General features: G+C 64.9%; 52 protein-coding genes and 1 pseudogene (2 of these 53 running past the window's edge). 25 read left to right on the top strand and 28 right to left on the bottom strand.

From position 1 onward, the window contains the following. Positions 1–236: the 5' end (the start) of a chemotaxis protein CheB gene (locus ACVJ19_RS31810; protein WP_453953086.1), read on the bottom strand. It extends 769 nt beyond the left edge of the window; the window shows 236 of its 1,005 coding nt (coding positions 1–236); its start codon is at positions 234–236; the stop codon falls past the left edge of the window. Between the two features lie 15 nt (positions 237–251). Between ACVJ19_RS31810 and ACVJ19_RS31805 the strand changes: the two genes are divergently transcribed. Next, complete coding sequence (locus ACVJ19_RS31805) at positions 252–728, top strand: response regulator (RefSeq protein ID WP_453953085.1); 477 nt, start codon at positions 252–254, stop codon at positions 726–728. 313 nt (positions 729–1,041) lie between these two features. On the opposite strand, the gene ACVJ19_RS31800 is transcribed toward ACVJ19_RS31805, so the two are convergent. The 5 genes from ACVJ19_RS31800 to ACVJ19_RS31780 all read right to left on the bottom strand — a co-directional run bounded on the left by ACVJ19_RS31800 (position 1,042) and on the right by ACVJ19_RS31780 (position 5,935). Beyond that, positions 1,042–1,938, bottom strand: coding sequence for a DMT family transporter (locus ACVJ19_RS31800; RefSeq protein ID WP_453953084.1), 897 nt, complete (start codon positions 1,936–1,938; stop codon positions 1,042–1,044). 70 nt (positions 1,939–2,008) lie between these two features. After that, positions 2,009–2,623: a TetR/AcrR family transcriptional regulator gene (locus ACVJ19_RS31795; RefSeq protein WP_453953083.1), complete on the bottom strand. Its 615-nt coding sequence runs from the start codon at positions 2,621–2,623 to the stop codon at positions 2,009–2,011. Between the two features lie 58 nt (positions 2,624–2,681). Beyond that, the gene (locus ACVJ19_RS31790) at positions 2,682–3,935 is read right to left on the bottom strand and encodes a hypothetical protein (protein ID WP_453953082.1); all 1,254 of its coding nucleotides are present in this window, start codon (positions 3,933–3,935) and stop codon (positions 2,682–2,684) included. Between the two features lie 89 nt (positions 3,936–4,024). After that, positions 4,025–5,344, bottom strand: coding sequence for an MFS transporter (locus ACVJ19_RS31785; protein WP_453955256.1), 1,320 nt, complete (start codon positions 5,342–5,344; stop codon positions 4,025–4,027). Between the two features lie 282 nt (positions 5,345–5,626). Next, a complete protein-coding gene (locus ACVJ19_RS31780; RefSeq protein ID WP_453953081.1) occupies positions 5,627–5,935 on the bottom strand; it encodes a DUF3551 domain-containing protein in 309 nt (102 codons plus the stop codon). 254 nt (positions 5,936–6,189) lie between these two features. On the opposite strand from ACVJ19_RS31780, the gene ACVJ19_RS31775 reads away from it, so the two are divergent. The 4 genes from ACVJ19_RS31775 (at position 6,190) to ACVJ19_RS31760 (ending at position 14,983) form a co-directional block, all read left to right on the top strand. Then, positions 6,190–6,912 carry an outer membrane protein gene (locus ACVJ19_RS31775; RefSeq protein WP_453953080.1) on the top strand — a complete coding sequence of 241 codons (723 nt, stop codon included), beginning with the start codon at positions 6,190–6,192 and terminating at the stop codon, positions 6,910–6,912. A gap of 455 nt (positions 6,913–7,367) precedes the next feature. Next, positions 7,368–10,871, top strand: a complete 3,504-nt coding sequence (gene dnaE / locus ACVJ19_RS31770; protein ID WP_453953079.1) for a DNA polymerase III subunit alpha — start codon at positions 7,368–7,370, stop codon at positions 10,869–10,871. A 428-nt stretch (positions 10,872–11,299) separates the two neighbouring features. Beyond that, positions 11,300–12,067, top strand: a complete 768-nt coding sequence (locus ACVJ19_RS31765; RefSeq protein ID WP_453953078.1) for a carbonic anhydrase — start codon at positions 11,300–11,302, stop codon at positions 12,065–12,067. Between the two features lie 222 nt (positions 12,068–12,289). Continuing rightward, positions 12,290–14,983: a caspase family protein gene (locus tag ACVJ19_RS31760; protein WP_456739475.1), complete on the top strand. Its 2,694-nt coding sequence runs from the start codon at positions 12,290–12,292 to the stop codon at positions 14,981–14,983. A 10-nt stretch (positions 14,984–14,993) separates the two neighbouring features. Here ACVJ19_RS31760 and ACVJ19_RS31755 read toward each other — a convergent pair whose 3' ends face one another. Continuing rightward, entirely contained in the window at positions 14,994–16,103 is a 1,110-nt protein-coding gene (locus tag ACVJ19_RS31755; protein ID WP_453947831.1) for an IS630 family transposase, read from the bottom strand. Positions 16,104–16,382: 279 nt separating this feature from the next. On the opposite strand from ACVJ19_RS31755, the gene ACVJ19_RS31750 reads away from it, so the two are divergent. The 11 genes from ACVJ19_RS31750 (at position 16,383) to fabZ (ending at position 28,337) form a co-directional block, all read left to right on the top strand. Further along, positions 16,383–17,378: a 30S ribosomal protein S2 gene (locus tag ACVJ19_RS31750; protein ID WP_130366453.1), complete on the top strand. Its 996-nt coding sequence runs from the start codon at positions 16,383–16,385 to the stop codon at positions 17,376–17,378. A 133-nt stretch (positions 17,379–17,511) separates the two neighbouring features. Then, positions 17,512–18,435: a translation elongation factor Ts gene (tsf, locus tag ACVJ19_RS31745; RefSeq protein WP_453953075.1), complete on the top strand. Its 924-nt coding sequence runs from the start codon at positions 17,512–17,514 to the stop codon at positions 18,433–18,435. Between the two features lie 60 nt (positions 18,436–18,495). Then, positions 18,496–19,212 carry a UMP kinase gene (gene pyrH, locus ACVJ19_RS31740; protein WP_453953074.1) on the top strand — a complete coding sequence of 239 codons (717 nt, stop codon included), beginning with the start codon at positions 18,496–18,498 and terminating at the stop codon, positions 19,210–19,212. A gap of 68 nt (positions 19,213–19,280) precedes the next feature. Then, a complete protein-coding gene (frr, locus tag ACVJ19_RS31735; protein ID WP_057756077.1) occupies positions 19,281–19,844 on the top strand; it encodes a ribosome recycling factor in 564 nt (187 codons plus the stop codon). Positions 19,845–19,944: 100 nt separating this feature from the next. Beyond that, positions 19,945–20,703 (top strand): isoprenyl transferase, encoded by a 759-nt coding sequence (locus tag ACVJ19_RS31730; protein ID WP_018320207.1) that lies wholly within the window; start codon positions 19,945–19,947, stop codon positions 20,701–20,703. Next, positions 20,700–21,542 carry a phosphatidate cytidylyltransferase gene (locus ACVJ19_RS31725; protein ID WP_453953073.1) on the top strand — a complete coding sequence of 281 codons (843 nt, stop codon included), beginning with the start codon at positions 20,700–20,702 and terminating at the stop codon, positions 21,540–21,542. Before ACVJ19_RS31730 ends, ACVJ19_RS31725 begins: the two co-directional genes overlap by 4 nt. Positions 21,543–21,546: 4 nt before the next feature. Next, complete coding sequence (gene dxr / locus ACVJ19_RS31720; protein ID WP_453953072.1) at positions 21,547–22,770, top strand: 1-deoxy-D-xylulose-5-phosphate reductoisomerase; 1,224 nt, start codon at positions 21,547–21,549, stop codon at positions 22,768–22,770. 44 nt (positions 22,771–22,814) lie between these two features. Further along, entirely contained in the window at positions 22,815–23,966 is a 1,152-nt protein-coding gene (gene rseP / locus ACVJ19_RS31715; RefSeq protein WP_453953071.1) for an RIP metalloprotease RseP, read from the top strand. Positions 23,967–24,140: 174 nt separating this feature from the next. Continuing rightward, positions 24,141–26,675: an outer membrane protein assembly factor BamA gene (gene bamA / locus ACVJ19_RS31710; protein ID WP_453953070.1), complete on the top strand. Its 2,535-nt coding sequence runs from the start codon at positions 24,141–24,143 to the stop codon at positions 26,673–26,675. 136 nt (positions 26,676–26,811) lie between these two features. Then, positions 26,812–27,879 carry a UDP-3-O-(3-hydroxymyristoyl)glucosamine N-acyltransferase gene (lpxD, locus tag ACVJ19_RS31705; RefSeq protein WP_453953069.1) on the top strand — a complete coding sequence of 356 codons (1,068 nt, stop codon included), beginning with the start codon at positions 26,812–26,814 and terminating at the stop codon, positions 27,877–27,879. Beyond that, positions 27,876–28,337 (top strand): 3-hydroxyacyl-ACP dehydratase FabZ, encoded by a 462-nt coding sequence (gene fabZ, locus ACVJ19_RS31700; RefSeq protein ID WP_183238958.1) that lies wholly within the window; start codon positions 27,876–27,878, stop codon positions 28,335–28,337. The genes lpxD and fabZ overlap by 4 nt, the downstream gene beginning before the upstream one ends. Before the next feature lie 22 nt (positions 28,338–28,359). On the opposite strand, the gene ACVJ19_RS31695 is transcribed toward fabZ, so the two are convergent. After that, positions 28,360–28,683 carry a KTSC domain-containing protein gene (locus tag ACVJ19_RS31695; RefSeq protein WP_453953068.1) on the bottom strand — a complete coding sequence of 108 codons (324 nt, stop codon included), beginning with the start codon at positions 28,681–28,683 and terminating at the stop codon, positions 28,360–28,362. 159 nt (positions 28,684–28,842) lie between these two features. On the opposite strand from ACVJ19_RS31695, the gene lpxA reads away from it, so the two are divergent. Genes lpxA through lpxB form a run of 3 tightly spaced genes read left to right on the top strand, consistent with a single transcriptional unit; the run spans position 28,843 to position 31,686 of the window. Continuing rightward, positions 28,843–29,634, top strand: a complete 792-nt coding sequence (lpxA, locus tag ACVJ19_RS31690) for an acyl-ACP--UDP-N-acetylglucosamine O-acyltransferase (RefSeq protein ID WP_453953066.1) — start codon at positions 28,843–28,845, stop codon at positions 29,632–29,634. Positions 29,635–29,653: 19 nt separating this feature from the next. After that, complete coding sequence (locus tag ACVJ19_RS31685; protein ID WP_453953065.1) at positions 29,654–30,511, top strand: LpxI family protein; 858 nt, start codon at positions 29,654–29,656, stop codon at positions 30,509–30,511. Continuing rightward, complete coding sequence (lpxB, locus tag ACVJ19_RS31680) at positions 30,508–31,686, top strand: lipid-A-disaccharide synthase (RefSeq protein WP_453953064.1); 1,179 nt, start codon at positions 30,508–30,510, stop codon at positions 31,684–31,686. Before ACVJ19_RS31685 ends, lpxB begins: the two co-directional genes overlap by 4 nt. A gap of 141 nt (positions 31,687–31,827) precedes the next feature. Here the strand turns inward: lpxB and ACVJ19_RS31675 are convergent, their stop codons facing one another. The 10 genes from ACVJ19_RS31675 to gltX all read right to left on the bottom strand — a co-directional run bounded on the left by ACVJ19_RS31675 (position 31,828) and on the right by gltX (position 42,384). Further along, on the bottom strand, positions 31,828–32,595 hold the full coding sequence (locus tag ACVJ19_RS31675; RefSeq protein ID WP_453953063.1) for an SDR family NAD(P)-dependent oxidoreductase: 768 nt from the start codon (positions 32,593–32,595) through the stop codon (positions 31,828–31,830). Then, a complete protein-coding gene (locus tag ACVJ19_RS31670) occupies positions 32,592–33,707 on the bottom strand; it encodes an ABC transporter ATP-binding protein (protein WP_453953062.1) in 1,116 nt (371 codons plus the stop codon). Before ACVJ19_RS31670 ends, ACVJ19_RS31675 begins: the two co-directional genes overlap by 4 nt. Positions 33,708–33,717: 10 nt before the next feature. After that, positions 33,718–34,575 (bottom strand): carbohydrate ABC transporter permease, encoded by an 858-nt coding sequence (locus tag ACVJ19_RS31665; protein WP_453953061.1) that lies wholly within the window; start codon positions 34,573–34,575, stop codon positions 33,718–33,720. After that, complete coding sequence (locus tag ACVJ19_RS31660; protein ID WP_453955255.1) at positions 34,568–35,416, bottom strand: carbohydrate ABC transporter permease; 849 nt, start codon at positions 35,414–35,416, stop codon at positions 34,568–34,570. The genes ACVJ19_RS31665 and ACVJ19_RS31660 overlap by 8 nt, the downstream gene beginning before the upstream one ends. A 71-nt stretch (positions 35,417–35,487) precedes the next feature. Next, positions 35,488–36,774: an ABC transporter substrate-binding protein gene (locus ACVJ19_RS31655; protein WP_453953060.1), complete on the bottom strand. Its 1,287-nt coding sequence runs from the start codon at positions 36,772–36,774 to the stop codon at positions 35,488–35,490. Positions 36,775–36,833: 59 nt separating this feature from the next. Next, entirely contained in the window at positions 36,834–38,012 is a 1,179-nt protein-coding gene (locus ACVJ19_RS31650; protein ID WP_453953059.1) for an ROK family transcriptional regulator, read from the bottom strand. 126 nt (positions 38,013–38,138) lie between these two features. After that, positions 38,139–38,768 carry a hypothetical protein gene (locus ACVJ19_RS31645; protein ID WP_453953058.1) on the bottom strand — a complete coding sequence of 210 codons (630 nt, stop codon included), beginning with the start codon at positions 38,766–38,768 and terminating at the stop codon, positions 38,139–38,141. Between the two features lie 112 nt (positions 38,769–38,880). After that, positions 38,881–39,288 (bottom strand): GFA family protein, encoded by a 408-nt coding sequence (locus tag ACVJ19_RS31640; RefSeq protein ID WP_453953057.1) that lies wholly within the window; start codon positions 39,286–39,288, stop codon positions 38,881–38,883. 207 nt (positions 39,289–39,495) lie between these two features. After that, positions 39,496–40,800: a citrate synthase gene (gene gltA / locus ACVJ19_RS31635; protein ID WP_453953056.1), complete on the bottom strand. Its 1,305-nt coding sequence runs from the start codon at positions 40,798–40,800 to the stop codon at positions 39,496–39,498. A gap of 156 nt (positions 40,801–40,956) precedes the next feature. Beyond that, on the bottom strand, positions 40,957–42,384 hold the full coding sequence (gltX, locus tag ACVJ19_RS31630; protein ID WP_453953055.1) for a glutamate--tRNA ligase: 1,428 nt from the start codon (positions 42,382–42,384) through the stop codon (positions 40,957–40,959). Between the two features lie 144 nt (positions 42,385–42,528). Here gltX and ACVJ19_RS31625 point away from each other — a divergent pair, with 144 nt between their 5' ends. Both ACVJ19_RS31625 and ACVJ19_RS31620 read left to right on the top strand, forming a co-directional pair. Next, the gene (locus ACVJ19_RS31625; protein WP_453953054.1) at positions 42,529–44,205 is read left to right on the top strand and encodes a glutamine--tRNA ligase/YqeY domain fusion protein; all 1,677 of its coding nucleotides are present in this window, start codon (positions 42,529–42,531) and stop codon (positions 44,203–44,205) included. Positions 44,206–44,212: 7 nt separating this feature from the next. After that, the gene (locus ACVJ19_RS31620) at positions 44,213–44,599 is read left to right on the top strand and encodes a YybH family protein (RefSeq protein ID WP_453953053.1); all 387 of its coding nucleotides are present in this window, start codon (positions 44,213–44,215) and stop codon (positions 44,597–44,599) included. Between the two features lie 40 nt (positions 44,600–44,639). Here the strand turns inward: ACVJ19_RS31620 and ACVJ19_RS31615 are convergent. The 3 genes and pseudogenes from ACVJ19_RS31615 to ACVJ19_RS31605 all read right to left on the bottom strand — a co-directional run. Further along, positions 44,640–44,807: pseudogene (locus ACVJ19_RS31615) on the bottom strand (adenosine-specific kinase); the annotation flags it as partial. Between the two features lie 33 nt (positions 44,808–44,840). Further along, a complete protein-coding gene (locus ACVJ19_RS31610; protein ID WP_453953052.1) occupies positions 44,841–45,521 on the bottom strand; it encodes a phosphoribosylanthranilate isomerase in 681 nt (226 codons plus the stop codon). Positions 45,522–45,542: 21 nt separating this feature from the next. Further along, entirely contained in the window at positions 45,543–46,547 is a 1,005-nt protein-coding gene (locus tag ACVJ19_RS31605; protein WP_453953051.1) for a ribonuclease Z, read from the bottom strand. A gap of 118 nt (positions 46,548–46,665) precedes the next feature. Between ACVJ19_RS31605 and ACVJ19_RS31600 the strand changes: the two genes are divergently transcribed. Continuing rightward, the gene (locus tag ACVJ19_RS31600) at positions 46,666–47,115 is read left to right on the top strand and encodes a YbhB/YbcL family Raf kinase inhibitor-like protein (RefSeq protein WP_453953050.1); all 450 of its coding nucleotides are present in this window, start codon (positions 46,666–46,668) and stop codon (positions 47,113–47,115) included. A gap of 13 nt (positions 47,116–47,128) precedes the next feature. Here ACVJ19_RS31600 and glnA read toward each other — a convergent pair whose 3' ends face one another. Then, positions 47,129–48,559 carry a type I glutamate--ammonia ligase gene (gene glnA, locus ACVJ19_RS31595; protein WP_453953049.1) on the bottom strand — a complete coding sequence of 477 codons (1,431 nt, stop codon included), beginning with the start codon at positions 48,557–48,559 and terminating at the stop codon, positions 47,129–47,131. Between the two features lie 128 nt (positions 48,560–48,687). Next, positions 48,688–48,870 carry a hypothetical protein gene (locus tag ACVJ19_RS31590; protein WP_028171775.1) on the bottom strand — a complete coding sequence of 61 codons (183 nt, stop codon included), beginning with the start codon at positions 48,868–48,870 and terminating at the stop codon, positions 48,688–48,690. Positions 48,871–49,115: 245 nt separating this feature from the next. On the opposite strand from ACVJ19_RS31590, the gene ACVJ19_RS31585 reads away from it, so the two are divergent. After that, positions 49,116–49,478 carry an SPW repeat protein gene (locus ACVJ19_RS31585; RefSeq protein ID WP_453953048.1) on the top strand — a complete coding sequence of 121 codons (363 nt, stop codon included), beginning with the start codon at positions 49,116–49,118 and terminating at the stop codon, positions 49,476–49,478. Positions 49,479–49,542: 64 nt separating this feature from the next. On the opposite strand, the gene ACVJ19_RS31580 is transcribed toward ACVJ19_RS31585, so the two are convergent. After that, positions 49,543–50,871, bottom strand: coding sequence for an MFS transporter (locus ACVJ19_RS31580; protein WP_453953047.1), 1,329 nt, complete (start codon positions 50,869–50,871; stop codon positions 49,543–49,545). A gap of 386 nt (positions 50,872–51,257) precedes the next feature. On the opposite strand from ACVJ19_RS31580, the gene ACVJ19_RS31575 reads away from it, so the two are divergent. Together ACVJ19_RS31575 and ACVJ19_RS31570 are read left to right on the top strand one after the other, a co-directional pair. After that, a complete protein-coding gene (locus tag ACVJ19_RS31575) occupies positions 51,258–51,491 on the top strand; it encodes a DUF2171 domain-containing protein (protein WP_453953046.1) in 234 nt (77 codons plus the stop codon). Between the two features lie 97 nt (positions 51,492–51,588). Beyond that, a complete protein-coding gene (locus tag ACVJ19_RS31570; RefSeq protein ID WP_453953045.1) occupies positions 51,589–53,871 on the top strand; it encodes a ComEC/Rec2 family competence protein in 2,283 nt (760 codons plus the stop codon). Between the two features lie 9 nt (positions 53,872–53,880). Here the strand turns inward: ACVJ19_RS31570 and ACVJ19_RS31565 are convergent, their stop codons facing one another. The 4 genes from ACVJ19_RS31565 to lexA all read right to left on the bottom strand — a co-directional run. Then, positions 53,881–54,822 (bottom strand): GAF domain-containing protein, encoded by a 942-nt coding sequence (locus tag ACVJ19_RS31565; protein WP_453953044.1) that lies wholly within the window; start codon positions 54,820–54,822, stop codon positions 53,881–53,883. A 223-nt stretch (positions 54,823–55,045) separates the two neighbouring features. After that, the gene (locus ACVJ19_RS31560) at positions 55,046–55,477 is read right to left on the bottom strand and encodes a hypothetical protein (RefSeq protein ID WP_453953043.1); all 432 of its coding nucleotides are present in this window, start codon (positions 55,475–55,477) and stop codon (positions 55,046–55,048) included. Positions 55,478–55,667: 190 nt separating this feature from the next. Continuing rightward, positions 55,668–55,871, bottom strand: coding sequence for a hypothetical protein (locus tag ACVJ19_RS31555; protein WP_453953042.1), 204 nt, complete (start codon positions 55,869–55,871; stop codon positions 55,668–55,670). A 169-nt stretch (positions 55,872–56,040) separates the two neighbouring features. Next, on the bottom strand, positions 56,041–56,665 hold the 3' portion of the coding sequence (gene lexA / locus ACVJ19_RS31550) for a transcriptional repressor LexA (RefSeq protein WP_453953041.1). 77 nt of this gene lie beyond the right edge of the window; only the last 625 of its 702 coding nucleotides appear in the window; its start codon lies off the right edge, out of view; its stop codon occupies positions 56,041–56,043.

The raw sequence follows: 56,665 nt of genomic DNA, 5'->3' as shown, positions 1-56,665 counted from the left end.
GGGGCGCCGAGATAGACGTGGCCGCGCTCGAACTTCATGCCGTCGACGGCCTGATGCACCGGGAGCCTCCCGGCGGCAGCGGCGACGGTGGACAGGATGCCGATGCCCTGCACAGGAAGGTGGAGGACAATGAAGACAGCTGCCGGAACATCCGGATGCAAACCCGCCAGAATCTGCTTCAGCGGCGCCGTGGCCCCGGAGGAGCCGCCGATGACGATGATGTCGCGGTTGCTCATGGAACCCGCCATTCAATGCTTCGTTTGCACCAAGACGGCCTTGAGGCCTATGTTCCTATCAATTCACTGGGGGGTACTGGAGGAAACATGGCGCTATCGCCGACGTTGTCGCGAAGGCACGCGCCCTTGTCTGGACGTCGTATCCTTGTGCTCGAGGACGAGTATTTCCTCGCCGACGACATCACCCGCGCGCTACGCTCAGCGGGGGCGGAGATCGCCGGACCGGTCGGCCAGATCGACGATGCGCTCCCGATCCTGACCGACGGCCGCGTTCTCGACGGCGCGGTGCTTGACGTGAACATCCGCGGCGAAATGGTGTTTCCCGTTGCCCAGGAGCTTAAGGCGCGTCAGGTGCCGTTCGTGTTCACGACCGGCTACGACAAGGTCAGCATCGCTCCGCAATTTCACGACGTGATGCTCTGGGAAAAGCCGATCGACGTCGCGGCGTTGGTCCGCGGCTTGGCCGGGCTGATCGGGAAGCCAAAGGCATGAGGGCAACGTCGCGGCTTTAGAGCAAGCGGCTCCAGGTCAGCCACGCAGCCACGCCAATGCAGAGGGCAATCCCGAGATAGGGCAAGGCTTGCGACAAGCCTTGCGACAAGGCTTGGCGCAACGAGGAGTCCGTCAAGCCACCATCATCCATATGATCGCCCCCAGCATTACCAGGAACCCCAGCATCGCTGTCGCGATGAATGCCCGTTCGACGCGATCCATCGTCATCGTGTTGCCCTCATCCCGGACACGATTTTGACGTTTTGCCGCGCGGTGCGCATTAGGCTATGTGAATCGCCAGCGGAATTTAGGATCAAGGAGAGTGGCTTCGTTCCCGGGACGCCGGTTTCAGGCCACTTGAACGTTCCAGTTTCATTTGCGTCATGGCGACGCCGGAGATTGCGATCAGCCCGCCGACGATCAGCTTCGGGGTCACCCGCTCGCCGAGGAACATCACGCTCGACATCAGGGCGAACACCGGAAGCAGCAGGCCGAACGGAGCGACGCGGCCCATGGAGCAACGGGCGATCAGCCAGAACCAAAGGCCAAACCCGACAATTCCGCCGATGAAGATGGTGTAGGCGAGCGCCAGCCAGCCACGTCGATCCGCCGTGCCGAGGCTCGTCGCCTGGCCGTATTCCAGCAGCAGCGACATCAGCATCACCTGCGGCACCGTGAGCAGCGACGACCATCCCATCAACATCAGGGGATCGAAAGGCCCGTAGCGCTTCGTCAGGACGTTGGACACGGCGAATGCGAAGGCGGCCCCGATCACCAGCAGCAGCGGAAGCGGTTTTGCCGACAGGTCGGGCCCTGCTGCCAGCACGATCACGCCGAGGAATGCGAGCGCCACGCCGGCGGAGCTGGCGAGCGACGGCCGTTCCGCGAGCAGCGGCCAGGCCAGCAGGACGGTGAAGGGCGGGGCGAGCTGATAGGCGACGGCCGACATGCTTCCCGAGCCGAGCCCAAGGCCGACATAGAACAGCCCGAAGTTCAGCCCACCGAGGAAAATCGAGATCGCTGCGACAGGGCCGAGCTGCTCACGCGTGGGCCTCTTGACGAACGGAACGAGCAGCAGCGCGATCGCCAGAAAGCGCAGGGCGAGGAAGAAGAGCGGCGGAAACTCCGCGACGCCCACCTTGATGACCACGAACTGATAACCCCAGAGCAGGGGAACGGCCACGGCGCAGACGATCTGGATCGCAGACATCGCATTGTTCCTTTCAAGACCGATCGGTCTAAATTTCGACGCGCCGAAGCCGAAGGGCATCTGCGGGTGGTCACCTCACGAAGCGGTCGAGAAGGGCGTCGGCGGTGGTTTGCGATGCGGCCCGTGCCGGCGCCGTCTTGCTGACCACGCGCAGCCCTTCGACGAAACAGACGAGAATGCGGGCGGCGCTTGCAGGCTCGACGCCGTCGGCCAGCTTGCCCGCCGTCTTGGCACGGGACAATGCGTCCACCAGCCTGGTCTCCATCGTCTTGAAGAAGGCCGCGGCGCGCCGCGCGACCTCGGCGTCCTGCCCGGCCAGTTCCATGGCTGTGGCCACGAGCAGGCAGCCGCGGCGTCCATGGGCGCCGCTGGTGCGGTCGACATAGCCGGCAAGGAAAGCCCGCAAGCCATCGACCGGATCCCTGCGGGGGGCGAGTTCGACGTCCATCCGCGCGACGGCATCGGCGATGTAGCGATCGAGCGCGAGCAAGAACAGCGAGTGCTTGTCGCCGAACGCGGCGTAAAGGCTGCCGCGCGACAGTTTGGTCGCGCGAAGAAGGTCCGGCAGCGCCGTGGCGTGGTAGCCGCGCGACCAGAACACGTCCATCGCGCATTCGACGGCGGCGTCCATGTCGAAACTTCGCGGTCGGCCGCGGGGCGATTGCACTGGGGTCTGGCGGGCCATCGCGGATATATAGACCAGTTGGTCTATATATCGCAAGGGGACGCTTCGGCCCCCGCGCTTACGGCGCCGCGGCAGCCGGAGACGTTGCGCCGACGTTCGGCACCGTGGCCGGCCAGGGGCTGATCGGGCTGAGCGCCGACAAGGCACAGGATGACTTGAGCTGCGTCCACGCCGGCGCGAGGCCCGTCAGGTCGATGTCGAATTTCGTCTCGTCCGTCTTGTCTTCGGGCATCGTCGTGGTTTCGCGGACATGGAGGGAGCGGGAGGCCAGGATCGCCTGGACCATGTCGGCGTCGATACTGCCGCGCCAGACCTCGTATTTGCCGGATCGCAGCGGTGGTCCTCCGGCCGCCTTGTCCGTGGCGGCGTCCGCCGTCATCAGGATCGTGCTCTTGCCGGCGGACGCCTCGTCGATTTCGGCTGCGAACCATAGCGGCACGCGCGTCCTGCTTTCGCACGACAGGCGCCACTCCATGGTCCGGAACGACGAGTCGTTCTCCTTCTTCATCACGGCGATCTTGCGGACGTACGGTCGCGCGTCCTTCTCCAGCTTCCACGCCGTTTCAGCGAGCGGTCGCGTGTCGATCCCGAAACGATAGAGTTCGGCTCGCGTCAGCACGTGCAGGCTCTCGAACTTCACGGTCCGGATCAGGGCGTCAAGCTCACGGCTGATGCCCATCGACGCGATGAACGCAGTGCGGTCGCGATCGGCGCTCGCCATTCGGCGCTGCCTCGCCTCGGCGACCACCTGTGGGGGCGGATCCCCCCGAAAGCGCAGGATCAGTCTGGAGTTATGGACCGCCAGCGCCGCGTCGGGGGCCACCTCGCGGGATGTCGCCCCAATGAACAGGTAACCGCAGGCCGAGTTGCACATCGCCTTGCGGGTGGTGAGCTCCGCCTCGACCTCGCCGTTTGCGTTCTTCACCTTCAGGCAGGCCGCGTCCACCTGTGTGTCCGCCGCGCACGCCGTGACGATGGTGCGGCCGACCCGGGCGATCGCCTTGCGGCTGCGCAGCAACCGCGCGATCGCGTAGGACTGCTCCACGTTCCCGCCGGGTGAATAGAGATAGATCGGACGCTGCGTGTCCTTGACGGCGGCGAGGAAGCGGCGAATGCGCGGGGCGGCATCCCCATCGATCTCGCCCTCGATGGCGATCCAGCGGTCGCAGCCCGGCCCGCACGCATCAGGCGCCCCCTTGGCGAGATAGATCGTCAGCTTGGGCGCAAATCCAACTTTCACCGCCGGCGTTTCCGCGCGCAATGCAGCGGGAAGCGACAGCGCGGCGACGACGAGCAGGGTACGGGCGAGCATGAAAATGATCGACTATGCGGTGCAAATCGATATCGACGCTATACGACCCTCGGCGCTTTCACAACTTGCGGTGGCGCCCCAATTCGCGTTTATTTCGCTGACGTCCGGGCGGGCAGATTCTCGTGAGCGGCCGAACGGCTTCGATGGTCCGGCGCCAGCGACGGCGCGAGCGGAGCAGCGTCGCGCGATGAGGCGACCTCGGCCGATGCAGACCCGGTATCGCGCCGGGCGACGGCCCAGATCAGCAAACCGAGAAGCGCGAGTGCAGCACCGACGGGACCGGTGGAGGTCCAGCCGAGCCCTTCGCGGATCGCGAGGCCGCCCAGGAACGGGCCGAGCGCATTGGCGGTGTTGAACGCCGAATGGTTCAGCGCGGCCGCGAGCGCCTGTGCATCACCCGCGACGTCCATCAGCCGCGTCTGGAGAATGGCGCCGAGCGAGACGCTGGCGCCGATCGCGAAGATGTCTGCCGCCAGGAGCCAGGGATTGTGGGCGACAAGCGGAAACACCAGGAGTGCGACCATAGCAAACAGCAGGATGATGCCCGCCGTCGGCATCAGGGCGCGATCCGCAAAGCGCGGCACGAACAGATTGCCGAGCGTGGCGCCGACGCCGAATACGGCGAGGAAGAACGGAATGGCCGCGGGGCTGACTTTGGTGACCTCGATCAGCGTCGTCGCAAGATAGGTGTAGACGGCGAACATGCCGCCGAAGCCGATGGCGCCGATCGCCAGCGTGATCCAGACGCGGCCGCTTCTGAGGGCGCCGAGCTCCCGTAGTGGATCCGACCGGCCCGCCCGGTCGCGTGGCGCGAACAAGGCGCACAGCAGCACCGTGAGCAGCGCCAGCACCGACACGAGACCGAAACTCGCGCGCCAGCCGGCCGCCTGGCCGATCAGGTTGGCCAGGGGCACGCCGATGATGGTGGCGCTGGTCAGGCCGAGCATCACCTGGCCGATCGCCTGCGAACGGCGCTGTTGCGGAACCAGGGAAGCTGCAACGAGCGCGGCGATGCCGAAATAGGCGCCATGTGGAACCCCCGAGAGGAAGCGCGCCGCGATCATCCAGCCGAAGCCGGGCGCGAGTGCGGTGAGCGCGTTGCCGAGCGCGAACACGGCCATCAGGACGAGCAGCTGCGTGCGCCGGGCGAAGCGCGCACCCAGCACCGCGATCAGCGGCGCGCCCAGCACGACGCCGAGCGCGTAGGCGCTGATGGCGTGCCCCGCGGTCGGCTCGTCGACGTGGAGGTCGGCGGCGAAGAACGGCAACAGGCTCATCGAGGCGAATTCGGTGGTCCCGATCGCAAAGCCGCCCATCGCGAGCGAGACGAGGACGATGGCGAGGTGAGGGGGATTAGCGGCCGCGGTTGAATTGGCGCGGGGCGAGGTCGCGTGAGGCGAGGTCGTCATGAGTCCTGCATTGGTGGCGGCAACGGGAACCAGCCCAGCGAACGTCGCCATCCCTGCAAGATTTCTCCGTCGTACTTAAACCCGGATCAGTCTGCGTCAACACGTAAGGCCCAGCGCAGGGCAAGCCGCATATCAGCGTCCCGATTTGCGTGTGCCAACAACTAGCCGGAGCGGTTCGACCGGCGAGCCGGCCTCCGCTGCGAAAAATAGGGATTCGCGACGCAACTCGCGCTCACGAAGAGTGCGCCGGTCGCAACGAGTGCAAGCCAGGCGCTGCGCATTTCAGCGCGACAACAAGTAGCCCGGCGCCAGCGTGCGCGGACGATTCTGATAGGCGTAGGGATCATCACTCTGTCCCCCGAAATAGGGATTGGCGATGCAGGTCAGCGCGCGGCCCGATGCGCTCGCCTGACACTGCGCGTAAGTATCGAACCTGCAATTGCTCAGCGCCGGCCATTCATCACCCGTGAGGCAGAACGCGTGATGCGTACCGAATGCGCGTGCGGGCGTGCTTGCGCTCAGCGTGAACGCGAATGTGGCGATTGCGAGCGAAAATGTGGCGGCAATGAGGAAAGCAATTCGTGCTCGCATTTCGAAATCTCCAATCACACAATTGTGCGCGCGACGATGTTACGCGCGCATGCAGTTTATCTCGCGTTGTCGACATTGGAAGTGCTGAAAACTCTTGTTTCAAAGGGTTTCCAGCGCGCTCCGATAAATCTTCATTAATGAAGCGCGGGCCTTTGGCGTGAACTGTTGCGTCGAGGTTACAGCAATTCCGTCGATCGCTGTTAAGACGACGGCACGGCCAGGGGGCCTAACGACGAAACTGGAACGGGATTGAAATGAAGAAGAATTTGTTGCTTGCCGCTGTGAGCCTCGTCGCGCTCAGCGCAGCTGCACCGGCGCTGGCTGCCGATCTCGCGGCCCGGCCGTACACCAAGGCGCCGCCTGCGATGGTTGCCGCGATCTACGACTGGAGCGGCTTCTACATCGGCATCAACGGCGGCGGTGGTTCGTCGCACGCGACCTGGGATTTCGTCGGCGTTGGTCGTGAAGGCTCGCACGATGCGACCGGCGGCACGGTCGGTGGCCAGATCGGCTATCGCTGGCAGTCGGGCCAGTGGGTGTTCGGCGTGGAAGGCCAGGGCAACTGGGCCGACTTCTCCGGCGACAATCTGAGCGCGCTGTTCGCCACTCGCAACCGCACGAAGATGGATGCGTTCGGCCTGATCACCGGCCAGGTCGGTTATGCCTGGAACAACGTCCTCATCTACGTGAAGGGCGGCGCGGCTGTGGTCAGCGACAAGTACGAGATCTACGACGTGGCCGGCCCGCTGCTCGCTTCGACCAGCCAAACCCGCTGGGGTGGCACGGTCGGTGCTGGCCTCGAGTACGGCTTCGCTCCGAACTGGTCGGTTGGCGTCGAGTACAACCACATCTTCCTGTCCGACAAGGACGTGACCTTTGCCGGTTTCGCTGGCAGCGAGCGCATCCGTCAGGACGTCGACATGGGCCTCGTCCGCCTGAACTACAAGTTCGGCGGCCCGATCCTCGGCCGTTACTGATACCGATCGCTCTTTGCGAGCGCTCGTCGAAAGCCCCGGCCGTCGGCCGGGGCTTTTTTATTGCGTGAATTCAGCGAGTTAACCATCCCGTTTCGAGAACGCCGAGATTGCTTGACTCCCGTGAACGAAATGAGAACAATGTTCTCTATACGTTCTAGCAAGGGAGCGAGACCATGTTCAGGATTTTCGTGGAAGAGGCGGCTGCACTGGCGTCCATCACCCTGTTCGTCGGGATGATCGCGATCTGGGCCCAGGTCATACCGCAGCTCTGATTCCGCAGCTCCGGGAAGGCCTGGTTGGGGAAAAGCGGGACGACGCGGCGAAGCGGCCGCTCCGGCGTGGACTCTGGAGCTATGAGACCCCACCATTGTGAGGCGAGTCGGCCGGGCGAGTGCATGATGCCTTGAGGAGCCGGCGACCGCTCCATCTCATCTGCAAGAGGCCGTCACGCGACCATGCCGAGCGCCGGATTTGTCCACCTTCACGTTCACTCGGCCTATTCGCTGCTCAAGGGCTCGATCAAGATCGCCAAGCTCGCCGAGCTTGCGAAGAAAGACCACCAGCCCGCGCTGGCGCTGACCGACACCGACAATCTGTTCGGGGCACTGGAGTTCTCCGACAAGATGGCGGGCTCCGGAATCCAGCCGATCGTCGGCTGCGAGCTTGCGATCGACTTCGGCGATCAGGACCCGAACGCGCGCAATGCGATGGGGCCGTCGCGCGTCGTGCTGCTGGCGGCGCAGGAGCGCGGCTACCGCAGCCTGATGCGGCTGAATTCGCGGGCGTTCCTGGAATCACCCGACAGCCATGCCCCGTTCATCAAGTTCGACTGGCTCGACGGCGAGACCGAGGGCGTGATCGCGCTCACGGGCGGTCCGGACGGGCCGATCTCGCTGGCGCTTGCCGGCGGTATGGCCGAACTCGCGGCGGCGCGCTGCGAGCGTCTGGCGGGCCTGTTCGGCGATCGGCTCTACATCGAATTGCAGCGCCACAACATCGACAAGGAGCGGCGCGTCGAAAGCGGCTTGATCGACATCGCCTATGCGAAGGGCCTGCCGCTGGTTGCGACCAACGAGCCGTATTTCGCCGCGACCGACGACTATGAGGCGCATGACGCGCTGCTGTGCATCGCCGGCGGCCGGCTGATCGCCGAGACCGATCGCGTGCAGCTCACCCCCGATCACCGGTTCAAGACCCGCGCCGAGATGGCGGTGCTGTTCGCGGACATTCCGGAGGCGCTGGCGTCCACGGTCGAGATCGCAGAGCGCTGCTCGTTCCGCCCGATGACGCGCAAGCCGATCCTGCCGTTCTTCACGGTCGGCGCCGCGGCGAGCTCGGACGCCGCCGCGGTCGAGGCGGCCGAACTGAAGCGGCAGGCGGAGGAGGGGCTCGCCAACCGCCTGCGCGTGCACGGCCTGTCGCAGGGCACGACGGACGAGGACTACAACAAGCGCCTGGCGTTCGAACTCGACGTCATCATGCGCATGAAGTACGCGGGCTACTTCCTGATCGTGTCCGACTTCATCAAATGGGCCAAGGCGCACGGCATTCCGGTTGGGCCGGGCCGCGGCTCCGGCGCAGGCTCGCTGGTGGCGTGGGCGCTGACCATTACCGATCTCGACCCGATCAAGTTCGGCCTGCTGTTCGAGCGCTTCCTCAATCCGGAACGCGTCTCGATGCCGGACTTCGACATCGACTTCTGCCAGGATCGGCGAGGCGAGGTGATCAAGTACGTCCAGGAGCGCTACGGCCGCGATCAGGTCGCGCAGATCATCACCTTCGGTACACTGCAGGCGCGCGGCGTGCTGCGCGACGTCGGCCGCGTGCTGCAAATGCCCTATGGCCAGGTCGACAAGCTGACGAAACTGGTGCCGCAGAATCCGGCCGCGCCGGTGACGCTGGCCGCTGCGATCGAGAGCGAGCCGAAGCTGCAGGCATTCCGCGACGAAGATCCGGTGGTGGCGCGTGCCTTCGACATCGCCCAGCGCCTCGAAGGCCTGACTCGGCACGCCTCGACCCACGCGGCCGGCATCGTGATCGGCGATCGCCCGCTCAGCGAACTCGTCCCGATGTACCGCGATCCGAAGTCGGACATGCCGGTGACCCAGTTCAACATGAAATGGGTCGAGCCGGCGGGCCTCGTCAAATTCGACTTCCTCGGCCTGAAGACGCTGACCGTGCTCGACGTCGCCTGCAAGCTGCTCAAGCCGCGCGACATCCATGTCGATCTCGCCACGCTGCCGATCGACGACGCCGAGAGCTACCAGATGCTGGCACGCGGCGAGGTGGTCGGCGTGTTCCAGGTTGAAAGCCAGGGCATGCGGCGCGCGCTGGTCGACATGCGTCCCGACCGTTTCGAGGACATCATCGCGCTGGTCGCGCTCTATCGCCCGGGCCCGATGGCGAACATTCCGACCTATTGCTCGCGCAAGCATGGCGACGAGGAGCCGGAATATCTGCACCCCGTTCTGGAGCCGATCCTGAAGGAAACCTTCGGCGTCATCATCTACCAGGAACAGGTGATGCAGATCGCTCAGGTGATGTCGGGCTATTCGCTCGGCGACGCCGACCTCTTGCGCCGCGCCATGGGCAAGAAGATCCGCGCCGAGATGGACAAGCAGCGCGACATCTTCGTCGCGGGCGCAGTGAAGAACGGCGTGCCGAAAGGGCAGGCCGAGACCATCTTTGAGCTGCTCGCAAAATTCGCCGACTACGGCTTCAACAAGAGCCACGCGGCGGCCTATGCGCTGGTGTCCTACCACACGGCCTACATGAAGGCGCATTATCCGGTGGAATTCATCGCAGCGTCGATGACGCTCGATCTCAACAACACCGACAAGCTCTCCGAATTCCGCTCGGAGGCGCAGCGCCTCGGCATCAAGGTCGAGCCGCCGAACGTCAACCGCTCGGGCGCGACCTTCGATGTCGGCGAGAAGACCATCTACTACGCGCTCGCCGCGCTCAAGGGCGTCGGCATCCAGGCCATCGACCAGATCATCGAGGAGCGCACGAGAGGCGGCCTGTTCACCTCGCTCGCCGATTTCGCCGCGCGCGTCAATCCGCGCGCGATCAACAAGCGCATCATCGAGAGTCTCGCCGCAGCCGGTGCCTTCGACACGCTGGAGCCGAACCGGGCGCGGGTCTTCGCCGGTGCGGACGCGATCCTCGCCGCCTGCCAGCGCGCGCATGAAGCCGCGACCATCGGCCAGAACGACATGTTCGGCAGCTCGGCCGATGCGCCGACCATCATGCTGCCGCAGATCGAGGCGTGGCTGCCGGCCGAGCGGCTGCGCCGCGAGTACGACGCGATCGGCTTCTTCCTGTCGGGACATCCGCTCGACGATTACGCCACCGTACTGAAGCGGCTGCGGGTGCAGAGCTGGGCCGAGTTCTCGCGCGCGGTGAAGACCGGCGCCACCGCCGGCAAGGTCGCGGCGACCGTTGTGTCGCGCATGGAGCGGCGCACCAAGACCGGCAACAAGATGGGCATCATGGGCCTGTCGGACCCGACCGGGCATTTCGAGGCGGTGCTGTTCTCGGAAGGGCTCGCACAATATCGCGACGTGCTGGAGCCGGGCGCCGCCGTGCTGCTCCAGCTCGGTGCCGAGCTCCAGGGCGAGGATGTGCGCGCGCGCGTGCTGCATGCCGAGCCGCTCGATGACGCCGCGGCCAAGACGCAGAAGGGCCTGCGCATCTTCCTGCGCGACACCAAGCCGCTGGACTCGATCGCCAAGCGCCTTGCCGGTCCCGATGCCGCGGCCTCGAACGGCGCCGCGCCGAAGGTCGGCAGTCCCGGGATTGCGCCGCGCTCCAATGGCGACGGCGAGGTCTCGCTGGTGATGATGCTGGACCTCGAGACCGAGGTCGAGATGAAGCTGCCCGGCCGCTTCAAGGTCTCGCCGCAGATCGCCGGCGCGATCAAGGCGGTCGCGGGCGTGGTGGACGTGCAGCAGCTGTAGAGCGCGATGAGATTTGGACGAATCGTCATCGCGCTTTGGATCGTTGTTGGAGCATGATCTCCGTACAAACGCGTGCCGCGTTTGTCGCGAGGGAAAATTGCTGCGCTTTTTTTCGGATCACGCCCTAAAGCGCGATGAGATTTGGATGAATCGTCATCGCGCTTTAGGTTGTTGTTTGCGCATGATCTTTCCGGAAAACCGCTTCGCACTTTTCCGGATCATGCTCTAGCAGCCGGTCGCGAATATATGCGGGCGAGCGCAGGTCTGCGCAGTCGCTACGCGTGAGGCGAGCGATCGCTTCGGCTCAGCGGCATGGTTCGCGGTGCAGCAATCATTAGTTGCAACAATTATAATTTGTGATTTCTTCATATCGGGGCACCTATCATCGCGACGCTTCCATTCGTCCACTGTACCTGGGGAAACATCATATGTGCGACAAGTGCCCTGAATCTCTGCATCATCAATCTCTGCATCAAGACATCGCGCCGTCACGGCGGTCCGCGATGCTGTTTGGCGCCGCTGCGTTTGGCATGGCTTTCGCCGGCGGAGCTTTCGCCAACCGCGCCTTGGCAAAGGAAGCCAAGCAGCCACCCAAGCCGCAGAACGTGCTGGCGCCCGACGCGGCGCTGAAGCGGCTGATGGCGGGCAATGCGCGCTACGTCGAGGGCGTGTCGCGGCGCCACGATTTCAAGCACGAGCGTGAGGCGCTGGCCGGTGGCCAGAACCCGTTCGCGGCCGTTCTGAGCTGCGCGGACTCGCGCATCGCGCCGGAATATGCCTTCGACACCGGCCGCGGCGATCTCTTCGTCTGTCGCGTCGCCGGAAACTTCGCCGGCACCGAGACCATCGCCAGCATGGAATATGCGGTCGCCGTGCTCAACGCGCCCCTGATCCTCGTGCTCGGCCATGACAGTTGCGGCGCGGTCGATGCGATGCTGAAGGCGATCAAGGACAATACGTCGCCGCCGGGACACATTCCCTCGCTGATCGATGCGATCGCGCCCGCCGCAAAGGCTGCGATGCAGCAGGGCGGCGGGGATGTCCTCGACAAGGCGACCCGGCAGAACGTGATCGACAACGTCGCAAAGCTGAAGTCGGCCGCGCCGATCCTCAACGCGGCCGTGGAGCAGGGCAAGCTCAAGGTCGTCGGCGGAATCTACCGGCTCACGACGGGAACGGTCGACCTGATCGCGTAGGGCAAATTAAGGCGCACTATCGGGCCTCGCGCCCTTCCATTGTCGCGAGGCTTACGCGGGTCTGACGCAGGCCCCGGACGTTGATGCCTGACCTGCGCCGGGCGCCATGCCGTCGCCTCAATCCAAGCCTTTCGTGACCCAGGCCTTTCGTTCAAGAGCCATTCAGCTGGCCGCGCGTCTGATGTGCGGTGGCCACCTCAACAACAAGAGCGGGCACAAGCCATGCGTGGGACGCTCAAAGTCTTCATCTGCCTTCTCCTGCCGATGGTGATCCTTGCCGCGGGCGCGCCGCATCAGGCGCGTGCGCAGCAGCAGGAAAAGCGCATCGCGCTCGTGGTCGGCAACGCCGCCTATGCCAAGTCGCCGCTGGCGACGACCGCGAACGATGCCGGCCTGATCGCGCAGACGCTGCAGGCGGCGGGCTTCGATGTCGTCGGCGCCCGCGATCTCGACGGCGACACGCTGCGCAAGAGTTTTCGCGACTTCGTCCAGAAGGCGCAGGCGTCGGGCCCTGGTACCGTCGCGATGGTCTATCTGGCCGGCTACGGCGTGCAGCTCGCCGGCGAGAACTATTTCATCCCGGTCGATTCCAACATCACCCGCGACACCGACATTCCGACCGAGGCCTTGCGCATCAGCGACTATGCGCGCCAGCTTGCGGCCATTCCGCTCAAGGCCAACATCGTCGTGCTCGATGCAGCCCGCGCGCAGCCATTCATCGAAGGCGGCCAGCCGATCGCGAGCGGACTGGCGCTGGTCGAGCCCGATCCGAACATGTTGATCGCCTTCAACGCCGCGCCCGGCACGGTGGCGCCGGAGGAGCCGGGACCGTATGGCATCTACGCGCAGTCGCTCGCCGAGATGATCCGCACCGGCGGCCTGGCGCTGCCCGACGTCTTCGACCGCGTCCGCCTGCGCGTCAACGAGGCCTCCAAGGGCGCGCAGGTGCCCTGGAACGAGCAGAAGATCTCGGCGCCGTTCTCCTTCTTCGAGCGCGGGCCCGACGCGCCGCCGCCGGAGACGGCACCGGATCAGGTCGCCGCGATCCGGAGCAAGCCGATCCGCGATCTCGGCGCGCAGGATGCCTATGCCGCCGCGCTCTCGCGCGACACGCTGCCGGCCTATGAGGAGTTTCTCGCGGCCTATCCGAACGATCCGATGTCCAAGCGCGTGATGGTGATCGTCGCGGCGCGCCGCGAGGCGATCACCTGGCGGCGCACGTACCGGACCGACACGCCGGAGGCCTATTGGTCGTATCTGCGCCGCTATTCGCGCGGCCCGCACGCGGGCGATGCGCGGCGCCGCCTTGCGATCCTCACCGCGCCGGTCGAGCCGCCGCCGAGCTTTGCGATGATCGACTACGACGTGCCGCCACCGCCGCCGGAGGAGGTGGTCTATGTCGATCGCCCGGTGCTGTATTTCAGCGACCCCGATTTCGGCTTCGCGCCGCCACCGCCGCCGCCGGTCTACTACCTGCCGCCGCCGCCGCCGGACTTCGTCGTGCTGCCGCCGCCGTTGCCCGTGGTCGGCCTGTTCGTGCTGCCGCAGCCGGTGTTCGTGCCGATCCCGGTGTTCGTGAGGCCGCCGGTCTATGTCGCCCCGCCGCCGAACAACATCATCTATCAGAACATCCATAACACCACGGTCATCAACACCGTGATCAACCAGGCGCCGGCACCGGCGCCTGCTGTGGGAGCCGGCGCGGGACCGGCCAATCTGGCGCCGGCAGTTGCCGGCCGCGCCAACCCGGTGGCGCCTGCCGTACCGCAGGCGGTAATGCAGCGCGCCGCCCTGATCCAGCAGGGCAAGGCGCCGTTGCCGCCGAGCGCGACGATCCAGCCGACGGCAAAGCCCGGGACACCAGCGGCGACGCCGGCGAATGTTGCGCCGACGGCAGCGCCGTCGCCGTCGGTCGCGCCGCAGACCAGGCTGCCCCAAGCCAACACGCTGCCGGTTCCCGGTGCCCATGGTGCTCCGCCGGCGCCGCCGGCCGGGGCAGGACCCTTGCCGGGCGCCAGGCCCGCGCCGACGGCGACTGCGCCCGGTGCAACGCCGCCGGCTCGTCCGGGAGCGCCGACCGCTGCGGCTCCCGGCACGACGACTGTTCCTGCCCATCCCGGAGCGCCAAATACGGCCGCTACAGCTGCGCCCACCACGACAAGCCCGACCGCAGCGCCGTCACCGTCGGTCGCGCCGCAGACCAGGCTGCCCCAGGCCAACACGCTGCCGGTTCCCGGTGCCCATGGTGGTCCGCCGGCACCGCCGGCCGGGGCAGGGCCCTTGCCGGGCGGCAGGCCCGCGCCGACCGCGGTTGCGCCCGGTGGATCGGGGCCTGCCCATCCCGGTGCACCAAATACGGCCGCGACGGCTGCACCGACCACGACGAGCCCGACTGCTGCGCCCGGCCAGCCGCCCAAGCCTCCGGTGGCACAGACACCGGCCGGGGTGGGGCCTGCGGATCGCGCCAAGTCCGCAACCCGCGAGTCGCCCGGCACCCCTCCGGCTGCGGCCGGACGGCCGGTTGCGCCGCCGCCCGCGGCCGTGCATGAGCCAATCAGGCCACAGAATCGGCCATCGGCTGCTCCGCCGCAGGCGGCGAGACCTGTTGCGCCGCCGCCGCGGCCCCAAGCCGTGGCGCGGCCCACGCCGCCGCCTCCACCGCAGGTCTCCGCGCCGCCGCCAAGGGTGGCTGCGCCTCCGCCGCCAAGGATGGCTGCACCTCCTCCGCCGCGGCCCGCTCCGCCGCCGGTCGCTGCGGCCCGTCCCGCGCCGCCACCGCCGGTGGCCCGGCCGGCTCCCCCACCGCCGCCACCGCGGGTGGCCGTGGCCCCGCCGCGTCCGGCGGCACCTCCGCCGCATCCGGCGCCTCCGCCGCACGCTGCCAAGAAGTGCCCGCCCAATCAGCCGAGATGCTAGTCACGTGAATCTAAAGTTCGCCACATAAAGTCTGCTGGGCTTTGTGGCAGAAGCGTTTGACGGAAGCCAAAATCTGGTCTGCGGACTTGGTCCATTTGAAGGGCTTCGGGTTTTGGTTGTGCAGGTCGATGAAGGTGCGGATGTCGGCCTCGAGCTGCCTGACGGAGGTGTGAACACCTCGCTGGATCTGCTTTCTGGTGAGTTCAGCGAACCAGCGCTCGACCTGATTGATCCATGAGGCGGAAGTCGGCGTGAAGTGGACATGATAGTGCGGCCGTCGGGCGAGCCACGCTTTGATCTGGGGGGTCTTGTGGGTGGCGTAGTTGTCCATGACGATATGGACATCGAGCCCCTCAGGGATTTGAGCGTCGATCTCTTTGAGGAACTTCAAGAACTCGACCGCCCGATGGCGCTTGTAGCATTTGCCAATGACAAACCCGGAAGCGATATCGAGCGCGGCAAAAAGTGTGGTCGTACCATGCCGCACGTAGCTGTGCGTGCGACGTTCCGGCACGCCAGGCATCATCGGCAAGACCGGTTGCTCGCGATCGAGTGCCTGAATCTGGCTCTTCTCATCGATGCTGAGGACAACGGCTCGGTTCGGTGGGGACAGGTAAAGCCCGACAATATCGCGCACTTTGTCGACGAACAGCGGATCGCTCGACAGCTTGAATGTCTGGCTGCGGTGCGGCTGCAAGCCGAACGCCGTCCACATTCGGCGGATCGTGGTGTGAGAAAAGCCAGTTTCCGCAGCCATCGAGCGGATCGACCAGTGCGTCGCGTCGGGCGGCGTTGTACGCAACGTCCGCTCGATTACCTCAGCAACCTGATCGTCGTTGATGGTGCGAGGGCGGCCAGGGCGGGCTTCGTCAAGCAGGCCATCACAGCGATCCTTCAAAAATCGGCGGCGCCACTTGCCAACGGTGTGTTCATGGAGGCCAAGTTCGGCAGCCACAGACTTGCTTGGCAAGCCATCTGCACACCGCAGGATCGCGCGGCACCGCTCAGATAGCGACCGGGCCACACGATGACGACGAACCTGCCTCTCCAAGTACGCCCGCTCCTGCGGACTCAGCACCAACGGCGCGATCGGCCGGCCTTTCCCACCTGCATTCGCCACAAGCGCTCTCCTCTCTCGAGATTCGAGCTATCAACTAATGTGACGAACTTGCGTTCCGGATGACTAGATGGCCGGGCGGGATTGACGGAACAGGGGCCCTTCGCGGGCGAAAACCGCCCAGATAAGGCCCTTATTTCCTTGCTTCTGGCCGAAATTGCGCTATAGAGCGCGCCATCTCACACGGAAACATGGCTCACAAGGCCGTCCGGTGGCAACCGGGGCGAGAACGCTCCGTTTTGCTCACACGTTTCCGGAGGAACCAACCGGAGAATTAGAACGATGGCACTTCCCGATTTCACTATGCGTCAGCTGCTCGAAGCTGGCGTGCACTTTGGTCACCAGTCTCACCGCTGGAATCCGAAAATGGCTCCGTTCATTTTCGGCACCCGCAACAACATCCACATCGTCGATCTCGCCCAGACCGTGCCGATGCTGCACCAGGCCCTCCAGGCCGTCAGCGACACGGTGGCCAAGGGCGGCCGCATCCTGTTCGTCGGCACCAAGCGCCAGGCCCAGGACGGCGTTGCCGACGCTGCCAAGCGCTGCGCGCAGTATTTCGTCAATTCGCGCTGGCTCGGCGGCACGCTGACCAACTGGAAGACGATCTCGGCCTCGATCAAGCGCCTGCGTCACCTCGACGACGTGCTCTCGGGCGGCGAAGCCAATTCCTACACGAAGAAGGAGCGCCTGACGCTTCAGCGCGAGCGCGACAAGCTCGACCGCTCGCTCGGCGGCATCAAGGACATGGGCGGTCTGCCCGACCTCATCTTCGTGATCGACACCAACAAGGAAGACATCGCGATCCAGGAGGCCCAGCGCCTCAATATCCCGGTCGCCGCGATCGTCGACACCAATTCGGACCCGAAGGGCATCACCTATGTGGTGCCCGGCAATGACGACGCCGGCCGCGCCATCTCGCTGTACTGCGATCTGATCGCGCGTGCGGCGATCGACGGCATCTCGCGCGCCCAGGGCGATTCGGGCATCGACATCGGTGCCTCGGTTCGTCCGGTCGCCGAAGAGCTGCCGGCGGCGTCCTCGAGCGGCTTCCAGGGCCTCGCAGGTCCCCGCGGCACCGCCGACGACCTCAAGAAGCTCCCGGGCGTGTCGGGCGCGATCGAGAAGAAGTTCAACGACCTCGGCATCTTCCATTACTGGCAGCTCGCCGAGCTCGACCACGACACCGCGCACACGATCGGCGAAGAAGTCGGTCTGCCGAGCCGCGCGGATGCCTGGGTGGCCAAGGCCAAGGCGCTGACCGCCGAAGCGGAATAGTCAAAAAGAGCGATGGGTTGGCCGGATAGGATCCGGCCACCATTTCAGTTGACGCGAATCCCTGAGATGGACCGCGGCGGGGCGATTTGATGCCACGCCGCGGCAAACCGGCAGGCACAAAGGATTTTCAACGATGGCAACGATCACAGCTGCGATGGTCAAGGACCTGCGCGAATCGACCGGCGCGGGCATGATGGACTGCAAGGCCGCGCTCACCGAAAACGACGGCAACATGGAAGCCGCGCAGGACTGGCTCCGCAAGAAGGGCCTCTCGAAGGCCGCCAAGAAGTCGGGCCGCGTCGCGGCCGAGGGCCTGATCGGCGCGCTCACCAAGGGCACCAAGGGCGTCGTGGTCGAGGTCAACTCCGAGACCGACTTCGTCGCGCGCAACGGCCAGTTCCAGGGCCTGGTCAAGATGATCGCCCAGGTCGCGTTCGACGCCGGCGCCGACGTCGAAAAGATCAAGGCGGCCAAGGTCGGCGACGTCACGATCGAAGCCGCCATCAATGATGCGATCGCCACCATCGGCGAGAACATGACGCTGCGCCGCGCCGCTTCGCTCGAAGTGAAGCAGGGCGTGGTGTCGCACTACGTCCACGGTGCCGTCATCGACGGCGCCGGCAAGATGGGCGTCATCGTTGCGCTGGAATCGCCGGGCAAGACCGACGAGCTCGCGGCGCTCGGCCGCCAGATCGCGATGCATGTCGCGGCCGCCAACCCGCTGGCGCTCGATCCGTCCGGCCTCGATCCGGCCGTCGTCAAGCGCGAGAAGGACGTGCTCGCCGACAAGTACCGTCAGCAGGGCAAGCCCGAGAACGTGATCGAGAAGATCGTCGAGTCCGGCCTGAAGACCTACTACAAGGAAGTCTGCCTGCTTGAGCAGGCCTTCATCCACGACACCGGCAAGTCGGTGGCGCAGGCGGTGAAGGAAGCCGAGGGCAAGGTCGGCGGCGCAGTGAAGATCGCCGGTTTTGTGCGCTATGCTCTCGGTGAGGGAATCGAGAAGCAGGAAAGCGACTTCGCAGCCGAGGTCGCGGCGGCCAGCGGCAAGAAGTAAGCGCCGGAACGTTCCTTCCGGCGTGCCGCCGGAAGCGGCGCCCGGACAAGGAAAGTGCTCATGACTGATCCGGTCTATCGTCGCGTCGTGATCAAGCTGTCCGGCGAATATCTCGCGGGACAGCAGGGGTTTGGCATCGATCAGCCGACCATTGACCGGGTTGCGGACGATCTGATCGCCGCCCGCAAGCTTGGCACCGAGGTTGCGGTTGTGATCGGCGGCGGCAACATGGTCCGTGGCGTCGAGGTCTCCTCCCGGGGGGTCTCGCGCACCACCGGCGACACCATGGGCATGCTCGCCACCATGATGAACTGCCTCGCACTGGAAGCGGCGATCGAGCGCAAGGGCACGCCGGCGCGCACGCTGTCGGCCTTCGTCATGCCCGAGATTTCCGAGCTGTTCACCCGTATTGCAGCGCACAAATACCTCGCCGAGGGCCGGATCGTGCTGCTCGGCGGCGGAACCGGCAATCCGTTCTTCACCACCGATACGACGGCGGTGCTGCGCGCGGCCGAGATCGGCGCCGAGGCGGTCCTGAAGGCGACCAATGTCGATGGCGTCTACTCGGCCGACCCGAAGAAGGATCCGAGCGCCACGCGGTTCGACCGGCTGACGCATTCGCAGGCGATCGAAGGCGGCTACAAGGTGATGGATGCGACCGCCTTCGCGCTTGCCCGCGAGACGTCGCTGCCTATCATCGTGTTCTCGATCGCGGAGCCGGGCTCGATCGGTGCGATTCTGCGTGGCGTCGGCCACGGAACCATCGTCGCCGGCTGACGGCTGATCTGCCGCGTCCTCAAGGGAAGGCCGCGGTGAGGTCGCCGGGATTTTGAAGGAGAAACGTGATGGCCACGGGAAATTTCGATCTCAACGAAGTGAAGCGCCGCATGCAGGGCGCCGTCGCCTCGCTCAAGCACGAGCTTGGCGGTCTGCGCACGGGGCGCGCCTCAGCCTCGATGCTCGATCCCGTACAGGTCGACGCTTATGGCAGCCACATGCCGCTCAATCAGCTCGCCACCGTCAGCGTGCCCGAGCCGCGCCTGATCTCGGTGCAGGTCTGGGACAAGTCGATGGTCAAGGCGGTGGAGAAGGCGATCGTCGATTCCAATCTCGGCCTGTCGCCCGCGACCGAAGGCCAGGTGCTGCGCCTGCGCATCCCCGAGCTCAACGAGGAGCGGCGCAAGGAGCTGGTGAAGGTGGCGCACAAATACGCGGAAGCCGCCAAGGTGGCCGCGCGCCACGTCCGCCGCGACGGCCTCGACGTGCTGAAGAAGCTCGAGAAGAACCACGAGATGTCGGAGGACGACCAGAAGCGTCACGCCGACGAGGTGCAGAAGGCGACCGACGGCACCATCGCCGAGATCGACCAGCTGCTGGCCGCCAAGGAAAAAGAAATCCTGACCGTCTGAAGCGCAATGAATTGTCATCGCGCTTCAGGTTATTGTTCGCGCATGATCTCTCCGGAAAACCGCTTCGCACTTTTCCGGATCATGCTTTAAGGCCGCCATCATGTCCAACGCCGCCGCGCCCGCTACGGAAGGACCCGACCGGTCCGAGGCGCCCGCGCATGTTGCCATCATCATGGATGGCAACGGGCGTTGGGCGGCCGCGCGCGGCCTGCCGCGTGCGGAGGGGCATCGCCGCGGCGTCGAGGCGCTGCGTCGCGTGGTGCGCGCCTCGCACGAGCTCGGCATCCGCTATCTCACCATCTTCTCCTTCTCGTCGGAGAACTGGTCGCGTCCGGCGAGCGAGATCGGCGATCTCTTCGGCCTGCTCCGCCGCTTCATCCGCAACGATCTGGCGAGCCTGCATCGCGACGGTGTCAAGGTCCGCATCATCGGCGAGCGGGACGGGCTCGAGAGCGATATCTGCGCGCTCCTGAACGAAGCCGAGGAGCTGACGCGCGACAACACGCGCCTCACGCTCGTCGTCGCCTTCAACTACGGCTCGCGGCAGGAGATCGCGAAGGCGGCTCAGAAGCTGGCGCGCGAAGTCGCGGAAGGTAAGCGAGATCCCGCCACGATCGACGCCGAGACGCTCGGCGCGCATCTCGATGCGCCCGACATTCCCGATCCCGATCTCATCATCCGCACCAGCGGCGAGCAGCGGCTGTCCAACTTCCTGATGTGGCAGGCCGCCTATAGCGAGCTCGTCTTCGTGCCGATCCACTGGCCCGATTTCGACAAGGCGGCGCTGGAAAGCGCGATCGCCGAATTTGCCAGGCGCGAGCGCCGTTTCGGCGGCCTGGTCGCGAAAACCGCCTCGTGAGCGAATCCGACACCGCACCGGCGGGCGCCAAGCCTGCCCCGAGCAATCTGGTGCTGCGGGTCCTCGCAGCGCTGGTGCTGGCGCCGCTGACCATTGCCATCGCCTATGCCGGTGGCTGGCTATGGGCGCTTCTCGTCACGCTGGTGTCGATCGGGCTGTTTGCGGAATGGCTGATGGTGGTGGGCGCGGGATCGGCCGCGCTGACCGGGGCAGGGACGGTGGTCATCGCCATGATGGGAGCCGCCGTCGCTTTTGGCGCGCTCAAGACCGCCGTCATCACCGGCCTCATTGGCGGCGCGATCGTGACGCTGATCGCGCGCGGCAAGTTCTTGTGGGCAGCCACCGGTTTCGCCTATGCATCGGCGGCGCTGCTGGCTTCGATCCTGGTGCGGAAGGATCTCGTCAACGGCTTCTCCGCACTGATGTTCGTGCTGCTGGTGGTGTGGGCGACCGATATCGGCGGCTATTTCGCCGGCCGCGCCATTGGCGGGCCGAAGCTGTGGCCGCGGGTGAGCCCGAAGAAGACCTGGGCCGGAGCCCTCGGCGGCTTTGCCGCGAGTCTTGCGGTCGCCGCCGGCTTTGCGGCTTGCGGGGTCGGAAAGGTGATCCCGCTGCTGCTCGTCAGCGCCGTGCTCTCGGTGGTGTCGCAGCTGGGCGACCTGTTCGAATCCGCGGTGAAGCGGCGGTTCGGCGTCAAGGATTCCAGTCACTTAATTCCCGGCCATGGCGGGCTTATGGACCGCCTGGACGGCTTTGTTGCCGCCATCCTGGCGGCCTGGATTATCGGCTTTCTCCGTCACGGTGTGCATAGCGCCGGAAGCGGTCTTATGGTTTGGTGAGGATATGAGCGCCGTTCCCTTGCGTAATAACAGGCTTGCTGCGTCCGACATTCGCAGCGTCACGGTCCTCGGTGCCACCGGCTCGATCGGCGACAGCACGATGGATCTGCTGCGTGCCTCGCCCGAGCGCTACCGCGTCGAGGCCCTGACGGCGAACGGCAATGTCGAAGCGCTCGCCAAGCTCGCGAAGGAGTTTTCCGCGCGCTACGTCGCGATCGCCGACACCTCCAAACTCGCCGAGCTCAAGGCTGCATTGGCCGGCACCGGCACCGAATGCGGCGCCGGTGAAAGCGCGGTGATCGAGGCGGGCGCACGCCCGGCCGATTGGGTGATGGCTGCGGTGAGCGGCGCCGCCGGGCTGAAGCCGGCGCTCGCCGCGGTCGATCGCGGCGCGCATGTCGCCCTCGCCAACAAGGAATGCCTCGTCTGCGCCGGCGATTTCTTCATGCAGCGCGCGGCGAAAGCCGGCGCCTGCATCCTGCCGGCCGATTCCGAGCACAATGCGCTGTTCCAGGCGTTGGCATCGGGCAATCGCGATGAGCTCGTCCGCGTCATCATCACGGCATCAGGCGGCCCGTTCCGAACCTGGAAGCCGGCCGACATCGAGCAGGCGACACTCGAACAGGCCCTGAAGCATCCAAACTGGAGCATGGGCCAGAAGATCACGATCGATTCCGCCTCGATGATGAACAAAGGCCTCGAAGTGATCGAGGCGTCCTATCTGTTCGCGCTCTCGCCCGACGAGATCGACGTCCTCGTGCATCCGCAGTCGATCATCCACGGCATGGTCGAGTTCTCCGACCGCTCGGTGATGGCGCAGCTCGGCTCGCCCGACATGCGCACGCCGATCGCGCACTGCCTCGGCTGGCCCGATCGCATCAAGGGCCCGGCGGCCAAGCTGGACCTCGCCAAGATCGGCCAGCTCACCTTCGAGGCACCGGACTTCGAGCGGTTCCCGGGACTACGGCTGGCCTACGATTCGCTCCGGACCGGGAAGGGGGCCACCACGGTCTATAATGCCGCCAACGAGGTCGCGGTCGCCGCCTTCATCGCCGGCAAGATCCGCTTCGGCGCGATTGCGCGGCTGGTCGAGGCGACCCTTGATGACTGGATCCGCGGCGGGAACCAGGCGCCCCTGGCGTCCGCCGACGATGCAATCTCTGTTGACCATGTTGCTCGAAATAGAGCCGCCGCCCTATTGCCTCAAATTGCCTTAAAGGCATCCTAGTTGGTTCGGGGCCAGGGCCTTGCGGCGCTGGATGAGGGAAATCGATGATCGACTTTTTTGTCCATAGTTTCAATGCGTTGAGCCATGGGCTCCTCGGCTACGCGGTTCCCTTCCTGTTCGTCCTGACCATCGTCGTGTTCTTCCACGAACTCGGCCATTTCCTGGTCGCACGCTGGGCGGGCGTTCGCGTGCTGACCTTCTCACTCGGTTTCGGACCCGAGCTGGTTGGTTTCAACGATCGGCACGGCACGCGCTGGAAGATCTCGGCGATCCCGCTCGGCGGCTACGTCAAGTTCTTCGGCGATGAGAGCGAGGCCTCGACCCCCTCGGCTGAGGCGCTTGCCGCCATGACGGCCGAGGAGCGTGCCGGCAGCTTCCACCACAAGAAGGTCGGCCCGCGCGCGGCCATCGTTGCGGCCGGACCGATCGCCAACTTCATTCTGGGCGCGCTGATCTTCGCCGGCATGGCCCTCTACTACGGCAAGCCGAGCACCATCGCGCGCGTCGACGGTGTCGTCGCCGATGGCGCGGCGGCTGCGGCCGGTTTCAAGATCGGGGACGTCGTCGTTCAGATCGACGGCAAGCCGATCGAGAGCTTTGCCGACATGCAGCGAATCGTTGCGATGAACGCCGGTTCGGCGCTTGCGTTCCAGGTGAAGCGTGACGGCGCCATCGTGTCGCTGTCTGCGACCCCGGCGCTGCTCGAGCGCAAGGATCCGTTCGGCAACAGCCACCGTGTCGGCGTGCTCGGTGTCGAGCACAAGACGCAGGCCGGCGAGGCTTCGACCGCACCCGTCGGTGTCGGTGAGGCGTTCAAGATCGGCGTGGAACAGGTCTGGTTCATCATCACCAGCACCTTCAAGTTCCTGGGCTCGCTGTTTGTCGGACACGGTAACCCGAACGAGGTCAGTGGCGTCCTTGGCATCGCGAAGATGTCGGGGCAGGCGGCCAGTGCCGGGTTCCAGTTCGTGATCAACCTTTGCGCAGTGCTGTCGGTGTCGATCGGTCTGTTGAACCTGTTCCCGATCCCGCTGCTCGATGGCGGTCACCTTATGTTCTATGCGGCCGAAGTGGTTCGGGGCCGGCCCCTGTCCGAGCGGACTCAGGAGATGGGGTTCCGAATCGGGCTGGGTTTGGTGCTGATGTTGATGGTGTTTGCGACCTACAACGACATCCTGCGGATGGCAGCTTCCTGATAGGGGCTTTTTTGTGGCGTTGCTGTTGAGCAACGTCCTGGAATGAAATTGAAATTACGACGCTTTCGGCCGTTTGCGGCGTCGGCGAAATTGGCTACAAGCGGCCAGAACTTGGGGAATCTCCAGACCGGCGTTGGGGTGGGTCTGGCACGGAATGATAAGGGCGCGTTGCGCATGAAGTTTGGACTGCGACTCCGGGGGGGCTTGCTCGCAACCCTGATCATGTTCGGCGCGCCGGTGGTTGCCCCGGTCGGGGCTGTTTTTGTGTCTTCGTCTGCGCTTGCTCAGACCGTCCAGTCGATTTCCGTCGAAGGAAATCGCCGCGTCGAGGTGGAGACCATCCGCTCCTATTTCAAGCCGGGTCCGGGCGGCCGCCTGGATCAAGGTGCCATCGATGACGGCCTCAAGGCGCTGATCGAGACCGGCCTGTTCCAGGACGTCAGGATCAACCGCGGCCCTGGCGGCCAGATCGTCGTCTCCGTGGTCGAAAACCCGGTGATCGGGCGCATCGCCTTCGAGGGCAACAAGAAGATCAAGGACGAGCAGCTCACTGCCGAGGTCCAGTCCAAGGCGCGCGGAACCTTCTCCCGCGCCATGGTGCAGTCCGACACGCTGCGAATCGCTGAAATCTATCGCCGCTCCGGCCGCTACGACGTGCGCGTCACGCCCGAAGTCATTGAGCAGCCGAACAACCGCGTCGACCTCATCTTCACGATCGTGGAAGGCTCCAAGACCGGCGTGAAGTCGATCGAGTTCGTCGGCAACGTCGCGTTCTCGTCCTACCGCCTGCGGGACGTCATCAAGACGCGCGAATCGAACCTTCTCAGCTTCCTTGCCAGCGGCGACATCTACGATCCCGATCGTGTCGAGGCCGACCGCGACCTGCTCCGCCGCTTCTACCTCAAGAACGGTTTCGCCGACGTCCAGGTCGTGGCCGCGCTTACCGAATACGATCCGGAGAAGAAGGGCTTCAACGTCACCTTCAAGATCGAGGAAGGCTCGCAGTATCGCGTCGGCGCGGTCGACTTCCGCTCCAGCATTCCGAACTTCGATCCGTCTTCGATGCGGGCCTATTCGCGCGTCGGTGTCGGCTCGCTCTACAACGTCGAATCGGTCGAGAAGTCGGTCGAGGAGATGCAGATCGAAGCGTCGCGCCGCGGCTATGCCTTTGCCGTGGTCCGTCCCGGTGGCGACCGCAATTTCGAGGCACACACGGTGTCCGTCGTGTTCAACATCGACGAGGGCCCGCGCACCTATATCGAGCGCATCAACCTGCGCGGCAACTCCCGCACGCGTGACTACGTCATCCGCCGCGAGTTCGACATCTCGGAAGGAGATGCCTACAACCGCGCTCTGGTCGACCGGGCCGAGCGGCGCCTGAAGAACCTCGACTATTTCAAGAGCGTCAAGATCACGACGGAGCCCGGCTCGTCGAGCGACCGCGTCATCCTGATCGTCGACATGGAAGAGAAATCGACCGGCGACTTCTCGATTTCGGGCGGTTACTCCACGACCGACGGCGCTCTCGCCGAAGTCTCGATCTCCGAGCGCAACCTGCTCGGCCGCGGCCTGTTCGCCAAGGCGTCGGTGACCTACGGCCAGTACGCGCGCGGCTATTCGCTGTCGTTTGTCGAGCCTTACCTGCTTGACTATCGCGTCGCGCTCGGCCTCGACCTCTATCAGCGCCAGCAGCTGTCCAACAGCTACATCTCCTACGGCACCAAGACACTGGGCTTCTCGCCCCGTCTCGGCTTCTCCTTGCGTGAAGATCTGGCGCTGCAGCTGCGCTACTCGATCTATCAGCAGGAAATCACGCTGCCGTCCTACCTGGCGAACTGTAACAACAATATCGGCTCTTCGGCATTCAACCCGAGCCCGGCCTTTGCCAATCTCAACGGCATCGACCTGAGCTCGACCAACGGCCTCGGTTGCTACAGTGACGGCGAAGCCTCGCTGCCGGTGCGCAAGGAGCTTGCCAACGGCAAGACCCTGACCTCGGCGCTCGGCTACACGCTGACCTACAACACGCTGGACAACAACAAGAACCCCACCGACGGTCTGCTCGTCGACTTCCGCCAGGACTTCGCCGGCGTCGGCGGCGACGTCTCCTACCTGAAGTCGGTCATCGACGCGAAGTACTACGCCCCGTTGGTGTCTGACATCGTCGGCCTCGTGCACGTGCAGAGCGGCATGCTGAACAAGATCGGCAGCAACGATCTGCGCATGCTCGATCACTTCCAGATGGGCCCGAACCTCGTTCGCGGCTTCGCCCCGAACGGCATCGGCCCGCGCGACATCAACCCGTACGACACGCAGGACGCGCTCGGCGGCACCAAGTACTGGGGCGCTTCGCTCGAATTGCAGATGCCGTTCTGGTTCCTGCCGAAGGAAGTGGGTCTGAAGGGTGCAGTCTATGCCGACGCCGGCGGTCTCTACGACTACAAGGGACCGACGACTTGGAGCGTGACTAACGAAATGACCACGCCGGCCAACTCGGGCTGTACTCCGTCGACCGTCAATCCGGCGACCCCCGGAACCTGTACCGGCCTGATCTACGACGACAGCAAGGTGATCCGCTCGTCGGTGGGCGTCGGCCTGATCTGGCAGTCGCCGTTCGGTCCGCTGCGCTTCGACTATGCCGTGCCGCTCAGCAAGGGCAAGTTCGACCGTACCCAGGAGTTCCGGTTCGGCGGCGGCACCACCTTCTAATTCGAACAGCACGGCATGATCGGTCCCTCAGTTTTCTTTGGGGGCCGATCTTCCAAAAAGATCGTGCTCAATCCATGAGATAAGGCATGATGCGGCCTGACCGCTTCATGCCGAAGCCGGACCGCGACGGGGTGGAATGGCGCAGCCGACCTTCTTCAAGAAACCGCCTGCCACAGCGCTGGCCGACATTGCCACGCTGACCAAGGCGCAGCTGGTCGACCCCGCGAGGGGCGGCCACGTCATCACGGGCCTGGCTTCGCTGGACGAAGCCGGCCCGATGCATCTGGCATTCTTCGACAACCTCAAATACGTCGATCAGCTCAGGGCAACCAGAGCGGGGGCCTGTCTGGTCAGTCCGCGCTTCGAGGCCGAGGTGCCCGCGCATGTGGCCGTGCTGCGGGCGAAGCAGCCGTTCCGCGCCTTCGTCGGGATCGCCCGGGAATGGCACGGCGACGCGCTGAGGCCGCAATCCTGGGTCGGCAATGACGGCATCGCACCGTCGGCCATCATCGACCCTACGGCGCGTATCGAGGACGGCGTGATCGTCGAGCCGCTGGCTGTCATCGGAGCGGATGTCGAGATCGGCAGCGGCACGGTGGTCGGCGTCGGCGCGGTGATCGGCCCTGGCGTCAAGATCGGACGGGACTGCAATGTCGGCGCCCGCACCGCCATCCAGTGCGCCCTGATCGGCAACAACGTCCTGATCCATCCGGGCTGCTCGATCGGCCAGGACGGCTATGGCTTCATCTTCTTCGGCCCCGAGGGCCACCTGAAGGTGCCGCAGACCGGGCGCGTGCTGATCCAGAACGATGTCGAGGTCGGCGCCAACACCACGATCGACCGTGGGTCGTTGCGGGATACGGTGATCGGCGAGGGGACCAAAATCGACAATCAGGTCCAGATCGGCCACAATGTCACGATCGGCCGGCATTGCCTGCTGGCGGCCCAGATCGGCCTCGCCGGCAGCCTGACCATCGGCGACAACGTGGCGCTCGGAGCGAAGGTGGGCATCAACAATCACCTCAAGATCGGCGATGGAGCCCAGGTGACCGCGATGAGCGCGGTCAAGGACGACATTCCGCCGGGCGGCCGCTGGGGCGGGCATTTCGCCAAGCCGACCAAACAATGGTTCAAGGAGATCATCGCGGTGGAGCGCCTGGTACGCGACAGCAAGGCCGATCCGAAGGACGAGGGACGGGAATGACGGAGGAATCGCCTATCAAGTTCGAGCTGGTGGATATCAACGCGATCCTCCAGACGCTGCCGCACCGCTTTCCGATGCTGCTGATCGACCGCGTGATCAACATCCGGGCCGATTACAGCGGCATCGGCATCAAGAACGTCACCTTCAACGAGCCGGCCTTCCAGGGGCATTTCCCCGAGCGCCCGGTCTACCCCGGCGTCATGATGATCGAGGCGATGGCGCAGACGGCGGGCGTGATCGGCATCAAGTCGGTGGAGGGCACCGAGAAGCCGCGCGCGGTCTATTTCCTCACCATCGACAAGTGCAAGTTCCGCAAGCCCGTGCTGCCCGGCGATACCATCGAGTATCACATGCGCTCGCTCGGCCGCCGCAAGACCATGTGGTGGTTTCACGGCGACGCCAAGGTCAACGGCCAGGTCGTCGCGGAGGCCGACGTCGGCGCCATGCTGACGGATTAAGGGGCGAGTTGCACGAACGGATTCACGCGTGGCAGTCGTAACGGCTGCCGGCGGTCTCGCGCCTAATATTTTGGTTGAAGAATTGGCCCATGGACGGTGCGCCCAGGAGGCGTTCAACCGTCTCGGTCGTCACGCCACAATAACGGTCATAGGCGCCGCCCGCCGCGACGACGAGGTCCTGCCGCGCGCGATCGTAGCAGACCCGCTGGAGCACCGTGCTGCGGGTGATGTCGCGGCACTCGAATGTCCCGAGATCGACGCTGTGGCGCCCGCCGATCTCCACCGTCTCGGAGACGACAGGCGCAGCCGCGAGCTGTGCGAGCAGAAGTGCCAGGGCCCTGACCATGATAAGTTCAAGCTCCACGTGAACACGTTGAAGGGCCGGGACGGCGGCCTCATCCGGCACTTGAAACACGCCGAGATGATACGTCACTGGACAGATCGGGCATAGTCGCGCTAACCACCGGAAAAGCGAGCGACTTCAACACATAAGCAGATCTTTTTGATGAGCGAGATTGATCCCACCGCACGGGTCGCGGACGGCGCCGTGATCGGCGAGGGCACCGAGATCGGACCCTATTGCATCATCGGCCCGAACGTCGTGATCGGTGCGAACTGCAAGCTGATTGGCCATGTGCACATCACGGCGCAGACCACCATCGGCGATGATTGCACCATCTATCCCTTTGCCTCGCTCGGCACGCCGCCGCAGTCGCTGAGCTATCGGGGCGAGCTGACGAAGCTCAAGATCGGCTCAGGCTGCACCATCCGCGAATCCGTGACCATGAACGCCGGTACCGTTGCCGGCGGCGGCATCACCACGGTCGGCGACCGCGGCTACTTCATGAACTGCAGCCACGTCGGCCACGACTGCCATGTCGGCAACGACGTGATCTTCGCGACGTCGGCAACGCTCGGCGGTCACTGCGAGATCGGTGACTTCGTATTCATCGGCGGCTTGTCCGCAGTGCACCAGTTTACCCGCATCGGGCCGCAGGTCATGGTCGGCGGCGTCTGCGGCGTGCGCGACGACATCATTCCGTTCGGGCTGGTCAACGGCCAGTATGCGGTGCTCGAGGGCCTCAACCTGATCGGCATGAAGCGTCGCAAGTTCACCAAGCAACGGCTTGCGACCGTGCGCGCGTTCTACCAAAAACTCTTCCACGGCCCCGGCACGTTCGCCGAGCGGCTCGAGGCGTCGCGCCCGCTCGCGGGAGAAGATTCGGCCATCGCCGAAATCCTCGACTTCATCGGCAAGGGCAAGCGCCCGCTCTGTCTTCCCGCCATCGCGAAGTGACGCTGGGATGGCCGCGGACATGACATCGGCGGCTTCGGAGATTTCATCGCCGGTCGGCGTAGTCGCAGGCGGCGGCGCGATGCCGTTCGCGGTGGCCGAGTCGCTCGCCGCACGTGGCATCACGCCGGTGCTGTTTCCGCTGCGCGGGGCCTGCGATCCGGCGCGGGTGGAGAAATTCCGCCACCGCTGGATCTCGGTCGGCCAGCTCGGCCGCGCCATGCGGCTGTTCCGCGAGGAGGGCTGCCGCGACCTGATCTTTATCGGCACCCTGGTGCGGCCTTCGCTGTCCGAGATCCGGTTCGACATCAAGACGCTGCGCCTGCTCGGCAACGTCATCCGCGCTTTCCGCGGCGGCGACGATCATCTTCTGTCCGGCGTCGGCCGCATGCTCGAGCAGGACGGCTTTCGCATGGTCGGCATCAAGGATGTCGCGCCCGACCTCTTGATGCCCGAGGGATGCATCAGTCGCGCCTGGCCGAATGACAATGCCAAGGCCGACATCGAGCGCGGGCGCGCGGTGCTGACGGCGCTCGGCCCGTTCGACATCGGCCAGGCTGCCGTCGTGATCGACGGCCATGTGGTGGCGGTCGAGGACATCGAGGGTACCGACGCGCTGCTCGCGCGCGTCGCGCGCCTGCGCGAGGAAGGGCGCATCCGCGCCGCCACGGGCCGCGGCGTGCTGGTGAAGGCACCGAAGAGCGGCCAGGATCTGCGCTTCGACCTGCCGACGATCGGCCCGCGCACCATCGAGGGTGTCGCGAAGGCTGGCCTTGGCGGCATTGCCGTCATCGCCGGCAACACCATTGCCGCCGAGCCGCAGGCGATGATCGCGCTTGCCGACGCCAAATATCTCTTCGTCATCGGCCTGCCCAAATGATGCAGACCCGCGATCCCAAGCGGAAGATCTTCCTGATCGCGACGGAGGAGTCCGGCGACCGGCTCGGCTCGGCCTTGATGAAGGTGCTGCGCCAGCGCCTCGGCGACGGCGTGCAGTTCGAGGGCGTCGGCGGCCGCACCATGGCGCGCGAGGGGCTGGAGACGCTGTTTCCGATCGAGGAGCTGTCGATCGTCGGTTTCGCCGCTGTGGCGCAGCAATTGCCGAAGATCCTGCGGCTGATCCGCCAGACCGTCGACGCCGTGACCGAGTCCGCGCCGGACGCGCTCGTCATCATCGACAGTCCCGACTTCACCCATCGCGTCGCCCGCCGCGTGCGCGCGAAGAATCCTGCGATCCCGGTCGTCGACTACGTTTCGCCACAGCTCTGGGCCTGGCGGCCGGGGCGGGCGCGGACCATGCTCGGCTATGTCGATCACGTGCTCGGCCTGTTGCCGTTCGAGCCGGAGGAATACCGCAAGCTCGGCGGGCCGCCCTGCAGCTATGTCGGCCATCCCCTGATCGAGCAATTGTCTTCGCTACGGCCGAATGTGGAGGAGCAGAAGCGCCGCAACAGTGAGCCGCCGGTGCTGCTGGTGCTGCCCGGCAGCCGCCGCAGCGAGATCCGGCATCATCTCGAAGTGTTCGGCGCGGCGCTCGGCCGCTTGCAGGCGGCGGGACACGCCTTCGAACTGATGCTGCCGACCATGCCGCATCTCGAGGCGACCGTGCGCGAAGGCATTGCGAGCTGGCCGGTCAAGCCGCACATCGTGATCGGCGAGGCCGACAAGCGCGCCGCTTTCCGGATCGCCCACGCCGCGCTGGCGAAGTCCGGCACGGTGACGCTCGAGCTCGCGCTATCGGGCATTCCGATGGTGACGGCCTATCGTGTCGGCGCGATCGAGGCCTTCATCCTGCGCCGAGCGATCCGCGTCTCCTCGGTGATCCTCGCCAATCTCGTGATCGGCGAGGATGTCATTCCGGAGTATTTGCAGGAGGACTGCACGCCGGAAAAGCTCGCGCAGGCCCTCATCGAGGTGCTGACCGACACGCCGCTGCGCAAGCGGCAGGTCGAGGCCTTCGCCCGGCTCGATCAGATCATGTCGACGGGCAACAAATCGCCGAGCGTGCTCGCCGCCGACGTCGTGCTCGCGACGATGCGGAAGGGCCGGCGATAGACGACGGTCTTGTAGGGTGGGCAAAGCGAAAGCGTGCCCACCATTCCTGCCCGGTTGCAGAGAGATGGTGGGCACGGCGCTTTGCGCCTTTGCCCACCCTACGACACCGCGCATGTTGCGCTAGCGCGGCCGGATCGTTCCCTAGGCCAAGCCGCCGTCGACCCGGAAGCACTGGCTGGTGATACGTTGGCTCTCGTCGGACGCGAGAAACAGCGCCATCCGCGCGATGTCCTCAGGCGTCACCGCGTCGGGAATGGCCTGACGGGTGCGAAACTCGGTGATGACCCGTTCGTCCGGATACCACAGCCGGCGCTGGCGCTCGGTGATCACCATGCCCGGGGCGATCGCGTTGACGCGGATGCGGTCGGGGCCGAGGGACCGCGCCAGCGAGTTGGTGAAGCCGACGATGGCCGCCTTCGCCGCGGCATAGACCGGCAGCGCCGGCGCGCCGCGCATCCAGGCGATCGACGACATGTTGATGATCGAGCCGCCGCCACGCGCCTGCATCTGCGGCACCACGGCTTGTGCGGCAAAGAAGACGTGCTTCAGGTTGACGCCGATCATCCAGTCGAACTCGGCGGGCGTGACCTCCGCGAGCGCCTGGCGCTGGTCGTTGGCGGCGTTGTTGACGAGCACCGCGGCGTCACCGAGCGCTCGGTGGACCTCCGCCATGGCGCTGCGCAAGGCGTCGATATCCAGCAGATCGCAGGGCACGAACAGCGGCGCGGAAGCCGAGATCTTCGACAATTCCTGAGCCAGCGCTTCGCCCGCTTGTGTATCGATGTCGAGGAAGGCGACGCGGGCGCCTTGACCAGCGAAGGCGCGGACGAAGGCGGCACCGATGCCGCTGGCACCACCGGTAATCAACACCACACGGTCGGCGAGGCCGGCATAGCTCGTCTTTGTCATGCGATCAGTCGCTCCGTCTCGGGGTCGAACAGGCAAAGGCGGCGGGTGTCGAGCGCAAAGGGGGCAGAGGTGCCGGGCGCGGGTCGGACGTCCGGCGAGATGCGCGCCTGCGCGGGCTCGCCGCCAAGCCGCAGCAGGACGATGGTCTCGGCCCCGGTGGGCTCGACCATCTCGACCGGCGCGGTGACGACAACAGGCGCGCTCGCAGCGCCGGAGAACGCGCGGTCCCCTTCGGCGATGCATTCCGGCCTGATTCCAAGCACCACCTCGCGGCCGACATAGGATGCGGCGGCATCATAGCCCCGCAGATGCAGACGCACCTCGTCGGAGCGCCCGGCGCCGATCACGACCACTGGCCCGCTGCCATCTGCTTCGAGCCGTGCCGGCATCGTGTTCATCGGCGGCGAGCCCATGAAGCGGGCGACGAACAGATTGGCGGGATAGCGATACACGGTGTCGGGGTCGGCGAACTGCTGCACCATGCCGCGATGCATCACGGCGATGCGGGTCGCCATCGTCATGGCCTCGATCTGGTCGTGGGTGACGTAGACGATGGTGGCGCCGATGCGCTGATGCAGGCGCTTGATCTCCATCCGCATCTCGACGCGCAGCTTGGCGTCGAGATTGGAGAGCGGCTCGTCGAACAGGAAGAGCAGCGGATTGCGCACCAGGGCCCGGCCCATCGCCACGCGCTGGCGCTGACCGCCGGACAGTTGCGACGGCTTGCGTCCGAGCAGCGGCTCGATCTGGAGCAGCTTGGCGACGTTCGCCAGCGCCTTCTCCTGCTCCGCCTTGGCGATGCGTCGGCACTCCATGCCGAAGGTGATGTTCTGACGCACCGTCATGGAGGGATAGAGCGCATAGGACTGGAACACCATGGCGATGTCGCGGTCCTTCGGTGGGACGTCGTTGACGATGCGCCCGCCGATCTCGATCGTGCCGGCGCTCGGACGATCGAGCCCGGCGACGATGTTGAGCAGTGTGGACTTGCCACAGCCGGACGGCCCGACCAGCACGGTGAACTCGCCGCTCTCGATGTCGAGATCGATGCCCTTCAGCACCTCCAGATTGGCGTAGCGCTTCGACAGGGCGCGAATGCTCAGTGCTGCCATGATGGCCTCATCATTTCACGGCCCCGGCGGTGAGGCCTCGCACGAAGTACCGGCCGCCGAGGAGATAGATCAACAAGGTGGGCAGCGCCGCGATGATCACCGCGGCGCTCTGCACGCCATGCTGCGGAATATCCGCGATGGCGGCGGACAGTGCGATGAGCGCAGCCGTGACCGGCTGCTGCTGGCCGGTCGTGAATGTCACGCCATAGAGGAACTCGTTCCAGATGTGCGTGAACTGCCAGATCACGGTGACGATCAGGATGGGTGCCGAGAGCGGCAGAATGATGCGCCAGAAAATGCGAAAGAACCCGGCGCCATCGATGCGCGCGGCCCTGATCAATTCGTGTGGAATGGCGACATAGTAGTTTCGGCAGAACAGCGTGGTGAAGGAGAGCCCCTGGATGGTGTGAATCAGCACGAGGCCCGTCAGCGTGTTGATGAGGCCGATGTCCCGCAGCACGATGGTCCAGGGAAGCAGGCGCATCTGCTGGGGAAGGAACAGGCCGAGGGTCACGATGCCGTAGATCCAGTTGTCCCCGCGAAAACGCCAGAGCGACACCGCGTATCCGGCAATCGCGCCGAGCAGGGTCGAGATGATCGTCGCCGGAATCGTGACGAGCGCGGAATTCAGCATGTAGGGCCGGATGCCGGCGCAGGTCTCGGCGACGCAGAAGCCGCTCCAGGCCCTGGCATAATTGCTCCAGGCCCATTGTTGCGGCCAGCCGATCATCGAGGCCTGCGCGATCTCCTCGTTGGTGCGGAGCGAGTTCAGGATGACGACAACCAGCGGCGCGAGATAAGCGGCCGCGACCAAAGAAACGACGAGATAGATCAGAAGCCGGCTCGGCGCCAAGGTTCGCTCACGCATGGGTGGCCCGCCGTCGCTGGACATAGCGCCACGCCGCATACGGTAGCAGCACGGCGAGAAGAATGAGCAGCATGAGCACCGCTGCCGCCGCGCCCCGGCCCAGCTGGCTGCGCTGGAACATCAGGTCGTAGACGACGAGGGCCGGCAGCTGGGTCGCAATCCCGGGCCCGCCATTGGTGAGGGCGCGGACGAGGTCGAAGGCCGAGATCGCGAACTGCAGCTGGACGACGATGACGGTGATGGTGATCGGCCAAAGCGTCGGCAGAATGACGCGCCAGTAGGTCCTGATAGCTCCGGCGCCGTCGATCTGCGCGGCCTTGATGATGTCGGCGTCGACCGAGCGGAGGCCGGCCAGGAAGAGCGCCATGGCGAAGCCCGATGATTGCCAGATCGCAGCGATGACGATGGTCCAGATCGCCATGTCGCGGTCGACCAGCCAGTCGAACCGGAAGGAGGTCCAGCCGAGATCGTGGACGAGCTTCTGGATCCCGATGCCGGGATTGAGCAGCCAGCTCCAGACCGTGCCGGTGACGACGAAGGACACCGCCAGAGGGTAGAGGAAGATGGATCGCAGCACATTCTCGCCGCGAATGCGCTGATCGAGCAGGATCGCAAGCATGAGGCCTGTCACCAGGCTCAGCAGCACGAAGGCGCTGCCAAAGAGCAGCAGGTTGTCGAAGGCGATCTGCCAGTTCCGCGACGCCAGGACCGCATTGTAGTTGCGCATCCCCACCCAGCCCGTAACAGGCACGAGCGTGGATGGTGTGAACGAAATCCAGATCGTCCACAGCGAAAACGAGATGAGATGCGCCGCCGACAACAGCAGCGGCACCCAGATCATCAGATATTCGGGCAGCCGGCCGACCAAGCCTGATATCGCCGGCCGGCCCGTTGCTGGAGTGGCGATGTCGGTCAACGCGCGCCCTCGACGGCCTCGGCGAGGCGGGCGACCGCCTGCTCCGGCTTGATCGTCTTGTTCTTCACGTATTCGGTGAGCACGTCGATCATCGCGGCGGTCAGGCCGTTTTCCTGCGCCATGTTGTGGGCGAGGCTGAGGACGGCCTGATTGTTGGCGACGGCGTCCTTGAGCGCGGCAGCGGTCCGCCGCTGACCATCCGACCAGCCCTCACCGGAGAGGTCGACATCGGTGCGCACGGGGATCGATCCCGTGATCTGCGAATACATGGTCTGGATCGCGGGATCCATGACGAGCTGGGCCATCAGCGTCTGACCGGCCTGCAGATCGGGCTCCTTCCGCTGCCAGAAGATGAAGGCATCGGCATTCAGCAGAAACACCGGTTTGCCGTTGTCGCTGGGGCCCGGCACGATGACGAAGTCGTCGAACTTGAAACCGGCGTTGCGCAGCACGCCCTGCGCCCAGCCGCCCTGGATCATCATGCCCATCTCGCCGTCGATGAAGCGCTTCAAATTGGTGGCATAGGGCTGGGCGCCGACATTGGGGTCCATCCAGTCGGAGATCCTGCGCACCTGTACGAAGGCGGCCTTGATCTCCGGACCTTCCAGGGCCTTCTTGTCCAGATTCATGATGGCCGCGCGATATGCAGCGGGACTGATGCCGGCGAGCGAGGCCTCGAATTTCTGTCCGTCGTCGGGACGGGTGCCGCCATTGGCGATGGGATAGGTGATGCCGCCCGATTTCATCTTCTCGGCGAGATCGTTGAAGTCGGCCCATGTGACGGGGGTCTTGTCGGCCTTGGCCTTGTCCATCGCGCGTTTGGAGAGGAACAGCATGTTGGTGCTGTAGATCTGCAAGGGCAGTGCGATCCACTTGCCGCCCGGCTTGTGCAGTTTTGCAAGGTCCGGAGCGACGACCTTTTCGTAACCGGCGGCCGCGACGATGGCGTCGAGATCGACGGTCGGGGCAATCTTCGACCAGGCCGCGATTTCCGGGCCCTTGAGCTGCGAACAGGCCGGCGGATCGCCGGCGATGATCTGGGCACGCAGCTTGTTCATCATCTCGGTGGTGAAGCCGGGGACGGGCGAGTGCTGCCAGACCCCGCCCTTCTCCTCGAATTTCTTGCCGAGCGCCGTGATCGCCGCCCCGTCGCTGCCCGCGGACCATTGCGAGATCGCGGTCAGGCGCGGCTTGACCGCGCCTTGCGCGCGCGCAAATGCCGGCAGTGCAAGCGCGGCAGCAGATCCCGCGAGCAGACGACGCCTTGTTGTTGTGATCGGCATGGCAGTTCCTCCCGGTGTGAACTTTCTCGGCGCGTGCAGACTGCGCGGCTCAGGGCATGTCAGGCAGCCTCCGTCGATGCGGCGGGCATGCCGCCGCTTCTGGCGAGGCAGAAGGCGGCGAAGGCCAGTGCGGCCTGCGGATCGTTGCCGGTCGAGGGCGGCACGAAGGCGAGGGACACTTGCGCCAGTTTGCGACCGCCCAGCAGGCAGGCGTCAATTCCCTCGACCACGGCCTTGCGGTCGTCCTCGGCGAGAAGCGACGGCCAGCCGCTGATCGCAACCCCGCCGCAAGGCTTCACGTTCAGCGTGTTGCCGATCGCAAGGCCGAGCCGGAACAGCCGCCGGCGCAACTCCCGGCGAACGCGCGATGACAGCGGGATCGCGTCGACCCATTCGTGGCCGAGCTGAAGCAGCTCGGTTTCGGAAACGCCAAGAAGCTCGGCCAGGGCCGGCAGCGACGTGTAGGCCTCGACGCAGCCATGATGTCCGCAGCGGCAGCGCGGTCCATCCGGCCCGAACACCATGTGGCCGAGCTCGATCGGCTGCAGGGCATCGGCTTCGGCCGGATCATCCATCCAGGCGCCGGCAACGCCATGGCTGACAAAGACGAACAGATGCGTGTCGCTGAAGGGATAGTTCTCCGTGCGACAGCGGTGAAAGGTGGCGTGCGCCACGACCGAATTGGTGAATTCGGCCGGCACGCCGGCAAACATGCCGTCGAGCATGTCGCGGATGCGCCCGACGTCGCAGGGGATGATCGGATTGCCCGACACGCTGAGCCGGCCGAGGCCGGGAATGGAGACGCCGATCTGCGCGAGGGTGATGCGGCGGCGGCGCGTCCAGTCGCGCAGCAACGTCATGGCCTCGCGGAACACACGGCCGACGGACTCGGCGGTCGGCGTTTTCGGCAGCGGCACGCGCTCCGTGTAGTGCAGCTCGCCCGACAGACTGCCGACACCGACACTGAGCCGCTGAGTGCTCAGCTCGAAGGCCGCGAGTGCCACCGAACCATCGAGTGCGACGAGCGCCGTTGGGCCGCCGACATAAGGGGCGGGGCGCCGCACTTCCTCGATCAGGCCTTCGGCCTTGAGGTCAAACAGGATGCGCGACAGGCTCGCTTCCGACAGGCGCACGGCCTTGGCCAGAGGCGGGCGAAACGTGCCGCCCGACTGAAGCAGATGAGTCAAAATGGCAGCGCGCGTCTGCCGCCGACTTCTCGGCTGCTCCGGCATTTCCATCCCTGTCGTCATTCTTACTTAGTGTAAGAATTTGCGCGCTGAGCGTTTCGACTGTCAAGCCTTTGCCGGCGCGATGCGGCGACTTGTTGTTGTGCGCGGCAGCAAGGTCAGAGAGAGTGATGCCACTCAAGACAGACGCGCGACGTCGACGATGATCCGTTTGCGGTTGTCCGGGTCGACCAGGACAGGCAACTCGACCCCAGGGGCGGTGCGGCCCTCGCGGCGGCTTGCGCTGCTGAAAGACATGCGCGTGACCGCTTCCCAGGCCGATCCGCCGTTCGGATCGTTCACCGCGACGGCGATGTCCCACGTCCCGCCCGGCGCGCTGCTTGGTTGCACCTCATGCGCGGTCAGCACCTTCGCCGTCGTCGGAACCAGGCCGAGGGCGGCGCCGCCGCCAGCAAGTGCAATCTCCGTCTGCTGCGGCGTAAGCCCATTGACCAGCGACGGCGACGATGCGGCATGCTTCTCCTCGCTCCAGATGCGGGGAAACGGGCGGCGGCCGGGCGTGCCAGCCTGCTGCTCGCCACGCAAATCTGCCGCCAGCTCTTCGGCGGCTTGGCGCCCGGTCGGCACCAGATCCCATTCGATCCTGAACCGCGTGGGATCAGCGAGGTCCACGGTGACGGGAAGCACCGCGCCGGCGCGCGGCCATTTCGTCTTGGGAACGTCGTAGCCGCTGTATTGCACGGCAACCGCCGCGAGGCGCTCCGCAGTGACCACCCCGTCGATATCGCATCTGGGATGAAGCACCATCTCGCCGGCCGCATCGCTTGCCCCACGCATCGCTCGCTCTGTCGGACCCTGCCAAACAAAAACGGCGCCATCGTGAGATAGCACCGTTTCCGACCGCTCGCTGTCTTGCGGATCATGGGGTGGCCGGCGGCGTGCCTTCCGGCCATTCCGGCAACTCAGCCTTTGGGTCGTACCAGTTGGCGGCGTCCGATCGCCAGATGTGAACCTCGGGCCGTTCTGCGATCGGTGTGTCCAGGCAACCCATCCGCAGCAGGACCGTGCCCTTGCCGTCGCGCGCAGCGACGATGTGCGATCCGCATTGCGAGCAGAAGTAACGGGTCTTGCCGAGCGAGGATTCGAAGCCGCGCAGCAGTTCTTCGCCCTTGGTCCAGCGAAAGCGGTCGCGCGGAACGTTGGTGACGGTGGAGAAGGCGGAGCCGTGCGTCTTGCGGCAGGTCTGGCAATGACAGTGGACGATCATGCCCGTGCTGGCGTCGACCTCGTAGGCAACGCCTCCGCAGAGGCAGCTTCCGCTCAGCATCGGGTTCTCCATTTCCGTAGGGTGGGCAAAGCCACCGGGTCGCGCGAATGCGCGCCCGATGACAGGCTCCGCGTGCCCACCATTCCTGGCTCGCTCGTGGAGAGGTGGTGGGCACGCTGCGCTTTGCCAACCCTACGAGGTCACGGCACAAACAAAAACGGCGCCATCGTGAGATGGCGCCGCTTCGAAGGCCGCAATGGCCGGTTCTTACTTGCGATCCTTGATCGGCACGTAGTCGCGCTTGGTGACGCCGGTGTAGAGCTGGCGCGGACGGCCGATCTTCTGCTGCGGATCCTCGATCATCTCGCTCCACTGGCTGATCCAGCCGACGGTGCGGGCGACCGCGAACAGCACGGTGAACATCGAGACCGGGAAGCCCATCGCCTTCAGCGTGATGCCCGAATAGAAGTCGACGTTCGGGTAGAGCTTGCGGTCGATGAAGTACTGGTCGCTGAGCGCGATCTTCTCGAGCTCCATCGCCACCTTCAGCATCGGATCGTCGCCATGGCCGGTCTCCTTGAGCACGGCGTGACACATCTTCTGCATGATCTTGGCGCGCGGATCGTAGTTCTTGTAGACGCGATGACCGAAGCCCATCAGGCGGACTTCAGAGTTCTTGTCCTTCACCTTGGCGATGAATTCGGGAATCTTGTCGACCGTGCCGATGTCGTAGAGCATGTTGAGCGCGGCTTCGTTGGCGCCGCCATGCGCCGGGCCCCAGAGGCAGGCGATGCCGGCCGCGATGCAGGCGAACGGGTTGGCACCCGAAGAGCCGGCGATGCGCACCGTCGAGGTCGAGGCGTTCTGCTCGTGGTCGGCGTGCAGGATGAAGATCTTCTCCAGCGCGTCGGCGAGAACCGGGCTGACCTTGTAGTCCTCGCAAGGCACCGCGAAGCACATGTTCAGGAAGTTCTCGGCAAAGCCGAGCGAGTTCTTCGGATACACGAAGGGCTGGCCGACGGTGTACTTGTAGGCCATGGCCGCCAGCGTCGGGATCTTCGCGATCATGCGCATGGAGGCGATCATGCGCTGCTTCGGATCGTTGATGTCGGTGGAGTCGTGATAGAACGCGGCGAGGGCGCCGACCGCCGCCACCATGATCGCCATCGGATGGGCGTCGCGGCGGAAGCCCTGGAAGAAGCGGGCCATCTGCTCGTGCACCATCGTGTGATGGGTCACGCGGTAATCGAAATCCTTCTTCTGCTCAACGGTCGGCAGGTTCCCGTAGATCAGGAGATAGCAGGTCTCCAGGAAGTCGCCGTGCTCGGCGAGCTGCTCGATCGGATAGCCGCGGTATTCCAGCACGCCGGCATCGCCGTCGATGTAGGTGATCTTGGACTGGCAGCTCGCGGTCGAGGTGAAGCCGGGATCATAGGTGAACAGACCGGACTGGCCGTAGAGCTTGCCGATATCGACGACATCGGGCCCGACGCTGCCGCTGAGGATCGGGAGATCGTAGTTCTTGTTTCCGACCGTCAGCGTGGCGGTCTTTGGGCTTGGTTTTGCGTCCATCAGAGGTCCCCGATGTATGGTGAAACGGGCCGGACCCGGAAGGCCCCGATGAGATGGCGGGGCAGGCCGGATGTTCCAGAAGGTACGGGGGAGATGGGTATATTATTGCTGTGTGCGCTGCAAGATGGCGCGGCGCATGCTTGACTTATGTCTACCCTAGTCTCCGGCCTGATCCTTGAGCCGGCCCAAACTTTCCTGGCGTCCCAGCACGTCCAAAACCTCAAATATACCAGGCGATGTGGTCCGTCCCGTCAGCGCCGCCCGCAAGGGCTGGGCAACCGCGCCGAGCTTGAGACTATTTTCCTCGGCGAAGGCGCGCAACGCAGCCTCTGCGTTGGCCGCACTCCAGGTCTCGACTTTCTCCAGCGCGGAATGAAGCTGGCCGATCAGCTTGCGGTTCTCAGGCATCAGCAGCGCCTGCGCCTTGGGATCGAGCTGCAGCGGCCGGTCGGCGAAGATGAAATAGGCGCCGTCGATCAGCTCGAGCAGCGTCTTGGCGCGCTCCTTCAGGGCCGGCATGGCCTTGAGGACCTGCGCCCGCGTGGTGTCGTTTAACTTCGCCTTAATCTCGTCGCGGTTGGGCACGGCATGGTCGAGCACGTCCTCGAACATCTTCACGAGTGATTGATCGTCGGCGTGGCGGATGTAATGGCCGTTGAGGTTTTCCAGCTTGGCGAAGTCGAAGCGGGCGGCGGCCCGGCCGACGCTGGCGAGGTCGAACGCTTCGATCATCTCCTCGGTCGAAAAGATCTCCTGGTCGCCATGGCTCCAGCCGAGGCGGACGAGATAGTTGCGGAGCGCGGCCGGGAGATATCCCATGGCACGGTAGGCATCGACGCCGAGCGCGCCGTGCCGCTTCGACAGCTTCGAGCCGTCGGGGCCGTGGATGAGGGGGATGTGGGACATGCTCGGCAGCGCCCAGCCCATCGCATCGTAGATCTGCTTCTGGCGGGCGGCGTTGATCAGATGGTCGTCGCCGCGGATGACGTGGGTGACGCCCATGTCGTGGTCGTCCACGACCACCGCGAGCATGTAGGTCGGATTGCCATCGCCGCGCAAAAGCACGAGGTCGTCGAGGTTCTCGTTCTGCCAGACCACGCGGCCCTGGACCTGGTCCTCGATCACGGTCTCGCCGGTCTGCGGCGCGCGCAGGCGGATGGTGGGCTTGACGTCGCCCGGAGCCGTGCCCGGGTCGCGGTCGCGCCACATGCCGTCATAGAGGCGGGTGCGGCCCTCCGCGCGCGCCTTCTCGCGCATGGCAGCGAGCTCCTCCGCCGTGGCGTAGCAGCGATAGGCCTTGCCGTCGGCCAGCAGCTGCTCGGCGACCTCGCGGTGACGGGCGGCGCGGCTGAACTGGTAGATGACCTCACCGTCCCAGCCAAGCTCCAGCCATTTCAGGCCGTCGAGGATGGCATCGATCGCCGCCTCCGTGGAGCGCTCCCGGTCGGTGTCCTCGATCCGGAGCAGCATCTTGCCGCCATGCTTCTTGGCGTAGAGCCAGTTGAACAGCGCCGTACGGGCGCCCCCGATGTGGAGGAAGCCGGTCGGCGAGGGGGCAAAGCGGGTGACGACGGAATCGGTCATTCTTGGCAGGGCCTATGCATTGGAGGCGGTGGTGTATAGCAGGACCGGAGCATAACTAAAGCCCGACGGCGGACGGCTTGAGGCCTTGGCTCAGCCTCTCGAATTTGGCAGAAGGACCGCTGATTTCCCTGCAGGATTTTCGTAATGACAGAACCGGTGGCACCTGAGGTTGGGCGCGATTTCATTCGTGACATCATCCAGGCCGACCTCGATCAGGGCAAGTACAAGGAGATCGTGACCCGGTTCCCGCCGGAGCCGAACGGCTACCTGCATATCGGCCACGCCAAGTCGATCGCCCTCAATTTCGGCATCGCCCAGGAGTTTCCGGGCCGCTGCCACCTGCGCTTCGACGACACCAACCCGGTCAAGGAAGAGCAGGAATATATCGATTCCATCCAGGCCGACGTGCGCTGGCTCGGCTTCGACTGGGGCAAGAATCTATTCTTCGCCTCCGACTATTTCGACCGCCTCTACGAATGGGCGGAGCAGCTGATCCGCGACGGGCTCGCCTATGTCGACGACCAGACCCAGGAGGAGATCCGTTTCTCGCGCGGCACGCTGACCGAGTCCGGCAAGAACTCGCCGTTCCGCGACCGCTCGGTGGAGGAGAACCTGGATCTGTTCCGCCGCATGAAGGCCGGTGAATTCCCCAACGGCGCGCGCGTGCTGCGGGCCAAGATCGACATGGCCGCGGGCAATATCAACCTCCGCGACCCCGTGCTGTATCGCATCCTGCACGCGCATCACCCGCGCACCGGCAACGCATGGTGCATCTATCCGAGCTACGACTATGCGCACGGCCAGTCGGATGCGATCGAGGGCATCACGCATTCGATCTGCACGCTGGAGTTCGAGGACCACCGGCCGCTCTACGACTGGTTCATCGAGAAGCTACCGGTGCCGTCAGAGCCGCATCAGTATGAGTTCGCGCGGCTGAACCTGACCTACACGGTGCTGTCCAAGCGCGTGCTGACCCAGCTGGTCCGCGACGGCCATGTCGCCGGCTGGGACGATCCGCGCATGCCGACCATGGCGGGCATGCGCCGCCGTGGCGTGCCGCCGGCGGCGCTGCGTGAATTCGTCAAGCGCATCGGCGTTGCCAAGGCCAACAGCGTGGTCGATGTCGGTATGCTCGAATTCTGTATCCGCGAGGAGCTGAACCGCACCGCCCAGCGCCGCATGGCGGTGCTGAAGCCGCTCAAGGTCGTGATCGAGAACTATCCGGAAGGGCAGACCGAGGAGCTCGAGGCGATCAACCATCCCGACGACGCTAGCGCCGGCACGCGCAAGATCACGTTCGGCCGCGAGCTCTATATCGAGCAGGACGACTTCATGGAGAACCCGCCGAAGAAGTTCTTCCGTCTGTCGCCGGGCAACGAGGTGCGGCTGCGCTATGCCTATTTCATCAAGTGCACGGGCGTGATCAAGAACGACGCAGGCGAGGTGGTGGAGCTGCGCTGCACCTACGATCCCGCGACCAAGGGCGGCAACGCGCCCGACGGCCGCAAGGTCAAGGCGACCATGCACTGGCTGCCAGCCGCGACGTCGAAGCCGGCGGAGATCCGCATCTACAACCAGCTGTTCGCCAATCCGAGCCCGGACGCCTCGAACTTCGCAGCCGATCTCAATCCGAATTCGCTGGAGATCCTCTCCGATGCGCGCATCGAGGCTTCGGTTGCCGAGAGCAATTCCACCGAGCCGATGCAGTTCGAGCGCCAGGGCTATTTCGTGCGTGACAAGGACTCGACGCCGGGCAAGCCGGTGTTCTCGCGCACCATCGGCCTGCGCGACACGTTTGCCAAGGAAGTTGCGAAGGGCTGAGGCGGGCATGAGCAACGAAGCCGACGCCATCGTTTCCGCCATCATCGCGAAATGGTGCGCCGGCTTCGCGACGCTCGACGCGGCCGCGTTGTCGTCGCTGTATGCGAAGAACGCGTTCTTCTTCGGCTCGAACCCGAAACTCTATCGGGGCAGGGACGGGGTGGCGGACTATTTCAATGGCCTGCCGCGATGGCGCCAGCCGAGCGTCGGCTTCTCCGAGGTGGCTGCGGCTCAGGTCGTGCCCGATGCGATTAACATGGCCGCGATCGCATCATTCGACCTCGACGAAGAGGCCGCGCCGCTCTCGGTCAAACTCACCTGGGTGATAGTGCGCGAAGACGGCGACTGGAAGATCGCGAGCCACCACGTGTCGTCCAGGGCTGCTCTGATCTAGCGCTGGAGGCGTACTTCATCGCATCCGCTTCATCCGGTCGCTACAGCTTGTAGCCGATCTTCCTCAGTAGGTCCTTCCGCCACGCAATGTCGGCGTCGGTCTCGATACCCAGCGGTGAGGCGCCATCCACTACGCCGAGCACGCCACGGCCGAGCTCCGTTTGCGCGACGATCACCTGCGTGGGGTTGGCCGTCGCGCAGTAGATGCGGCGCTCCTCCAGGGGAGAGCTACACGATGCATGTTAGGCCGACGGAAAGCGATTGTTAGCCGTCGCCCGAGCCGCTTCGTGGAACCGGCGGACTCGCTCCAGGTCCTTGGCATGCGAACCGTCCTGATCCGTCTTCGTCTTGGAGTCGACGCCGGCTGGACGGACAGTTCGGATCGCTCCTGCGACGTTGTCCGGTCCGAGGCCGCCTGCGAGGACGACTGGAACACGGACGAGGTCCACGATGCGGCGACTGATATTCCAATCATGCGTCACGCCGAGCGCGCCGATCTGCTTGTCCGTGGACCGATAGCTGTCGAGCAGCAGAAAGTCTGCAATGCCAACGTAGCTCTGGGCAATCGCGACGCTTTCCTCGGAGAACACCGGTATGCTTCTCATCACGACGGTCCCGGGCAACATGCGTTTGAGCGAAGCAACATCTTGCGGGGAAAGCAGTTCGGCGCTGGCTCCCAAATGGACGATCGCGGGGTTGAGCTCGCGCGCCCACGACGCAATCAAGGAGAGATCGTGGGTCAGAAACAGTGCCGAGAATTTCGATGGCGGTACAATTGCCGCGCCGATCTTGGAAGCCGCCGAGATCGGCAGTTCGCGCGGAAATTGGCCGTCTCCGACGAGCACGCCGATATGGTCGACGCCAATGGCTGATAGTGCGGATGCCTCTTCGGGGGTAGAGATTTCATAAATCTGGGTCAACATCGGGCGTAACCTCTCTGAGTCTCAGGCGCGAGATGCTTCGAACGCTGCCATCACCTCGGCCAGCATCCGCTCCCGCTCTCCCGCATAGCGCGGAGAGAAGTGAAAGGGCTCGACGCGGCGGACATTGGCTTCCCGTGCGACTTCTCCGGCAGCCGTGGTGGTCAGATGAGCCCGCTCCTTCGCTATTGCGGCGTCTGCGTCCGCAAACGCCGCCTCGATGAAGAGGATGTCTGCATTCTGAATCAGCGCCACGATGGCGGCACGATTGGCCGGCGTGTCGGCAACATCGGTCACATAGGCGATTTTCTGGCCGGCAGTGACCGTCACGAGATCGCGCAGGCTTGAGAGTGGCACGAGGCGATCCGCCTTGGCCGCTTCTTCGATCCGGATCAAATGATCGTCCGCGCGACGCTCGACGACGGCCTTCTTCAGCGACAGCAACCAGGGACCGACGGGTAGTCCATGCTCCGACAGCCTGTTCTTCCATACGTTGACATGGGCCGCCTCCTGCAGCGCAAAGGCGAGGCAGGGCGTGCCATGCTCAAGGATCGCGGCTGACACTTGATGGGTCGGTTCATCGCAGAGTACGCCCGCAAAGGTCTTGCGAGAGACGGATGGCTCTGCTGCGAAGCCTTTCCTCAGCCGGAACCGCGTGGTGGAGATGGAATTTTCCGCTCCAAGTTCGCTGACGTCGAAAACAAGATCGCAGGGATAGTTTTCGACCAGGTTCCAGCGATAGGCCTGAAGCTTGTGAAAGACGTGCTCGGCTAAGCCGGGCGGACCGAACAGCTGTACCGATTTCTCGTGCCCGACGAGCAGACGCAGCAGATGGTCGAAGCCAACGAAGTGATCGATATGCGCATGCGAGACAAAGACCTGGTCGACGCGTCGGATCTTCCGTGGCGCCAGCGAAGCAATCTCTCCAATATCGAACAGCAGACTTCGCTTCTCGAACAGCGTTTCGACATAGACCGTCGGATCGCCGTAGCGACCGTTGACCAGGCTAGGATGGAAAAGCGGTCGCATGACAACAATTCTGCTGCAACAGGTCCAAATGCATCTCCCCTCATCTTAGGGGACGGCGATGGATTCCGCACCGGGCAGGATCGAGCTAGGATACATCAATCGGATCGAGGAGAGAGCCATGAAACTCGTTTCAAGCGCCTTCGCCGATGGTGCCGCAATTCCGCGACGGTTTACCTGTGATGGCGAAAATCTTTCGCCACCTCTGCAATGGAGCGACGCGCCGGAGGGGGCGCGGAGTCTTGTCCTGCTCTGCGATGATCCCGATGCGCCCGCCGGCAAATGGCATCATTGGGCAGTCTACAACATTCCGCCGGCGGTCACGGAATTTGCGATCAACGCCGCGCAGAACGCCAGAATGAAGCAGGCCGTCAACGATTTTCGAAAGATGGGCTATGGCGGCCCGTGTCCACCGCATGGCCATGGGCCTCATCATTATCACTTCCGGCTGCTTGCCCTCTCGATGGAGAGCCTGCCGGCAAAGGCCAATGCATCCTGCGGCGACATCGAGCGAGAGGCGCGCAAACACGTGATCGGAGAAGCGACCCTCGTCGGTTGGTACGAGAGGTAGGCGAAAGAATGCCCTAGATGTCGTAGTACAAATGGAACTCGTAAGGATGCGGTCGCAGCCGGATCGGGTCGATCTCCTTCTTGCGCTTGTAGTCGAGCCAGGTTTCGATCACGTCGGCGGTGAAGACATCCCCGCGTAGCATGAATGCGTGATCGCGCTCGAGCGCGTCGAGCGCCTGGTCAAGGGATCCCGGCGTGGACTTCACCTCCTTCGCTTCCGCCGGCGGGAGATCGTAGAGGTTCTTGTCGATCGGGCTGCCGGGGTCGATCCGCCGGTCGATACCGTCGAGGCCGGCCATCAGCATCGCGGCGAAGGCCAGGTAGGGATTGCAGGATGGATCGGGCGAGCGAAACTCGACGCGCTTTGCGCGCGGATTCGGCGAGTACATCGGAATCCGGCAGCAGGCGGAGCGATTGCGCTGGGAGTAGACGAGGTTGATCGGAGCTTCATAACCCGGCACCAGGCGCCGGTAGGAGTTCGTGGTGGGGGCGCAGAGCCCGCACAACGCCCAGGCGTGGCTCAAAAGCCCGCCGATATAGTAGCGCGCGAGCTGGCTCAGCTCGGCGTAGTCGCCCTTGTCGTAGAACAAGTTGGTCTCGTCCTTCCAGAGCGACTGGTGAACGTGCATGCCCGAAGCGTTGTCCTCGAACAGCGGCTTCGGCATGAATGTCGCGGTCTTGCCATGCTGACGCGCGGTGTTCTTGACCACGTATTTGTAGATCATCAAATTGTCGGCCATGCGGGTCAGCGTGGTGAAGCGCATGTCGATCTCGTTCTGGCCGCCGGTCGCGACCTCATGGTGATGGGCTTCGATCTGGATCCCCAGGGATTCCATCGTCAGCACCATTTCGGTGCGTAGCGCCTGCATGCTGTCGGTCGGAGGAACGGGAAAGTATCCCTCTTTCGGGCGCGGCTTGTGGCCGAGATTCGGTCCTTCATCCGTGCCGGTGTTCCAGCTGCCTTCGCTGGAGTCGATTGCGTGCATGGCGAAGTTGATGCCCTGTCCGTAGCGGACCTCGTCGAAGACGAAGAACTCGGCCTCCGGGCCGAAATAGCTCGTATCGGCACGCCCGGTGCCCTTAAGGTAGGTTTCGGCCTTCTGGGCGATGTAGCGGGCGTCCCGGCTATAGGATTGGCCGGTCACGGGGTCGCGGATGTTGCAGATGAGAACCAGCGTCTTGGCCGGACTATAGGGATCGACGAAGGCCGTCGTCGGATCCGGGACGACGAGCATGTCGCTTTCCTGGATCTCCTGGAAGCCGCGGATCGATGAGCCATCGAATCCAAGGCCCTCATTGAGGGCATCGGCATTGACCGCGCTCGGCGGGACGGAAAAATGTTGCCACATCCCCGGCAGGTCGGTGAACCGCAAATCGATCATCTGGACTTTCTCGTCCGTGATCGCCTTCACGAGGTCTTCGGCTGTCGTACATTTCGCAACCATGGCTTCGCTCCCAGGTTAGCGTCCCGAGATCGCGTAGCCGTTCGGCCGCAACCTGGCGGCTCGCGACGGACTGTGGTCCACGTTCGGCGTTGTCGCCGCAGTCAGGCAAGCTTTCCGCGCGCTGGCACTCAGCTTTGGTGTGGCCCGCGCATCAGCTTCATCGCATCTTCGATGTGCCGCCAGGTCTTTGCCAATTCGAGCTCGCCCTTCTGCTCGAGGTCGATGGCGTTTTGAGCGGCTTCCGCAATCGCCTTGGGGCCATGGGCTTCCAGCAACTGCCGCGCATAGTCGTGGATTTCCATTTCTCGCATGGCGTCATCTCCCTCTGCTCCGGGCGCGAACTTCCGCGGCACCGGGAACGGTCGACATTGACACCTGTCTAGCGGCGACAGTCTGCATCCGGGTGCGCCGCACTCGCAAGGGCTCTCTCCGGGCAGAGGCGGCCGGGCTTGGACGCCGGCCCTGGACGGGCCCCTCGCGGCAACACAACGCAGGCCGGACGGATGGTTCATCATCGCTGCGCCCCCATATGAATACCAGAAGGGAGGTGAGCATCATGCGCATCCAACATTGGCAAGACGCTGCCAGCCTGTTGGTGGGCGTATGGCTGGTCCTGTCGTCCTTTATCCTCGGCTTATCCGGGGCGGCGGTCTGGATCACCATCGCTCTCGGGCTCGGCGTCATGCTGTTTGCCGTGGAAGCCTTTGTCATCCCGTCCGACCTGGAAGAATGGGGCGAGATGCTGCTGGGACTGGCTCTGGTGGCGGCGCCCTGGTCGGTCGGCTACGAGACCGCATCCGCCACGGTTAGCAGCGTAGTGTCCGGCCTATTAGTGATCTTGCTCGCTGTCTGGGAATTGATGACCGATCACAACTTGATTGCCTGGTGGCACGATCACTGGCCACACCGCGCCGGCTGAGACGAGAGGTTGCCGGCTCTTCTCCGACCGCCATCGTATGGCGGCCGGAGGAGAGGCTATCATGTCACGATGCGGTTTTGGGCTCGATCGGCTGCCAGATGCTGATCTTGCGCGTCTCCGGCATCAGGAACAGCGCGAGCAGGAAGCACACTGCGGGGACCGCAATCGGGTAGATCAGCGCGTAGCCGATGCTCCCGGTCGCCGCGAATGCCGCCGACGTGACGAAGGGCACCAATCCACCACCCCAGCCATTGCCGATGTGGTATGGCACCGATACCGACGTGTACCTGATCCTGCCCGGAAAGAATTCCGCCAGGAACGCGCCAACCGGCCCGTAGACCATCCCGACATAGCAAACGAGGATGAAGATGATGAAGATCGCGGTCGGATAGTTGATGTTGCCGGGCTGCGTGACCGCTCCCAGCCATAGATACAGCGGATAGTACGTGATCGCGGCGAGCAGCATGCCGCCCAGGATGACCGGCTTGCGGCCGATCTGATCCGACAGCCAGCCGAAGAAGATCAGGCTCGGTGTGGCAATCAGCAGCGCGGCTCCCACGATGTAGGCGGAGGTCAGCGGGTCCACCTTCGAGACCTGCTGAAGGAAGTACAGCGCCCAGAACTGACCGCTGTACCAGACCACGCCCTGTCCGATCAGGACCACGATTGCGATCCCGATGAATTTGACGTTCGAACTGAGGAAGGCCTCCTTCCATGGATTCGTCGTCATCTGGCCTCGGGCCCTGATCTCCTGGAAGATCGGCGTCTCCTGGAGCTGGAGCCGAATGTAGATTGCGACGGCCACGAGCAGGAAGGACACCAGGAACGGAACGCGCCACGCCCATTCGTCGAACGCCTGATTGCCGAACCAGGTCCGTGTCAGGATGATCACGGCCAGGGACACGACGATGCCGAGAGTTGGCGAGGTCTGCAGCCAGCCGGTGTAGTAGCCGCGCTTGTCGTCCGGAACATGCTCTGCGACATAGGTGATGGCGCCGCCATATTCGCCGCCCAGGCACAACCCCTGGATCATGCGCAAGCCGAATAAAAGGAATGCCGCCGTCAGACCGATGGACTGGTAGGTCGGGATCAACCCGATTGCTCCGGTGCCCAGTCCCATTCCGCTCAGCGTGATGAGGAACGTATATTTTCGCCCGACCCGGTCGCCCATCCATCCAAAGAGGAAGGCTCCCAGCGGGCGGATCAGAAAGCCCGCAGTGAACAGCGCGATCGTGCTGAGGAGGGCTGCAACCGGGTGGGACTGCTCGAAGAACTTGACCGACAGAACTGCGGCCAGGCTGCCAAAGATATAGAAATCATACCATTCGATGACGTTTCCCACCGATGCAGCAACAATCACGCGACGAAAATCGCTCGGTACTTGAAGTGCCATGTGCTGCTCCTATCAAATTCAAACGCTACTCCTGGCGCTCCTCAGCGCCCATTGGCTCGCGGAGTACGCTCGGTGCGCGACGCTACAGGCGAGAATTGCGAGTTGCGTCCGCAACGCCTGGTCTCAGGGAGGCTTGAGCCATCTGAGAAAGAGCTCCAGCGGTCTCTTCGGTACCGCGAGCCATCACGACCTGCCCGTCTGCCGGGGAGGCGGAGAAGCAGTGTAATCCCGCCGGGGCCGGCGTCTTATGAGACTTTCGGCTCAATCGACCGAACCGAGGCCGCCCCCTCCTGAGATGGAACGGTCGCCCATCGTGCCGGGCAGTTTTGTCACGAACGAACGGAAAGGTCTCTGAGGCGTTGTGTGGGTCCAACGAGGAGCCCGCCATGCAGAACATCGCAGAGCACATGGAAGTCATCGGCGCCGACGGCGTCCATATCGGCACGGTCGACCGCGTCGAGGGAAACCGTATCAAGCTGACCAAAAAGGATAGCGGTGAGGGCAGCCACAGGGGTCACCATCATTTCATCGACAAGAGCCTCGTTGCTGACGTCGAAGGCAACAAGGTCCGGCTGTCGGCCAAAGCGTCGGTGGCCGTGACCATGGAAGAGGAAAAATAGGGCGCATCCCTTTCGTTCCTGATCTGTACCGCTATTCGGCCGCCTGCACGTTCCGGTAGCCTCTGCGCCTGTCGCGTATCGCAGGGGTTGCCAGGGAATGGCGGAGCCGGGCCGGCCGCAGCGTGTCTCGCAAGGGATCGCAGGAACCTGGCCGGCGGGCCGCACCGCCTCGGCGGGCGGCTTTGCACCGGCGGGCTTTGGTGCCTGGCCCGCGCTCGTCGAGACGCTGCGCCAATGGGCCAGCGCCGAGGCCGGCGCCGGCCGGTTGTTGCCGTGGGTCCCCGTCGCTTTCGGCAGCGGCATCGCACTCTACTTTGCGGCCGATCACGAGCCGGTGCTGTGGGTGACGGCCGCGACGGCCATCGCGCTGATGCTCGGCGCCGTCCTGTTGCGGCGGAGCCGGCTGTTTGCCCCTGCGATCATGATCGCAGCGGTCGCGGCAGGCTTTGCCATTGCGACCTGGAAGACGGCGCGCATCGCGCACACCGTTCTGGCGAAACCGCTCTATTCGGTGTCGCTGTCGGGCTTCGTCGAGACACGCGACATCCGCGAGCGCACCGATCGCTTCGTGCTGCGCGTCACCGCGATGGAGGCGCAACGCAGCGACGTCACGCTCGAGCGGGTGCGGCTGTCGGTGCGCAAGGGGACCGCGCCCGAGGTCGGCAGCTTCGTGCAGCTCAAGGCGCGGCTGATGCCGCCGATCTCGCCGGTGCGTCCCGGCAGCTATGATTTCGCGCGCGACATGTTCTTCCAGGGCATCGGTGCCTCCGGCTTCGTGATGGGCGCCATCACGGCCTCGGTACCGCCTGATGCCGGCGGCTTGCGGCTGCGCTACGCCGCCTTCATGCAGGGCCTGCGCGATGCGATCGATGCGCGCATCCGCTCAACGCTCGAAGGCGACAACCGCGCGATCGCGACCGCGCTTCTGACCGGCCGGCGTGATGCGATCACTGCGCCCGTCAACGACGCAATGTTCGTCTCGGGGCTCGGCCACGTGCTGTCGATCTCGGGCTATCACATGGCCGTCGTCGCCGGCGTCGTGTTCTTTGCGGTGCGCGCGCTGCTGGCCCTGGTCCCGGGGCTGGCGGTCGGCTTCCCCATCAAGAAATGGTCGGCGGCCGCGGCGCTGGTTGCGGCGGCGTTTTATCTTCTGCTCTCGGGCGCGGAGGTCGCGACGCAACGCTCGTTCTTCATGACCGCGGTGGTGCTGATCGCGGTCATGGTCGATCGCCGCGCCATCACGTTCCGCACGCTGGCGGTGGCCGCGCTGATCGTGCTCGCGGTCGCGCCGGAGGCGCTGGTGCATCCCAGTTTTCAGATGTCGTTTGCGGCAACGCTCGGGCTTGTGGCGCTGGTGCAGATCGGTATGCCGAACCTGTTTGCCTCGCCTGAGCATTCCGCGACCGCGCGCATCGCGCTGTGGGGCGGCCGTGAGATTGCGATGCTGTTCCTGGCCTCGCTGATCGCGGGGCTAGCGACCACGCCCTATGCCGCCTTCCACTTCCACCGCGTCACGCCGTATGGCGTGCTCGCCAATCTCGGCGCGATGCCGGTGGTCTCGGCGCTGGTGATGCCCGCGGGGCTGCTCGGCCTGCTCGCTGCTCCCTTCGGGCTCGACGGCGTGTTCTGGTGGCTGATGGGAATCGGCATCGACTGGATGGTCGCGGTGTCGCGCTGGGTGGCGGCACTGCCGGGCGCGGTTGGGCGTATCCCGGCGTTCGGCATCGCGCCGCTGATCGCGGCCAGTCTCGGCATCATTGTCATGGGCCTCTTGCGCACACCATTGCGCTGGTCAGGCGGGCTGGTGCTGCTGGCGGCGATCCTCTGGGGTCTGTCGGCGCGGCCGCCGGATATCCTGATCGCCGGGGACGGCGCGAGCGTCGCGGTGCGGGGCAGGGACGGGCGCCTGCACATGATCCGGGCGAACAAGGACAGTTTCCTGTTGAGGGAGTGGCTGGCTGCCGACGCCGATCCGCGCGACGCGGGCAGCCCCTCGCTGGCCGACGGCGTGTCGTGTGACGAAGCCGGCTGCGTGACGCCGCTCGCCGACGGACGGCTGGTCGCGCTGGCCTTGCGCATCGATGCGCTGGCGGACGATTGCAGCCGCGCCGCGCTGGTGGTGGCGGCCCGGCCCGCTCCGCCGGATTGTGCTGCGATGCTGGTGGACCGGCCGCGTCTCGCCGCGCAGGGAGCGCTCGCGCTGACGCGGCGGGGCGACGGCTTTGCGGTCCAGGCGGTGAAGGCAAGAGGCGCTGACCGCCCGTGGGCGCCGGCCATCGCAGGCGAGGGTGATTACGGCGCGAGCCTTGCGCCGCCGCCCGCGGCTCCCCGCAACCGCGATGCGACGCCGTCCGAGGCGGACATGCAGGCTGAGGATTGAGCCGACTGACTACAGGTACCAGGCCAGCACGGCGTCGAGCCCGGCGCTCCCGATCACCGGCAAGGCCACCATCTGGCTCAGCCCGGACGCGCGGGCCTCGGTGGCCGCGATCGATTTGTCATGCGCGAGATCATCGTTGAGGGCGGGCATCCCGGTGGCCCAGGCGCCGCCGATGCTGCCGTCCCCCCTGGTGATGGGCTTGTCCGCATAGAGCGCGGCCAGATCGGTCTGGGCGCTGCAATCCCCGGCGCGGAAGACCAGCGCAGAACGGGTCTCATCCGGCACCCAGATCTCGAAGCGCCGCGCGATCGGCGTCGCCTGCGCGGAGAGGAAGGTCAGCACCCAGCTCTGGTCGGTGCCGGTCCGGTAGGGCACGCCGACGCCGAGATTGATCCCGACCTCGGCGGCGTCTTCCCAGCGCAGAAAGCTCTTGGCGTTGTGCAGGTCCTTGATGATCAGCGGCAGGCCGGCTTTCCAGGTGCGTCCAGGCAGGCCGAAGCCGCGCGGAAACCTGGTGTGGCGCGAGTTGAACTCGAACATGTCGGCGGTGCCATAGTAGCCGTCGACGAGGCCCATCTCATGGGAGGTATCGGGGTCGTTGTGCCAGAGCTCGATCGCGCCGACATGCGCGTCGTCGTCGCCGCAGAACAGCACCATCACGGCTTGCAGGAATTCACCTGAGAACACCGGCACCGCCACCCCGCAGGTCAGGCCCGCCGCGAGCGCCTGGTCGGTCCGCCTGAAGTAGGAGTTGGCGAATTTGGTGAGGATGACGGGGTGGCCGGAAGCCCAGGCCTTGCCGGGAAGCCCCTCATCCCGACCGAAGCGCAGCTCTTCACTTGCGGCCTTGAACGCGGACACCCCTTCGCCATAGAGGCCGCCGCCGAATTCCAGCCGCATCCGCGTCCGGTCGGGCACCCAGAGTTCAACGACGCGAATGAAGGTCTTCATCGAACGTGTCCGCTGCCTCAAGCCTTCTGGCAGCATCGGCCATTTGCCTGCGGAACGGACGTTCAAAATTCAGGCAGGGCAGCGCAAACTTCGTGCGACGGAGAACTGCGGGGGGTGATCGGCGAAAGCATTTTCGAAGATGCAAGCCGCACCCCATCGCCGGCCGCGGCCGGCGATGGCGATTTCAATCCTGGCCCCGACCCGCGAGCCGGGGGCAGCTACGTCAGCCGATCGGCAGGCGCGTGATCGTCGGCCTGTCGGCGATGATCTGCGGCTTGTGCTCGCGCTCGCCCAACGGCTGGGTCACCGGCAATTGCAGCACGGTTGCGCGCTGGCCTTCGACGAGCTGAGTCACCAGCACGTATTTGCCGTCGGGAAATTCGATCGCATCATGATGGCGATCCGGAATGTGCGGATCGATCTTGCCGAACTTGCCGACACGGGAGTTGATGGTGCGCGTCCAGATCCAGCGATTGTCGTAACGGACGTTGTCGGCGAAAGCGAGCTCCGTTCCCGGCAGCAGGCAAACCGCGACCGACATGTCGGCTTCGGAGGCGAAGCCACGCGTCGAGGTGCCGCGGAAGGTTGTCGTGACGATCGTCTCTCCGACTTCGGCGGGACGCGTCGCGACGGCGTGCAGGCTGTAGTCACACATCGGGGTGCTCCTCATTCGAAGATAGCAACCCACGTCTCTTTTCGAGGCGCAGGCCTCTATCAGAGTGGAAGCATACAACGGTCTGCTTGGTTGTGGGCAAATCTGCGGCTTTGGGTCCGCACGTCGCCATCACAATATCTTTTTCAGATGCACGAGGAACAAACCCCCGTGCATTGGGCGTGCTTCTTCTTCAGCGGCCAGCAGGTGCCGACCAGCCCGAATACGGCCAGGCGGGTTGCGACGGCTGTGCAACGGCGCCGCGTGCGTTGCGGAATTGCTCGCTCGTCGTCGCCGGCTCCGTCTTGCGGACATGATGCGAGCGCGCGGCGACGGCCGGTGACGCCGCCGCTGCGATCAGCGCCATCGTGACGATGCTCAAGACGATTTTGCGCATGGTTGTCTCCTCGGTTTCTCAAAGGCCCGCAAAGCGATGCGTGCTTTGCGCGGCGTGCCGAGGATCTAGCGCGGGAGAGGTGGCCGGATAATCTGTGCAGAACCAGAAAGACTATCCAGCCGGAGCGGACAATCATCCGCTCCAACGCGTGTCAAATCGCGATGTCAGCTCAGTACTTCCGGTACAGGCCGATCAGCTTGCCCTGAATCTTCACCCGGTTGGGCGGCAGGATGCGGACCTCATAGGCGGCGTTGGCGGGCTCGAGCGCGATCGACGCGCCGCGGCGGCGGAAGCGCTTCAGCGTCGCTTCCTCGTCGTCGATCAGCGCCACCACGATGTCGCCGGTGTCGGCGCTCTCGTTGCGCTGGATCAGCGCCATGTCGCCGTCGAGGATGCCGGCTTCCACCATCGAATCGCCGCGCACCTCGAGCGCGTAGTGCTCGCCGGCGCCGAGCATGTCAGGCGGTACGCTGATGGTGTGGCTGCGGGTCTGCAGCGCCTCGATCGGCGTGCCGGCCGCGATACGGCCCATGACGGGCACGGCGACGGGACGCTCACCTTCGTCAGCGGACGGGCTGGACGTCGTGCGCACCTTGCCGAGATTGCCTTCGATGACGCTCGGCGTGAAGCCGCGGCGGTTGCCGGCAGCCGCCTGGAGCTCGGGCAGCTTGATGACCTCGATCGCACGGGCACGGTTGGGCAGGCGCCGGATGAAGCCGCGCTCCTCGAGTGCGGTGATCAGGCGATGGATGCCTGATTTGGAGCGCAGGTCGAGCGCGTCCTTCATCTCGTCG

This window comes from Bradyrhizobium sp. USDA 376 (assembly GCF_054063675.1).
This window is presented reverse-complemented; position numbering and strand designations above follow the sequence as displayed.

Bases quoted from the DNA above. Each gene is read 5' to 3' on its own strand.
- ACVJ19_RS31695 (WP_453953068.1), bottom strand. From the start codon at position 28,683: ATGGTCAGGGCCCTGGCACTTCTGCTCGCACAGCTCGCGGCTGCGCCT.
- ACVJ19_RS31765 (WP_453953078.1), top strand. From the start codon at position 11,300: ATGTGCGACAAGTGCCCTGAATCTCTGCATCATCAATCTCTGCATCAA.
- ACVJ19_RS31790 (WP_453953082.1), bottom strand. From the start codon at position 3,935: ATGCTCGCCCGTACCCTGCTCGTCGTCGCCGCGCTGTCGCTTCCCGCT.
- ACVJ19_RS31590 (WP_028171775.1), bottom strand. From the start codon at position 48,870: ATGCGAGAAATGGAAATCCACGACTATGCGCGGCAGTTGCTGGAAGCC.
- ACVJ19_RS31780 (WP_453953081.1), bottom strand. From the start codon at position 5,935: ATGCGAGCACGAATTGCTTTCCTCATTGCCGCCACATTTTCGCTCGCA.
- ACVJ19_RS31655 (WP_453953060.1), bottom strand. From the start codon at position 36,774: ATGCCGATCACAACAACAAGGCGTCGTCTGCTCGCGGGATCTGCTGCC.
- ACVJ19_RS31665 (WP_453953061.1), bottom strand. From the start codon at position 34,575: ATGCGTGAGCGAACCTTGGCGCCGAGCCGGCTTCTGATCTATCTCGTC.
- ACVJ19_RS31605 (WP_453953051.1), bottom strand. From the start codon at position 46,547: ATGCGACCGCTTTTCCATCCTAGCCTGGTCAACGGTCGCTACGGCGAT.
- ACVJ19_RS31560 (WP_453953043.1), bottom strand. From the start codon at position 55,477: ATGTGTGACTACAGCCTGCACGCCGTCGCGACGCGTCCCGCCGAAGTC.
- fabZ (WP_183238958.1), top strand. From the start codon at position 27,876: ATGACGGAGGAATCGCCTATCAAGTTCGAGCTGGTGGATATCAACGCG.
- lpxB (WP_453953064.1), top strand. From the start codon at position 30,508: ATGATGCAGACCCGCGATCCCAAGCGGAAGATCTTCCTGATCGCGACG.
- rseP (WP_453953071.1), top strand. From the start codon at position 22,815: ATGATCGACTTTTTTGTCCATAGTTTCAATGCGTTGAGCCATGGGCTC.
- ACVJ19_RS31685 (WP_453953065.1), top strand. From the start codon at position 29,654: ATGACATCGGCGGCTTCGGAGATTTCATCGCCGGTCGGCGTAGTCGCA.
- ACVJ19_RS31645 (WP_453953058.1), bottom strand. From the start codon at position 38,768: ATGGTGCTTCATCCCAGATGCGATATCGACGGGGTGGTCACTGCGGAG.
- ACVJ19_RS31760 (WP_456739475.1), top strand. From the start codon at position 12,290: ATGCGTGGGACGCTCAAAGTCTTCATCTGCCTTCTCCTGCCGATGGTG.
- ACVJ19_RS31565 (WP_453953044.1), bottom strand. From the start codon at position 54,822: ATGAAGACCTTCATTCGCGTCGTTGAACTCTGGGTGCCCGACCGGACG.
- ACVJ19_RS31610 (WP_453953052.1), bottom strand. From the start codon at position 45,521: ATGTTGACCCAGATTTATGAAATCTCTACCCCCGAAGAGGCATCCGCA.
- ACVJ19_RS31795 (WP_453953083.1), bottom strand. From the start codon at position 2,623: ATGGCCCGCCAGACCCCAGTGCAATCGCCCCGCGGCCGACCGCGAAGT.
- gltA (WP_453953056.1), bottom strand. From the start codon at position 40,800: ATGGACGCAAAACCAAGCCCAAAGACCGCCACGCTGACGGTCGGAAAC.
- lpxA (WP_453953066.1), top strand. From the start codon at position 28,843: ATGAGCGAGATTGATCCCACCGCACGGGTCGCGGACGGCGCCGTGATC.
- ACVJ19_RS31750 (WP_130366453.1), top strand. From the start codon at position 16,383: ATGGCACTTCCCGATTTCACTATGCGTCAGCTGCTCGAAGCTGGCGTG.
- ACVJ19_RS31600 (WP_453953050.1), top strand. From the start codon at position 46,666: ATGAAACTCGTTTCAAGCGCCTTCGCCGATGGTGCCGCAATTCCGCGA.
- ACVJ19_RS31775 (WP_453953080.1), top strand. From the start codon at position 6,190: ATGAAGAAGAATTTGTTGCTTGCCGCTGTGAGCCTCGTCGCGCTCAGC.
- bamA (WP_453953070.1), top strand. From the start codon at position 24,141: ATGAAGTTTGGACTGCGACTCCGGGGGGGCTTGCTCGCAACCCTGATC.
- ACVJ19_RS31575 (WP_453953046.1), top strand. From the start codon at position 51,258: ATGCAGAACATCGCAGAGCACATGGAAGTCATCGGCGCCGACGGCGTC.
- ACVJ19_RS31640 (WP_453953057.1), bottom strand. From the start codon at position 39,288: ATGCTGAGCGGAAGCTGCCTCTGCGGAGGCGTTGCCTACGAGGTCGAC.
- frr (WP_057756077.1), top strand. From the start codon at position 19,281: ATGGCCACGGGAAATTTCGATCTCAACGAAGTGAAGCGCCGCATGCAG.
- gltX (WP_453953055.1), bottom strand. From the start codon at position 42,384: ATGACCGATTCCGTCGTCACCCGCTTTGCCCCCTCGCCGACCGGCTTC.
- ACVJ19_RS31670 (WP_453953062.1), bottom strand. From the start codon at position 33,707: ATGGCAGCACTGAGCATTCGCGCCCTGTCGAAGCGCTACGCCAATCTG.
- ACVJ19_RS31800 (WP_453953084.1), bottom strand. From the start codon at position 1,938: ATGTCTGCGATCCAGATCGTCTGCGCCGTGGCCGTTCCCCTGCTCTGG.
- ACVJ19_RS31570 (WP_453953045.1), top strand. From the start codon at position 51,589: ATGGCGGAGCCGGGCCGGCCGCAGCGTGTCTCGCAAGGGATCGCAGGA.
- ACVJ19_RS31730 (WP_018320207.1), top strand. From the start codon at position 19,945: ATGTCCAACGCCGCCGCGCCCGCTACGGAAGGACCCGACCGGTCCGAG.
- ACVJ19_RS31580 (WP_453953047.1), bottom strand. From the start codon at position 50,871: ATGGCACTTCAAGTACCGAGCGATTTTCGTCGCGTGATTGTTGCTGCA.
- pyrH (WP_453953074.1), top strand. From the start codon at position 18,496: ATGACTGATCCGGTCTATCGTCGCGTCGTGATCAAGCTGTCCGGCGAA.
- ACVJ19_RS31620 (WP_453953053.1), top strand. From the start codon at position 44,213: ATGAGCAACGAAGCCGACGCCATCGTTTCCGCCATCATCGCGAAATGG.
- glnA (WP_453953049.1), bottom strand. From the start codon at position 48,559: ATGGTTGCGAAATGTACGACAGCCGAAGACCTCGTGAAGGCGATCACG.
- ACVJ19_RS31660 (WP_453955255.1), bottom strand. From the start codon at position 35,416: ATGATCTGGGTGCCGCTGCTGTTGTCGGCGGCGCATCTCATCTCGTTT.
- dxr (WP_453953072.1), top strand. From the start codon at position 21,547: ATGAGCGCCGTTCCCTTGCGTAATAACAGGCTTGCTGCGTCCGACATT.
- ACVJ19_RS31625 (WP_453953054.1), top strand. From the start codon at position 42,529: ATGACAGAACCGGTGGCACCTGAGGTTGGGCGCGATTTCATTCGTGAC.
- ACVJ19_RS31650 (WP_453953059.1), bottom strand. From the start codon at position 38,012: ATGGAAATGCCGGAGCAGCCGAGAAGTCGGCGGCAGACGCGCGCTGCC.
- ACVJ19_RS31785 (WP_453955256.1), bottom strand. From the start codon at position 5,344: ATGACGACCTCGCCTCACGCGACCTCGCCCCGCGCCAATTCAACCGCG.
- tsf (WP_453953075.1), top strand. From the start codon at position 17,512: ATGGCAACGATCACAGCTGCGATGGTCAAGGACCTGCGCGAATCGACC.
- ACVJ19_RS31675 (WP_453953063.1), bottom strand. From the start codon at position 32,595: ATGACAAAGACGAGCTATGCCGGCCTCGCCGACCGTGTGGTGTTGATT.
- dnaE (WP_453953079.1), top strand. From the start codon at position 7,368: ATGCCGAGCGCCGGATTTGTCCACCTTCACGTTCACTCGGCCTATTCG.
- lpxD (WP_453953069.1), top strand. From the start codon at position 26,812: ATGGCGCAGCCGACCTTCTTCAAGAAACCGCCTGCCACAGCGCTGGCC.
- ACVJ19_RS31555 (WP_453953042.1), bottom strand. From the start codon at position 55,871: ATGCGCAAAATCGTCTTGAGCATCGTCACGATGGCGCTGATCGCAGCG.
- ACVJ19_RS31805 (WP_453953085.1), top strand. From the start codon at position 252: ATGCTTCGTTTGCACCAAGACGGCCTTGAGGCCTATGTTCCTATCAAT.
- ACVJ19_RS31585 (WP_453953048.1), top strand. From the start codon at position 49,116: ATGCGCATCCAACATTGGCAAGACGCTGCCAGCCTGTTGGTGGGCGTA.